Annotated in this window: 37 protein-coding genes (1 of these 37 cut by a window edge); 19 read left to right on the top strand and 18 right to left on the bottom strand. The window is 73.9% G+C overall.

Translation table 11 applies throughout. The features are described 5' to 3' along the window. The 4 genes from ACIRVF_RS20260 to ACIRVF_RS20245 form a co-directional block, all read right to left on the bottom strand. Positions 1 to 1,674, bottom strand: the 5' portion of a protein-coding gene (locus ACIRVF_RS20260; protein WP_402819311.1) for an amino acid adenylation domain-containing protein. 3,474 nt of this gene lie to the left of the window's left edge; only the first 1,674 of its 5,148 coding nucleotides appear in the window; it begins with the start codon at positions 1,672 to 1,674; its stop codon lies beyond the left edge, outside the window. 47 nt (positions 1,675 to 1,721) lie between these two features. Next, entirely contained in the window at positions 1,722 to 2,990 is a 1,269-nt protein-coding gene (locus tag ACIRVF_RS20255) for an MFS transporter (RefSeq protein ID WP_402819308.1), read from the bottom strand. Further along, positions 2,987 to 3,739, bottom strand: a complete 753-nt coding sequence (locus ACIRVF_RS20250) for a thioesterase II family protein (RefSeq protein WP_402819306.1) — start codon at positions 3,737 to 3,739, stop codon at positions 2,987 to 2,989. The genes ACIRVF_RS20255 and ACIRVF_RS20250 overlap by 4 nt, the downstream gene beginning before the upstream one ends. A gap of 78 nt (positions 3,740 to 3,817) precedes the next feature. Next, positions 3,818 to 9,343 carry an amino acid adenylation domain-containing protein gene (locus tag ACIRVF_RS20245; RefSeq protein WP_402819303.1) on the bottom strand — a complete coding sequence of 1,842 codons (5,526 nt, stop codon included), beginning with the start codon at positions 9,341 to 9,343 and terminating at the stop codon, positions 3,818 to 3,820. Between the two features lie 196 nt (positions 9,344 to 9,539). On the opposite strand from ACIRVF_RS20245, the gene ACIRVF_RS20240 reads away from it, so the two are divergent. Genes ACIRVF_RS20240 through ACIRVF_RS20230 form a run of 3 tightly spaced genes read left to right on the top strand, consistent with a single transcriptional unit; the run spans position 9,540 to position 15,497 of the window. Beyond that, positions 9,540 to 12,722 (top strand): amino acid adenylation domain-containing protein, encoded by a 3,183-nt coding sequence (locus tag ACIRVF_RS20240; protein ID WP_402819300.1) that lies wholly within the window; start codon positions 9,540 to 9,542, stop codon positions 12,720 to 12,722. Next, a complete protein-coding gene (locus ACIRVF_RS20235) occupies positions 12,719 to 13,936 on the top strand; it encodes an NAD(P)/FAD-dependent oxidoreductase (protein ID WP_402819297.1) in 1,218 nt (405 codons plus the stop codon). The genes ACIRVF_RS20240 and ACIRVF_RS20235 overlap by 4 nt, the downstream gene beginning before the upstream one ends. A 22-nt stretch (positions 13,937 to 13,958) precedes the next feature. Then, positions 13,959 to 15,497 (top strand): AMP-binding protein, encoded by a 1,539-nt coding sequence (locus tag ACIRVF_RS20230; RefSeq protein ID WP_402819295.1) that lies wholly within the window; start codon positions 13,959 to 13,961, stop codon positions 15,495 to 15,497. A 69-nt stretch (positions 15,498 to 15,566) separates the two neighbouring features. Here the strand turns inward: ACIRVF_RS20230 and ACIRVF_RS20225 are convergent, their stop codons facing one another. After that, a complete protein-coding gene (locus tag ACIRVF_RS20225) occupies positions 15,567 to 17,942 on the bottom strand; it encodes an amino acid adenylation domain-containing protein (protein WP_402819292.1) in 2,376 nt (791 codons plus the stop codon). Then, positions 17,939 to 19,318, bottom strand: a complete 1,380-nt coding sequence (locus ACIRVF_RS20220; RefSeq protein WP_402819289.1) for a condensation domain-containing protein — start codon at positions 19,316 to 19,318, stop codon at positions 17,939 to 17,941. The genes ACIRVF_RS20225 and ACIRVF_RS20220 overlap by 4 nt, the downstream gene beginning before the upstream one ends. A gap of 274 nt (positions 19,319 to 19,592) precedes the next feature. Here ACIRVF_RS20220 and ACIRVF_RS20215 point away from each other — a divergent pair, with 274 nt between their 5' ends. The 3 genes from ACIRVF_RS20215 to ACIRVF_RS20205 are packed head-to-tail and all read left to right on the top strand — an operon-like array spanning position 19,593 to position 23,736. Continuing rightward, positions 19,593 to 22,076 carry an amino acid adenylation domain-containing protein gene (locus ACIRVF_RS20215; RefSeq protein WP_402819286.1) on the top strand — a complete coding sequence of 828 codons (2,484 nt, stop codon included), beginning with the start codon at positions 19,593 to 19,595 and terminating at the stop codon, positions 22,074 to 22,076. 18 nt (positions 22,077 to 22,094) lie between these two features. Then, positions 22,095 to 23,483: a serine hydroxymethyltransferase gene (glyA, locus tag ACIRVF_RS20210; protein WP_402819283.1), complete on the top strand. Its 1,389-nt coding sequence runs from the start codon at positions 22,095 to 22,097 to the stop codon at positions 23,481 to 23,483. Between the two features lie 40 nt (positions 23,484 to 23,523). Next, the gene (locus ACIRVF_RS20205; RefSeq protein ID WP_402819280.1) at positions 23,524 to 23,736 is read left to right on the top strand and encodes an MbtH family protein; all 213 of its coding nucleotides are present in this window, start codon (positions 23,524 to 23,526) and stop codon (positions 23,734 to 23,736) included. A gap of 74 nt (positions 23,737 to 23,810) precedes the next feature. Here the strand turns inward: ACIRVF_RS20205 and ACIRVF_RS20200 are convergent, their stop codons facing one another. After that, positions 23,811 to 24,464 (bottom strand): FMN-binding negative transcriptional regulator, encoded by a 654-nt coding sequence (locus ACIRVF_RS20200; RefSeq protein ID WP_402819277.1) that lies wholly within the window; start codon positions 24,462 to 24,464, stop codon positions 23,811 to 23,813. A 72-nt stretch (positions 24,465 to 24,536) separates the two neighbouring features. Continuing rightward, the gene (locus tag ACIRVF_RS20195; protein WP_402819275.1) at positions 24,537 to 25,814 is read right to left on the bottom strand and encodes a lysine N(6)-hydroxylase/L-ornithine N(5)-oxygenase family protein; all 1,278 of its coding nucleotides are present in this window, start codon (positions 25,812 to 25,814) and stop codon (positions 24,537 to 24,539) included. Positions 25,815 to 26,229: 415 nt separating this feature from the next. On the opposite strand from ACIRVF_RS20195, the gene ACIRVF_RS20190 reads away from it, so the two are divergent. The 3 genes from ACIRVF_RS20190 (at position 26,230) to ACIRVF_RS20180 (ending at position 30,501) form a co-directional block, all read left to right on the top strand. Further along, positions 26,230 to 28,101, top strand: a complete 1,872-nt coding sequence (locus ACIRVF_RS20190) for an amino acid adenylation domain-containing protein (protein ID WP_402819272.1) — start codon at positions 26,230 to 26,232, stop codon at positions 28,099 to 28,101. Next, positions 28,098 to 29,342, top strand: coding sequence for a cytochrome P450 (locus ACIRVF_RS20185; protein WP_402819271.1), 1,245 nt, complete (start codon positions 28,098 to 28,100; stop codon positions 29,340 to 29,342). The genes ACIRVF_RS20190 and ACIRVF_RS20185 overlap by 4 nt, the downstream gene beginning before the upstream one ends. Before the next feature lie 118 nt (positions 29,343 to 29,460). Next, positions 29,461 to 30,501, top strand: coding sequence for a GntG family PLP-dependent aldolase (locus ACIRVF_RS20180; protein ID WP_402819651.1), 1,041 nt, complete (start codon positions 29,461 to 29,463; stop codon positions 30,499 to 30,501). Between the two features lie 30 nt (positions 30,502 to 30,531). On the opposite strand, the gene ACIRVF_RS20175 is transcribed toward ACIRVF_RS20180, so the two are convergent. Then, positions 30,532 to 31,032 carry an FBP domain-containing protein gene (locus ACIRVF_RS20175; RefSeq protein ID WP_402819269.1) on the bottom strand — a complete coding sequence of 167 codons (501 nt, stop codon included), beginning with the start codon at positions 31,030 to 31,032 and terminating at the stop codon, positions 30,532 to 30,534. A gap of 80 nt (positions 31,033 to 31,112) precedes the next feature. Between ACIRVF_RS20175 and ddaH the strand changes: the two genes are divergently transcribed. From ddaH to ACIRVF_RS20155, 4 genes are all read left to right on the top strand, one after another. Further along, positions 31,113 to 31,955 (top strand): dimethylargininase, encoded by an 843-nt coding sequence (gene ddaH, locus ACIRVF_RS20170; protein WP_402819267.1) that lies wholly within the window; start codon positions 31,113 to 31,115, stop codon positions 31,953 to 31,955. 269 nt (positions 31,956 to 32,224) lie between these two features. After that, complete coding sequence (locus ACIRVF_RS20165; RefSeq protein ID WP_402819264.1) at positions 32,225 to 33,775, top strand: threonine/serine exporter ThrE family protein; 1,551 nt, start codon at positions 32,225 to 32,227, stop codon at positions 33,773 to 33,775. A 115-nt stretch (positions 33,776 to 33,890) separates the two neighbouring features. Next, complete coding sequence (locus tag ACIRVF_RS20160; protein ID WP_402819261.1) at positions 33,891 to 34,196, top strand: WhiB family transcriptional regulator; 306 nt, start codon at positions 33,891 to 33,893, stop codon at positions 34,194 to 34,196. 189 nt (positions 34,197 to 34,385) lie between these two features. After that, entirely contained in the window at positions 34,386 to 34,541 is a 156-nt protein-coding gene (locus ACIRVF_RS20155; protein ID WP_402819258.1) for a DUF6131 family protein, read from the top strand. A gap of 85 nt (positions 34,542 to 34,626) precedes the next feature. On the opposite strand, the gene ACIRVF_RS20150 is transcribed toward ACIRVF_RS20155, so the two are convergent. Together ACIRVF_RS20150 and ACIRVF_RS20145 are read right to left on the bottom strand one after the other, a co-directional pair. After that, positions 34,627 to 34,881: a hypothetical protein gene (locus tag ACIRVF_RS20150; RefSeq protein ID WP_402819255.1), complete on the bottom strand. Its 255-nt coding sequence runs from the start codon at positions 34,879 to 34,881 to the stop codon at positions 34,627 to 34,629. 144 nt (positions 34,882 to 35,025) lie between these two features. Beyond that, a complete protein-coding gene (locus ACIRVF_RS20145; RefSeq protein ID WP_402819252.1) occupies positions 35,026 to 35,547 on the bottom strand; it encodes a hypothetical protein in 522 nt (173 codons plus the stop codon). A gap of 201 nt (positions 35,548 to 35,748) precedes the next feature. Here ACIRVF_RS20145 and ACIRVF_RS20140 point away from each other — a divergent pair, with 201 nt between their 5' ends. Next, entirely contained in the window at positions 35,749 to 36,741 is a 993-nt protein-coding gene (locus ACIRVF_RS20140) for a helix-turn-helix transcriptional regulator (RefSeq protein ID WP_402819250.1), read from the top strand. A 45-nt stretch (positions 36,742 to 36,786) separates the two neighbouring features. Here ACIRVF_RS20140 and ACIRVF_RS20135 read toward each other — a convergent pair whose 3' ends face one another. The 6 genes from ACIRVF_RS20135 to ACIRVF_RS20110 all read right to left on the bottom strand — a co-directional run bounded on the left by ACIRVF_RS20135 (position 36,787) and on the right by ACIRVF_RS20110 (position 48,973). Then, a complete protein-coding gene (locus ACIRVF_RS20135) occupies positions 36,787 to 37,128 on the bottom strand; it encodes an STAS domain-containing protein (protein ID WP_402819247.1) in 342 nt (113 codons plus the stop codon). Between the two features lie 195 nt (positions 37,129 to 37,323). Continuing rightward, positions 37,324 to 38,019, bottom strand: coding sequence for a formyltransferase family protein (locus ACIRVF_RS20130; RefSeq protein ID WP_402819244.1), 696 nt, complete (start codon positions 38,017 to 38,019; stop codon positions 37,324 to 37,326). 2 nt (positions 38,020 to 38,021) lie between these two features. Continuing rightward, positions 38,022 to 39,254, bottom strand: a complete 1,233-nt coding sequence (locus tag ACIRVF_RS20125; RefSeq protein ID WP_402819241.1) for a cytochrome P450 — start codon at positions 39,252 to 39,254, stop codon at positions 38,022 to 38,024. A 2-nt stretch (positions 39,255 to 39,256) separates the two neighbouring features. After that, the gene (locus tag ACIRVF_RS20120; protein WP_402819238.1) at positions 39,257 to 41,041 is read right to left on the bottom strand and encodes a beta-ketoacyl synthase N-terminal-like domain-containing protein; all 1,785 of its coding nucleotides are present in this window, start codon (positions 41,039 to 41,041) and stop codon (positions 39,257 to 39,259) included. A gap of 37 nt (positions 41,042 to 41,078) precedes the next feature. Further along, entirely contained in the window at positions 41,079 to 42,896 is a 1,818-nt protein-coding gene (locus ACIRVF_RS20115; protein WP_402819236.1) for an amino acid adenylation domain-containing protein, read from the bottom strand. Continuing rightward, positions 42,893 to 48,973 carry an acyltransferase domain-containing protein gene (locus ACIRVF_RS20110; RefSeq protein WP_402819233.1) on the bottom strand — a complete coding sequence of 2,027 codons (6,081 nt, stop codon included), beginning with the start codon at positions 48,971 to 48,973 and terminating at the stop codon, positions 42,893 to 42,895. The genes ACIRVF_RS20115 and ACIRVF_RS20110 overlap by 4 nt, the downstream gene beginning before the upstream one ends. A 739-nt stretch (positions 48,974 to 49,712) precedes the next feature. Between ACIRVF_RS20110 and ACIRVF_RS20105 the strand changes: the two genes are divergently transcribed. Further along, the gene (locus tag ACIRVF_RS20105; RefSeq protein WP_402819230.1) at positions 49,713 to 51,059 is read left to right on the top strand and encodes an MFS transporter; all 1,347 of its coding nucleotides are present in this window, start codon (positions 49,713 to 49,715) and stop codon (positions 51,057 to 51,059) included. A 32-nt stretch (positions 51,060 to 51,091) separates the two neighbouring features. Then, positions 51,092 to 52,888 (top strand): acyl-CoA dehydrogenase, encoded by a 1,797-nt coding sequence (locus ACIRVF_RS20100; RefSeq protein WP_402819227.1) that lies wholly within the window; start codon positions 51,092 to 51,094, stop codon positions 52,886 to 52,888. 14 nt (positions 52,889 to 52,902) lie between these two features. On the opposite strand, the gene ACIRVF_RS20095 is transcribed toward ACIRVF_RS20100, so the two are convergent. Beyond that, positions 52,903 to 53,538, bottom strand: a complete 636-nt coding sequence (locus tag ACIRVF_RS20095; RefSeq protein ID WP_402819224.1) for a hypothetical protein — start codon at positions 53,536 to 53,538, stop codon at positions 52,903 to 52,905. A 264-nt stretch (positions 53,539 to 53,802) separates the two neighbouring features. Between ACIRVF_RS20095 and ACIRVF_RS20090 the strand changes: the two genes are divergently transcribed. From ACIRVF_RS20090 to ACIRVF_RS20080, 3 genes are all read left to right on the top strand, one after another. Continuing rightward, entirely contained in the window at positions 53,803 to 54,441 is a 639-nt protein-coding gene (locus ACIRVF_RS20090) for an LmbU family transcriptional regulator (RefSeq protein WP_402819221.1), read from the top strand. Positions 54,442 to 54,610: 169 nt separating this feature from the next. After that, positions 54,611 to 55,402, top strand: a complete 792-nt coding sequence (locus tag ACIRVF_RS20085) for a phytanoyl-CoA dioxygenase family protein (RefSeq protein WP_402819219.1) — start codon at positions 54,611 to 54,613, stop codon at positions 55,400 to 55,402. Positions 55,403 to 55,446: 44 nt separating this feature from the next. Next, positions 55,447 to 57,549, top strand: coding sequence for an NAD-dependent epimerase/dehydratase family protein (locus ACIRVF_RS20080; protein ID WP_402819216.1), 2,103 nt, complete (start codon positions 55,447 to 55,449; stop codon positions 57,547 to 57,549). Positions 57,550 to 57,671 lie beyond the last annotated feature (122 nt).

Below are 57,671 nucleotides of genomic sequence, written 5' to 3'. Positions count from 1 at the left end.
CGCGGGGGCGTCGGAGCCGTCGCCCGTCTCCGCGGCGGGGCGGGGGAGCGGGATCCGCGGGTCGGCGGCGTACTCGACGGTGCCGTCGGCCAGCACCCGGGCCCGGCGGCCGCTGGGCGCGCCGGCCAGCAGCAGGTCGCCGTACACTCCGGTGGGCGCCCGGTTGCCGTACCGGTCGCGGACCTCCGCCTCGGCGCCGTCGACCTCGGCCGGCCCGTGCACGCCCAGCGGGACGCCGCCGACGCTCGCCGCGCCCCCGCCGCCGACGCTCGGCGCGCCCTCGGCCAGGAAGGCCTCCAGCAGGGCCAGGTAGTCGGCGGCGAGGCGCTCGACGGTCGCCCGCTCGAACAGGTCGGTGGCGTAGTCGAAGGTGAAGCCGACCTCGTCCGCCGTGTAGCTGACCGCGAGCTCCAGGTCGAACTTGGCGGAGTCGTTGCGCATCTCCACGATCTCGACCGCCAGGCCGGGCAGCTCCGGCGGCGGAACGACCTGGTTGACGCTGCACATCACCTGGAACACCGGGTTGCGGGACGGGTCCCGGACCACGCCGAGCGCCTCGACCACCCGGTCGAACGGCACGTTCTGGTGCGACAGCGCCTCCGCGGCCACCGTCCGCACCTGGCCGAGCAGCTGGCGCAGCGTCGGGTCGCCGGCCAGGTCGACCGGCACGGCCAGGGTGTTGGCGAAGTAGCCGATGACCGGCTCCCACTCGGCGCGCGGCCGGTTGGCCACCGGCACGCCGATGACCACCCGCTCCTCGCCGTTGTACCGGTGCAGCAGGGCGGCCAGCACCGTCACCGCGGTGGCGAACAGCGAGGCCTCGTGCCCGGAGCCCCAGGCGGCCAGCCGCCGCTGGAGGTCGGCCGGGACGGGCACGGTGACGCCGGCGCCCTCCCCGCTGAGCAGGACCGGCCGCGGCAGGTCGGCCGGGATCCCGGCCTCCTGCGGCAGCCGGGCCAACTGCTCGCGCCAGAAGGCGAGCTGGCCCCGGTAGAGCTCCACCGTGGCGGGCTCGGCCTCCCAGGCCGAGTAGTCGGCGTAGCGCATCGTGAGCGGGGCCAGGTCGGCGGGCGCGCCGCCGACCCGGGCGGTGTAACAGGCGCCCAGCTCCCGGAAGAACAGGCCCTCCGACCAGCCGTCGGTGATCGCGTGGTGCATGGTGACGGCGAGGTGGTGCACCGCTGCCCCGGCCCGGATCAGCTTGGCCCGGAACAGCGGGCGGCCGGCCAGCTGGAACGGGATCCGGCTCTCCTCCTCGATCAGCCGGGTCACCGCGGCCTCGCCGAGGGCGGTCAGGTCCACCTCTTCCCAGGGCAGTCGGTCCGGGTCGAGCAGCAGTTGGAAGACCTCGTCCTCGTCCCCGGCGAAGGTGGTGCGCAGGCTCTCGTGCCGGGCCACCAGGTCACCGACCGCGAGCCGCAGGGCCCCGGCGTCGAGCTCGCCCGCCAGCCGGAGCCGGAACGGGACGTTGTAGGTGCTGTTGGGGCCGTTCAGCTGCTCCAGGAACCAGAGCCGCTTCTGCGCCAGCGACGCGGGCGCCCGTCCGTCGCCCGGGCGGGCGGCCGGCACGGCGGCGGACGCGGGGGCGGCGGTCGAGGCGGTGGCCTCCTCCGCGAGGGCGCGGGCGAAGACGGCGTCCAGTGTGGCGCGGCCGACCGCATCGGTGTCGTTCACGACGTTCCTGGCCTTCCTGGGTCGTGGGGGCGGTGTCCGACGGTGCGTCAGACAGTGGCGGGGGCGGGGAGTTCGGTGGGGATGCCGGCCACCTTGCGGACCGGGGAGAGGGCGAGCAGCAGCGCGGCCAGTCCGATGCCGCCGGCGCAGACCACGATCGCCAGCTGGGTGCCCAGCCAGGAACCGAGCGCGCCGCCGGCCATGGCACCGAACGGGGTGCCGGCCATCACGATCATGCGGGTGGAGGCGTTCATCCGGCCCTGCATGTCGTCCGGGGTGATCGCGGACCGGTAGCTGCGGATGTTGACGGCGCTGGCGATCACCAGGACGGCGTAGGCGACCTGGACGAACATCAGCATCGCGAAGGCGACGCCCTTGGGCATCACCGTCGCGGCGGGGATGACGAGTTCGACGGCGGTCATCGCCACGGTGGTCCAGACCACCATCCGGCCGAAGGGCAGCGCCCTGCCCAGCCGGGCCGCGATCAGGGCACCCATCAGCGAGCCGACGCCGGTACCGGCCAGCAGCGCGCCGACCAGGATGCCGGGCAGGTCCAGGGTGCGGGTGATGAAGACCAGGAAGACCGGGTCGATCGCGATGGCGGAGAAGTTCACCAGGAAGGTGACCAGGACCAGGGTGCGCAGCGTGGGGTCGCCGAAGATGAAGCCCAGACCCTCGCCGATCTCCTTCCACATCGAGGACGGGTCTCCGGTGGCGGGCTTCTCCGGCACCGGCTCGCGCCTGCGGATGCGCAGGGTGCAGGCGGCCGCCAGTCCGAAGGCGAAGACGTTGACCATGATGACGACGGGGCCGGTGAGCAGCTGCACCAGCAGGCCGCCGAAGGTCCGGCCGCCGATGTTGGAGACCGAACTGCTCATCTCCAGCTTGCTGTTGCCCTCGACGAGGTCCTCGCGCTCGACCAGGGCGGGCAGGATCGAGGCGTTGCCGATGTCGGAGACGGTGCTGCACGCGCCGGTGCCGAACACCACCGCGAGCAGGATGGGGACGTTCAGCAGGTGCGCCCAGGACAGCAGCGGGACGGAGAGCAGGATCAGCGAGCGCACGGCGTCCGCCGCCACGATGATCATCTTCTTCGGCCGCCGGTCCAGCCAGACCCCGACGAACAGGCTGATCAGGAGGTACGGCAGGAACTCGGTGGCGAGCAGCAGCCCCATCTGGAACACCGAGGCGCCCAGGCTGACCGAGGCGATCAGCGGGACGGCCACCGCGACCATGTTGGTGCCCAGCATGGACAGGGTCTGGCCGGCCCAGAGTCTGCGGAAGTCCGCGTGGTCCCACAGTCCGGCGAGCTTCACGACGCCGCTCCTTCCCGGGTCATGGCGCGGCCCATCAGGTCGAGCAGCGGCTGCGGCGCGGCGAGGAAGGCGTGGTGACCGCCGTCCAGCAGGTGCTCGTGGTGGCGGGCCGGCGGGACGTACCGCGTCCAGCCGCCCAGCTGCTCGGGACGGATCTCCACGTCGTCCTTCCAGCCGACCGCGTGCACGGCGCAGGCCAGCGGTTCGGGGGCGTCGAGCCGGTAGCGGCGCTGGGCGGCGAGGTCCTCCTCCAGCACGTCCAGGGCGACGTCGAGGAAGTCCGGGTCCATCCTGGTTCCGGCCGCCTCGGCGAGGACGTTCAGCTCGACCGCGAGGTCGTCCCGCTCCAGCCACAGCCAGCGGCCGAACGGGTCCTCGTCGGGGGCGAGTTGGGAGGACACGAAGAGCGCGGTCAGCTCCCTGCCGTGCACCCGCTCCAGTTCCAGCGCGGTGGCGAAGGCGGAGAGGGCGCCACCGCAGTGCCCGAAGAAGCCGGTCGGCCGGTCCACCAGCGGCGCCAGCGCCGCCGCGGCCGCCGCGGCCAGGTTCTGGTAGGTGACCGGGTGCGGCTCGCGCAGGCGGTTCTCCCGCGCGGGCAGCTGCACCAGGCACACCTCGACCTCACCGATCCGCTCGGGCCAGGCGCGGTACATCGACGCGCCCGTGCCCGAGTACGGGAAGAGGAAGATCCGTGCCGGGGCGTCCTCGGATGGTTGGCGGAACAGCCATTTGCCCGCGTCGGTCTGCATGGCGCCGTGAACTCCTTGTTCCCACCGTTGCGGTGTCGGGGTGGTCGGTGATGGGGCGGTCGGGCCGCGGCGGCCGGGTCAACCGCCGAGCGCGGCGGCGCCGAGGACGGCGCCGACGGCCCGGACGTGCGGCTGCCGGACCAGGCCGTAGTGGTCGGTGTCGAAGCGGTGGACCGCGAAGTCGCCGGCCACCACCGCCCGCCAGGCCCCGGCGCTGCCCAGTTCCCGGCCGTCCCGGCTCTCCAGGTAGACGGCGTTGCCGGGATGGCGGCGCGGCCGGTAGGCGTGGTGGGCGCGCAGGTGAGCGGCGAAGACGCGGTGGCGCGCGGCCCAGGCCTCGCTGCCGGCCTCGGCGGGCGGGGCGCCGGTCAGCGCCAGCGCGTCCCGCAGGAGCGCCTCGGTGGTGCGGGTGTCGTCCAGCCCGGCGAGCTGCCCGGGGTCGGGGAACGCGGCGTCGACCATGGCGAGGGTCACCTCCCGGCCGGCCGCCGTCAGCAGGCCCGCGGCCTCGAAGGCCAGCACCGCGCCGAAGGACCAGCCGGCCAGGTGGACCGGCCCGGCCGGGTGGTCCCGCCCGATCCGGGCCACGGCGGCCGCGGCCATCTCCTCGACGGTGGAGCCGACCGGCTCGGCGCAGTCCAGCCCGTGGACGGCCAGCCGTGGGTCGAGGGCGGCCGTCAGCGCCAGGTAGCCCAGGGCACTGCCGCCGACCGGCGGGAAGAGCCACAGCGGCGCGGCGCCCGAGGGGCGCAGGGCCAGGACGTCCCAGCCGTTCGGCGCCTCCGGCGAGGGGGCCTCCAGCAGGGCGGCGAGGCGCTCGACCGTGTCGTGGGCGAACAGCTCGGCGACGCTCAGCCGGCGCTCGAAGTCCCGGCGCAGCCGCCCGATCAGCCGGACGGCGGCCAGCGAGTGCCCGCCGACCCCGAAGAAGCCCTCGTCGAGGCCGAAGTCCGCGGTGCCCAGCACATCCGTCCAGGCGGCGGCGACCAGGCGCTCGGTCGCGGTCGGCGGCCGGGAGGGCGCGGTGGGGCGCACGGTGTCGGCGGGCGCCGGGAGCCGCCTGCGGTCCACCTTGCCGCTGCCGGTCAGCGGCAGCTCGGGGAGCGGCTGCCAGACGGCGGGCACCATGTGCCGGGGCAGCAGCCCCTCGGCGTGCCGGCGCAGCTCCTCGACCGCCAGCGCGCCGCCGGGCCGGACGGTGAAGTACCCGATCAGCCGCTCGCCGTCGAAGGTCACGGCGGCCGAGCCGCAGTCCGGGTGCGCGGACAGGACGGCCTCGACCTCGCCCGGCTCGACCCGCATGCCGCGGATCTTCAGCTGGGCGTCGGTCCGTCCCAGGTACTCGATCGCGCCGTCCGGGCGGCGCCGGGCGAGGTCCCCGGTGCGGTAGAGGCGCTCGGTGCCGCCGTCCGGGAGGGTGTGCTCGCGGAAGCGCTCGGCGGTCAGCTCGGGGCGGCCGTGGTAGCCGTCGGCCAGGCAGACGCCGCCGATGAACAGCTCGCCGGCGGTGCCGACCGGGACGGGCCGGCCGGACGGGTCCAGCAGGTGGATCCGGGTGTTGGCGATCGGCCGGCCGATCGGCACGGTGTCGGCACCCCGGGCACCCTCGGGGGTGCAGTGCCAGTACGTCACGTCCACGGCGGCCTCGGTGGGGCCGTACAGGTTGGCCAGCGCGGCCTTGGAGCGGTCCAGGAAGTCGCGCTGGAGGTCGGCCGGGAGCGCCTCGCCGCTGCACACCACCTGCCGCAGCGCGGTGGCGGCGGACACGTCGGCGGCGTCCAGGAAGGCCCGCAGCATCGAGGGGACGAAGTGCGCCACGGTGATGGACTGCCGTACCAGCACCTGCTCCAGGTAGCCCGGGTCCCAGTGCCCGCCGGGCTCGGCGACGACCAGCCGGGCGCCCTCGCGCAGCGGCCAGAAGAACTCCCACACCGAGACGTCGAAGGTGTACGGCGTCTTCTGCAGGACCCGGTCCTCGGCGGTCAGCCGGAACTCCTCCGTCATCCAGTCCAGCCGGTTGGCGATCGCCCGGTGGGACACCACCACCGCCTTCGGACGGCCGGTGGAGCCGGAGGTGTGGATGACGTACGCGGGGTCGCCCGGGCCGGTCCCGACCTCGGGGCCCCGCTCGCTGCGCGCCGGACCGTCCGGCACGAACTCGACCAGCACGCCCGCCGGTCGGCAGTCCTCCGTACCGGCGGCGGTCAGCACCACCCGGCAGCCGGACTCGGCGAGCAGACCGGCCGTGCGCTCCGCCGGGTCCTCCGGGTCCAGCGGGACGTACGCGCCGCCCGCCTTGAGCACGGCGAGCAGCGACACCACCAGCTCCGCCGAGCGGTGCTGGACGATGCCGACGTGGTCGCCGGGCCGCACGCCGAGCGCGACCAGGCGGTGCGCCAGGGCGTTGGCCCGGCCGTCCAGTTCGGCGTAGCTCAGGACGCGGTCGCGGAACAGCACGGCGGGCGCCTGCGGGGTGCGGGCGGCCTGCCGCTCGATCGCCCGGTGCAGCAGCCGCGGGCCCGGGTACTCCCGTTCCGTCCGGTTCCACTCCCGCAGCTCGGCCAGCTCCGCCCGGGACAGCAGCGGGACGGCGGTGGGCGCGGCCGCCGGATCGGCCAGCACGGCCCGGATCACGGCCACGTGGTAGCCGAAGTAGCGGTCGGCGTCGGCGGCGGCGATCCGGTCGGCGTCGTAGCGCAGTCCGAGCCCGATCAGGTCGGTCGCGGTGTCGCGGGAGAACTCCGAGCCCAGCAGGAAGTCGGTGGGGGTGTGGCTGCGCTCCTCCAGCACCTCCAGGTCACCGGTCGGGACGGCCGACTCGTTGCGGAAGTGGGTGTAGTTGAAGAAGGTCTCGAAGGCGGCCGCACCGGCCACCCGGCCGCGCAGCTCGGCCATCGGGAAGCGCCGGTGCGGCTGGACGGCGAGGTCCGTCGCGGCGACCTGCCGGATCAGCTCGGACCAGCTGTCGACCGCCGTCCGGCAGCGCACCGGCAGGGTGTTCAGGAAGAGGCCGACCACCCGGTCCCCGTCCGGCTCGGCGATCCGGCCGTTGTAGACCGCGCCCGAGACCACGTCCTCGGAACCGGTCAGCAGCGCGATCACCCGCAGGTGCACGGTGAGCAGCACGATCCGCACCGGGACCCGCAGCCGGGCCGCCAAGGCGACCAGCCCGGCGGACAGTTCGGCCGGCAGCTCGCGTGGCACCACGGCCATGTCCGGCACCCCGGTTCCCGGGGCGGCCGGTACGGACCCGAGCGCGACCCCGTCGAGCTGCGCCTGCCAGAAGGCGAGCTGCTCCCGGTCCCGTACGGCGGCGCGCTCCAGGGCGACGAAGGAGCGGTAGTGGGCGCGGGGCGCGGGCGGCAGGGCGGCCGGGCCGCCGCGCCCGAGGGCGGCGAGGTAGAGGGAGAGCAGCTCGCCGAACAGGATCCGCTCGCTCCAGCCGTCGATCACGGCGTGGTGGACCACCGTCCACAGCTGGACCTCGTCGTCGGCGAGCCGGGCGAGGTGGTAGCGGATCAGCGGCGGCCGCTCCCAGTCGAAGAGGTTGCGGCCCTCCCAGTCGGTGCGCTGGTCGATCAGCGCCCGCTGCTCCCGCTCGGGCAGGCCGCGCAGGTCCTCGAAGCTCACCGGCGCCTCGGCGACCCTCCGGTGGACGATCTGCAGCGGTTCGCGGTAGCCGCCCGGGGCGAAGGAGGTGCGCAGCAGCTCGTGGCGCTCCAGCAGCCGGGCCACGGCGGTGCGCCAGGCCTCGGCCGAGAACCCGACCCGCAGCCGGGTCAGCAGCACGTCGTGGTACATCGCGGTGCGGGCCCGCTGGCCGCTGCGGTAGAGCATGCCGGACTGGAGGGCGGTCAGCGGACAGGCGGCGACGGCGTCGGCGGGCAGCCGCGGCCGGTCCTCGGGGTGCACCAGCTCGAACGGGCCGATGGGCGCGGGGCCGGCGGCGGGCGCGTCGGTGCGCACCAGCGGGGCGAGTTCACGGACGGTCTGGTTGCGCAGCAGGTCGCGGACCCGGAAGGCGAGGCCGCGGGCGCCGGCCCGGGCGACGATCTGCACGCTGCTGATGGAGTCGCCGCCGAGCTCGAAGAAGTTGTCGTCGATGCCGACGGCGGGGTGCCCCAGCACCTCGGCCCACACCTCGGTGAGCACCCGCTCGGCCTCGTCGCGCGGCGCGGAGTCGTCGGCGGGGGCGGGCGGCCGGGACCGTTCGGGTTCCGGGGCCGCGGCCGTACGGGCGGCGGGCCGCGGTGGTGCGTCGGAGCCGAGGAAGTCCGTCAGCGGCCGGTCCGGCTGTTCGGCGGCCAGTTCCAGCACCCGGGCGTAGCGTGCGGCGAAGTCGGCGACCCACTCGGGGGAGAACCGGTCGGCGCGGTACTCGAACTCGGCCACCGGCCCGTCCGCCGTCCGGTTGACCTGGAGGGACAGCTGGTACTTGGCGGTGACGGACGGGATCTCGACCGGGCTGAACTCCAACTCCCCGGCCCGCACGGGCTGGAAGAAGTCCTCGCCGACGGTGAAGGCGACCTGGAACACCGGCGGGTGCCCCGGGTGCCGGGGCGGCCGGACCTCCTTCACCACCGTCTCGAACGGCACGGCCTGGAGGTCCTGGGCCCGCAGGACGGCGGTGCGCACCCGCTCGACCAGCTCCCGGAAGGTCCGCGGCCCGGTGAGGTCGGTGCGGACGGTGACCATGTTGACGAAGCAGCCGACCGTCGCCTGGAACTCGGCCCGGCTGCGGTTGACCGCCGGGGTGCCCACCAGGATGTCCCGCAGCCCGGTGCGGTCGGCCAGCAGCAGGTCGTACGCCGCCAGCAGCACGGTGAACGGCGTGGTGTGCAACTCGGTCGCCAGTGCGCCGAGTTGCTCGACGGCTTCGGCGGGCAGCGGGACGTCGGCGGTGCCGCCGGGGGTGGCGGTGGAGTCCGGGGCGGGCGGTGGGAGGTCCCCGGGCAACTCCAGCACGGGGAGGTCCCCGGCGAGCAGTTCGGCCCACTCGCGCCGCGCCCGTTCGCCGGCCGGGCCCGTCAGCCACTCCTCGTGCCAGAGCGAGTAGTCGCCGTACTGGTAGTCCACCTCGGGCAGGCCGGGTTCCGTCCCGGTGGTCAACGCCCGGTAGTGGGCGGCGAGTTCGTCGAGCACCAGTTTCGCCGACCAGCCGTCGAAGACCGCGTGGTGGGCGCAGAACATGACCACGTGGCGGTCGTCGGCACACTGCAGCAGCCCGGCCCGGACCAGTGGCCCGTGGTCGAGGTCGAAGGGGGCACTGGCGTGCTCCGCCATCCGCCGTTCGCGTTCCCCGTCGTCCCGGCAGGTGGCGAGGCGCCATTCCCACCGCGGTTGCGGATGGACGACCTGGAGGAGTCCCTGTTCGTGAATGCGGAAAGTGGTGCGCAGCGCCTCGTGCCGGGAGAGCACGGCGCGGAACGCATTGCGCAGCGCCGGGATGTCGACCGTTCCCCGGACTTCCCAGAAGCACGGGATGTGAAAGGTCGGTGCGTCACCGACGGTCTGCTGCGCGAGGAAGAGTTGCTCCTGAACCTTCGACGCCGGGAACGGATCCTCGTCCGCGGCGTCCGATCGGGCGGGGAACTCGCTGTCCACGGCTCGTAGACGCCCTTTCCTCCTGGGTGTGGAGACACGGATCGGCGTCCCCCAGGAACGTCAGCATACAGGCGGGAATTGGCTCGGCAAGGGGTGAGATCTTGCCGTGCCCGCAAGGGATTTGACCTCTGTCATGATCGCATCGAGTAGGGTAGTCTCGCCGCGTCTTGCAGTGATGAGAGCGGGGGACCAACCCATGCCCGACCGTGTCGTTCCCATCTCGCCGCAGCAGCGCAGGCTGTGGCTGCTGCACAGTCTGCATCCGCGACTCCCGCTCTACAACGGGCCCGTCGCGCACGAGATCCGGGGTGAACTCGATGTCCCGGCGCTGGAACAGTCAATCCGTGCACTGATATCCCGTCATGCCGCACTGCGGACAGGTTTTTCCGTGGTGGACGACCAGCCCGTACAAGTGGTGGTCGACCGCCTGGAGTTCCGCCTTCCCGTGCACGACCTGAGGGGGGATCCTGATTCCCTCCGGGCCCGGGTGCGCGAGGCCGCCGCCGAGCCGTTCGACCTGGAACGCCCCGGAGTGTTCGACTTCCGGCTGTTCCGTTCGGCGGACGAGGAGTGGACGCTGCTGCTGAACCTCCACCACATCGTCACCGACGGCTGGTCCAACGCGGTGATCGCCGAGGAGATCGGCCGGGGCTACGCGGACGCGCTGGCCGGGCGCCCGCCCGCCGCCGAGGAGGCCGGCCACGGGTATGCCGAGTACGGCGCCGCGCTGGCCGAGCGACTGGCCGACGGCCTGGCGGAACGTCAACTCGCCTACTGGTCCGAGCACCTCTCCGGCGCCCCCGACCTGCTGCGACTCCCGTTGGACCGGCCCCGGCCGGCCCGGCAGCGCTTCCACGGCGAACTGCTGGACTTCGCGCTGGACGCCGAACTGGCCGAGCGGGTACGGCGGACCGCGGTCCGCCACCGGACCACGGACTACGTGGTGCTGCTGGCCGCCTTCACCCTGCTGATGCACACCTACACCGGCGAGCAGGACGTGGTGGTGGGCGCACCGGTGTCCAACCGGGACGACGAGGCCCTGGACCGCACGGTCGGCTTCTTCGTCAACATCCTTCCGCTGCGCAGCCGGAGCCGGCGCGGCGAGAGCTTCTCCGAGTATCTCCAGCGCTGCCGGGCGGCGTTCATCGGCGGATTCCGCAACCAGACGGTGCCTTTCGACGAAATCGTCAAGGTGACTGGCAGTCAGGGCGCGCTCGGACACTCGCCACTGGTGCAGGCGGTATTCGGATACCACCAGGAGAGCGCTCCGACGCTTCCGCTGGACGGCCTGCGGACGAGCCGCTGGAACGTGCCGACCGGATTCGTCCAGACGGACCTGGAGTTCGACCTCGCACGAGCCGCGGACGGTTCCGTGGCCGGAATCATCGCCTATGACAGCGACCTGTTCGACGAGGCGACGATCACCCGGCTCGGCGAGAATTACCGCGCCCTGCTGGAGGGGGCGTTGGCCGATCCGCAGACCCCGCTGGCCCGGCTCGAACTGCGTTCCGCCGAGGAAATCCGCCTGGACCGCGAGGTGAACGGAACCGCGGCCGAGTTTCCGGCGGACGTCTGTCTGCACGAGCTGTTCGAGGCGCAGGTCGAGCGCACCCCGGACGACGTCGCCGTGGTCTCGGAATCCGCCCGGCTCAGCTATCGCGAACTCGACGACCGGGCCGAGGCGTTGGCGCGGCGGCTGCGGGCGCGGGGGGTGGGGCCCGAGCTGGCGGTGGGCATCTGCCTGGAGCGTTCGGTGGAGATGGTGGTGGGGCTGCTCGGCATCCTCAAGGCCGGTGGCGCCTACCTGCCGCTGGATCCGGCCAGCCCGCCGGCCCGGATCCGGCAGATCCTGGCCGACGCGGCCGCGCCGGTGCTGCTGGTGGACCGGGCGCTGGGGGAGGAGATCGATCCGGCCTCGGTCGGTGCCCAGGCCCTGGACCCGACGACCCCGGACCCGGCGACCCCGGACCCGGCGGCCCGGTCCGAAGGAACCGTGAACCGCCCTCACCCCGAGAACCTGGTCTCCGTCTACTACACCTCCGGCTCCACCGGCATGCCCAAGGGCGTGGCCAGCCGCCACCGCGGCTGGGTGAACCGGATGGTCTGGATGCAGCGCCGGCACCGACTGGCCCGCGGCGAGACCGTCCTGCACAAGACCACCCTGACCTTCGACGACTCCGCCCTGGAGATCTTCTGGCCGCTGTCGGTCGGCGGCCGGGTGGCCGTGCTCGAACCCGGCCGCCACCGGGACCCGGTGGCGGTGCTGGAGGCCGCCACCCGCTACGAGTCGGTCTACCTCCAGGTCGTCCCAAGCATGCTGGGCGCGGTGCTCGACCTGGTGGAGCAGGCGCCCGAGCGGGTGCCGCCGCGGCTGCGCAACACCACCTCCAGCGGCGAGGCGCTCACCGCGGCGACGGTCGAGCGCTTCCACCGGCTGATGCCGGGCGCGCTGCACAACACCTGGGGCGCCACCGAGGTGTCGATCGACTCGACCTGCCACACCTGCGGCCCGGCCGACGAGACCGCCGCCGGACCGGTGAGCCTGGGCCGGCCGTTCGACAACAACACCGTCCACGTGCTGGACCGCGAGCTGCGGCCGGTGCCGGTCGGGGTGGTCGGCGACCTGTACATCGGCGGCCTCGGGCTGGCCCGCGGCTACCTCAACGACCCGGCCCGTACGGCGGGGGCGTTCCTGCCCGACCCGTTCCGCCCCGGCGAGCGCCTCTACCGCACCGGTGACCAGGGCTTCCTGCACCCCGACGGCGGCTTCCGCTTCGTCGGGCGCAGCGACCACCAGGTGAAGATCCGCGGCATGCGGGTCGAACTCGGTGAGATCGAGACGGTGCTGCTGCGCCACCCGCAGGTGCGGGACGCCGTGGTGGTGATCGCCGCGGAGGGTCCGGTGCAGCGGCTGGTGGCCTTCGTCACCGCCGTCGACCCGGCCGACCCGCCGGGCTTCGACGCCGTGCGGGAGCACGCCAAGGAGTGGCTGCCGCACTACATGATCCCGGCCCAGCTGGTGGTCGAGGACTCCTTCCCGCTCAACGCCAACGGCAAGGTCGACCGGCGGGCGCTGAAGGTGCCCGAGCCGCCGGCCGGTTCGCAGGCCTCCGGGGGCGAGGCGCCGCGGACGCCGTCCGAGCAGTTCGTCGCCGGGGTGTGGCGGGAACTGCTCGGTGTCGAGCGGATCGGCGCCGAGGACGGCTTCTTCATGCTGGGCGGCCACTCGCTGGTCGCCACCCGGTTCACCGCGCGGGTGCGCCAGCGGCTCGGCGTCGAGTTCCCGCTGGTCACGCTGTACTCGGAGCCGACCGTACGGGCGACGGCGAGGACGCTGGAGGAACTCGTCGCGCGGAAGCTCGCCGAGGCCGAGCGGTGAGCGGCGGCTGGGACGCCGTGGTGGTGGGCGCCCGGGTCGCGGGCGCCGCCACCGCGCTGCTGCTCGCCCGGCGCGGTCACCGGGTGCTGCTGATCGACCGGGCCGCGTTCCCCTCGGACACCATGTCCACCCTCTACATCCACCAGCCCGGCGTGGCCAGGCTCTCGGAGTGGGGCCTGCTCCCGGCGCTGCTGGAGTCCGGCTGCCCGGTGCTGGACACCATCAGCTACGACGTCGGCGGGGTCCGGCTGGCCGGCCCGGCCCCGGTGATGCCGGGCGCCCCGGCCGCCTTCGCGCCGCGCCGCCTGGTGCTGGACCAGCTGCTGGTGGAGGCGGCCGTCAAGGCGGGCGTCGAGTTCGTGGACCGGGCCAACCTCCAGGAGCTGGTCCACTCCGAGGGCCGGGTCAGCGGCGTGCGCTTCCGCACCGCGAGCGGCGTGCGCACCGAGCACGCCCGGCTGGTGGTCGGGGCCGACGGGATGCGCTCCCGGGTGGCCCAACTGGTCGGCGCGCCGGCGGAACTGAGTGACCCGCGGGCCAGCTGCGTGTACTACACCGGCTGGGCCGGGATCAGCACCGGCTTCGGATTCCACGAGAGCCCCGGCAACTGGATCGTCCGGATCCCCACCCACGACGACGTGACCCTGATCTCCACCTACTTCCCGCAGGACCGGTTCGCCGAGATCAGGCAGGACCCGTTCCGCCACCACCTGGCGGCGGTGCGCACCACCGCGCCCGAGCTGTACGAGCAGCTCGCGGAGGCCGAGCAGGTCGAGCAGATCATCGGCACCGGCGACCAGCAGAACTACTTCCGCCGCGGGCACGGCCCCGGCTGGGTGCTGGTCGGGGACGCCGGCCACCACCTGGACACCATCAGCGCCCGCGGCATCACCAACGCGCTGCTCCAGGCCTCCTTCCTGGCCGAGGAGTTGACGGGCGGGCCGGACGACCCGGCCGCCCTGGCCCGGTTCACCCGGCGCCGCGACGAGGAGCTGACCGAGCCGTACCAGAGCACGCTGGAGCTCGCCAGGCTGACCGTCACGCCGTCGCGGCTGGAGCTGCTGCGCGGCATCGCCGGGTCGCCCGAGCTGACCGGCCGCTACTTCGCGGTCGTCGCCGGGATGCTCGGCATCGACGAGCTCTTCGACGACGGCTTCGACGACGTCTTGGACGACGCCTTCGATGACGCCTTCGCCGACGACGACCAGTTCTGATCCCACTTCTGGAGGAACCGCCATGAGTCCCGCTCCACTCTCGCTCTGGGGCGGCGAGTCCCGACCGCCGTGCCTGCTGGCCGCGTTCCGCGACCAGGCCGTCGCGCGGGGGCCGCAGACCGCCGTCGTCGACGGCGGCCGCGGCGTCACCTACAGCGAGCTGCTGTCGTGGGTCCAGGGCATCGCCGAGGGCCTGACCGCGGCCGGGATCGGCCCGGGCGACCGGGTCGCGGTCACCGGGCGGCGCAGCGCCTCGGTGGTGGCGGCGATGCTCGGCACCATGTGGGCGGGCGCCACCTACCTCCCGCTGGACAGCGAGTACCCGGCGGCCCGGCTCGCCCACATGCTCAAGGACAGCGGCGCCGGCCTCCTGCTGTACGCGGACGAGGAGCCGGAGTTCGAGGTGCCGGTGCCCGCTCTGCCGATCTCCGGCCTGCCGGCGAAGGGCACGGTCGACCCGGTGGCCTGCCGGCCCGAGCTGTGGACGTACATCATCTACACCTCGGGCTCCACCGGCCTGCCCAAGGGCGTGGCCGTCCCGCACAGCTGCCTGGACACCATGGTCGACTGGCAGCGCAACCACTCCGTCCGGCCGCACCTGCGCACCGCCCAGTTCGCCCCGCTCAACTTCGACGTCTCCTTCCAGGAGGTGCTGGGCACCCTGTGCGGCGGCGGCACGCTCGTCGTGGTGCCGGAGGAGCTGCGCCAGGACCCGTTCGAGCTGCTGGAGTGGCTGGGCGAGAACCGGATCGAGCGGCTCTTCCTCCCGTACGTGGCGCTGCAGATGCTCGCGGTGGCGGCCGCCGAGGAGGACTCGCTGGACCACCTGGCGCTGGCCGAGGTCAACGCGGCCGGGGAGCAGCTGGTCTGCACGCCGGACATCCGCGAACTGTTCGCCCGGATGCCGCAGTGCCGGCTGAACAACCACTACGGGCAGAGCGAGTCCGCGATGGTCACGGCGCACACCCTGACCGGCCCCAGCGGCTCCTGGCCCGCGCTGCCGCCGATCGGCGCGCCGCTGCCGGGCTGCGAGCTGCTGATCGACCCGCTCGACGCGGCCGAGCCGACCGTCGGCGAACTGCTGGTGACGGGTGCGCCGTTGTCACCCGGCTACCTCAACCAGCCGGAGCTGAACGCCAAGCGCTTCGTCACCGTCGACCCGACCCCGCAGGGCCACACCGCCGCCTTCCGCACCGGCGACCTGGTGCGGCTGGAGGACGGCGTGGTGACCTTCCTGGCCCGCCGGGACAAGGACGTGAAGATCCGCGGCTACCGGGTCAACCTGCTGGAGATCGAGGTGCGGCTGCTGGAGCTGCCGACCGTCTCCGCCGCGGTCTGCGTGGCCCTGGACGACGGGCAGGGCTCGCGCTCGCTGCACTGCGCGGTGACGGTCGAGGCCGGAGCCGAGCCGCTGGACGGTGCCCGGGCGGCGGCCGAGCTGCGCCGCAACCTGCCGGACCCGTACATTCCGCGCACCTTCACCACGGTGGCCGCGCTGCCGCGTACCCACAGCGGCAAGGTGGACCGGGACGCGGTGGCCCGTACGCTCGCCGAGCGCTGACCCCACGCCCGCACGCCGAACGGCCGGCCTCCCCGCGGAGGCCGGCCCCTTCGTTCGTCGTACGGGCGGTCAGCGCAGCGACGGCCGGGTGCTGGTGCCGCGCCGCTCGGTGACGACGGCGGCGACCTTGGCGACGGTGTCGGCGGCGATCAGGTCGGCCACCTTCAGCGCGGTGCCGAAGCGCCGGTTCAGCCGGCCGACGACCTGGATCGCGGCCAGCGAGTTGCCGCCGAGGTCGATGAAGGAGGCCGTGGCGCCCGGGACTTCGGCCAGGCCCAGCACCTCGTGCCAGGTCTCGCCCACGGCGGCGCGGACGGCCGGGTCGGAGGCGTCCTCCGTCGTGGCGGCGGGGACGGCGGCGGCGCCGGCGGCGAGGCGTTCGAGTTCCGGACGGGCGATCTTGCCGTTCTGGTTGACCGGAAGCTCGGCGAGCACGAACACCCGGGCCGGGACCATGCTCTCCGGCAGCCGCTCGCGCAGGTGCGCCCGGAGGACGTCCGCCGAGGCCTCGGACGCCCTGGCCGGCGACACGTAGGCGGCCAGCGACTGGGCGATGCCGGCCGGGTCGCGCACCGGCACCACGACGGCGTCCGCCACCGCCGGGTGCTCGCGCAGGCAGGACTGGATCTCGCCGAGCTCGATCCGCACGCCGCCGATCTTCACCTGGTGGTCGACCCGGCCGATCAGCTCCAGCTCGCCGTCCGCCCGCAGCCGGGCCAGGTCGCCGGTGCGGTACAGCCGGGCGCCGGGGACGGCCGAGAACGGGTCGGGCAGGAAGCGCTCGGCGGTGAAGGCCGGGCGGTCCTGGTAGCCCCAGCCGACGCCCAGGCCGCCGAGGAACAGCTCGCCGAGCTGGTCCACCCCGGCCGGCGTGCCGAAGGAGTCCAGCACGTAGGCGCTCTGGTTGGTCATCGGCTTCCCGTACGGGATCGAGCGCCAGCGGGGGTCGACGGCGGCCACGTCGTAGTAGGTGCTGTCCACCGAGACCTCGGTGGCACCGCCGAGGCTGATGAAGCGGGCCTGCGGGAACGCCCGGCGGGTCGCCTCCGGCTGGGCCAGCGGGATCCAGTCCCCGCCCAGCAGGAAGGCCCGCAGCGCCCCGGCGCGGCCGGTGCTCCAGGTGCGCAGGAACTGCGCCAGCGAGGACGGGACGGAGTGCCAGACGGTGATCCCGGCCCGCTCGACGAGCTCCACCCAGTGCTCGACGTCGTTCTCCCGCCCGCGCTCCGGCAGCACCAGGGTGGCGCCGGTCATCAGCGCGGCGAACACGTCGTAGACCGTCATGTCGAAGCTCGGCGAGGAGACGCCGAGGATCCGGTCGCCCGGGCCGAGGCCGTAGCGGGAGCTGAGGTCGAGGATCATGCTGGTCCGGCCGACGTGGTCGAGCAGCGCGCCCTTCGGCTCGCCGGAGGAGCCGGAGGTGAAGATCACGTACGCGAGGTCCCGGCCGGTCACGTCGACCTCGGGCAGGGCCGACCGGTCGGCGGTCGGCAGCTCCTCGACCGGGCCGAGCGGGATCACCGGCACACCGGTCGTCGAGTCCGCGCCGTCGGCGGCGCCCAGGGCGTCGGCGACCACCACGTCCACCCGGCCCAGCCGGTGCAGCACCTCGCGGCGGTGGGCGGGCAGCATCGGGTCGAGCGGGACGAAGGCCGCACCGGTCTTCAGCGCCGCGTACGCCGCCACCACCAGCTCGGCGCTGCGGGTCGCCGCCACCCCGACCCGCCCGCCGGGCCCCACCCCGTGCCCGGCGATCCGGACGGCCAGCGCGTTGGCCCGGGCGTCGAGTTCGCCGTAGCTGAGGCTCAGCGGGCCCTGGACCACCGCGATCCGCTCCGGGTCCGCGGCCACCTGCCGCTCCACCCGGTGGTGCAGGCAGACCGGCTCCGTCAGCGGCGGCCGCGGGCGGTTCACCTCCGCGACCAGCTCGCGCTCGGCGGCGGTGAGGTGCTCGACCTGGTCGATCCGCAGCTCGTCGGGGGCGGCGAGGTAGGCGGCGAGGTGCGCGGCGATCCGGGCGGGCGCGTGCTCGTCGTCGGGGCGGGCGGCGGCCCGCAGCCGCAGCGTCCAGGTGCCGTCGTCGGCGGGGGAGAGGGCGAACACGGCCGGCGAGGACTGCGGGTCCACCGACAGCTCCAGCCCCTTCGCGAAGGCCGCCCCGCGCCGGGCGAGGGCGGCCCGGCAGGCCCCCAGGGTGGGTGTGGAGGATCGGGTTCCGGCCAGTTCGGCGGGCTCGATCCGCCACTCGGTCCAGGCCGCACGCTCGTCGGCGCGCCCCCACAGGATGACCGGCCGCATCCCGCCGTAGCGCAGCACCAGCGCGCACAGCCCGGCGGCGAGGTCCGAGGGCGCTCCGGCCCGCAGGCCGCCGAGCGGCTCGGACTCGACGGTCCCCGTGCGGTCGCTCCACAGCACCGGGAGGACGGGATCGGCGTGCTCGGTCATGACGTGGCTCCCTGGTGGGGTGGGTGAGAAGTGGGCGCGACCGACGCCAGCAGCCGGGAGACGCGGGCGTCGGGGCGGTCCACGGCCGTCCGGAGCAGCTCCCGCAGCTGGTCGGCCAGGCCGTCGGCCCACGGCGCGTCGAACGCCTCGGTCGAGTACTCGATGCTGAGCAGGAAGTCCGGGCCGTCCTCGACGAAGGTCACCGTGGCGTCGAAGGCGTGCTGCCCGGGGTACAGGTCGATGTCCTCGCAGCGGACTCCCGGCAGCTCCGGGCGGCCCGGGGCGCTGCCGCCGGTGCGCAGCTGGAGGGTGACCTGGGCCAGTGGGTTGCGCCCGGGCCGGCGGGCGGGGGCGAGGTGGCGCACCACGCTGCCGAACGGCACCTCGTGGTCGATGGCCCGTACCGTGGCGGCGTTCAGCCGGGCGGCCAGCTCGCAGAAGGCCGGGTCGTCCGAGAGATCGGCGCGCAGCACCACCATGTTGACGAAGTAGCCGATCAGCGGTTCGAGTTCCGGCTCGCCGCGGCCGGCGAACAGGGTGGCGAAGGCGGTGTCGGGGCGGCCGGTGCGTTCGGTCAGGGCGAGCGAGAAGGCCGCGCCGAGCCACGAGAACAGCGACCCCCTGGCGGCCCGGGCCAGTTCGGTGAGCCCGCGGTGCAGAGCCGGGTCGAGCCGTACGACGAGGCGGTCGGCGGCGAACGACGGCCGCCGGGGGCGCGGCCGCCCGGCGGCCAGGTCGACGGCCGGGACACCGCGCAGCTCCTCCTCCCAGTGGGCGAGCAGCGCCTCCAGCTCCGGACCCCGGAAGCACTCCCGCTGCCACCGGGCGTAGCGCCGGTACGGCACCGGCAGCGGCGGCAGCACCGCCTCGGGGTCCCGGCCGGCCAGCAGCGCGGCGTAGCCGGCGGACAGTTCGCCGGTGAGCAGGCGCAACGACCAGCCGTCGGAGGCGATGTGATGCATCACCAGACAGAGCACGTGCTCCTGCGGTCCGAGCCGGAACAGCCGCAGCCGGAACGGCCGGCCGGCGGCCAGGTCGAAGGGCTCGCGGGCCTCCCGGTGCAGCGCGTCGGCGAGTTCGGGCCCGTCGGTGACCTCGCACAGCGGCAACTCGGCCCCGGCGGGCGGGAGCACCAGTTGGTACGGCTCGCCGTCCTCCTCGCGGAACGCGGTGCGCAGCACCTCCTGGCGGCGCACCACCAGGGTCAGCGCGGCTTCCAGCAGGTCCGTCCGCAGCGGGCCGCGCAGCCGGAAGGCGAGCGGGACGTGGTAGGCCGCGGTGCCGGGCACCAGCTGCTCGAACATCCACAGGGCCTCCTGACCGGAGGACAGTTCGTACCGCTCGGCCGGGTCGATCCCGTCGACGGAACCGGGCATCGTGCTCCCATCGGTGAAGAGTGCGGAGGGACGTCTGTCGGATACCGGGAGGACGCCGCTCCCCGGGGAATCCCCGCCCGGGCCGCGCCGGGACCGAGTGCGCCGGCGGGCGATCACCGCCCAGTCTGTCAGCCGTACGCACTCTGCGGAAGATCCTCCCGAGGGGTGGGCCGAAAACTCCAGGAGGAAAGGCAGTTGGTTGTCATACCCCGGCGTCTGCGGTATCCCTTGATCTCGAACCTGTCCGGTGCATGCTCACTTCCGGGAGTCGCGAATGACCGGCACACACTTCGCCGGCGGCCTCGTCACGACGGCGGCCGTGGGCATGGTGCGGTTGCCGTGCGATCGGTGGCTCGCCAATCGGCCGACCTGCCGCAGCAGTTCGCGTACGCACCCGGTCCCGGCGCCGGTTCTGGCGCGATTCCTGAACCTCGCGCAGGAGTCGACCGGCAGCCCGGACGCGGGGCTCGCGGCCGTACTCGCGGTACTGCTGCACCATTACGCGGGACAGCAGGACGTCCGGCTGGATCTCGACCGGGCGGAGGTGCGGATCGGCCTCGCGGAGGACGCCGGGCTGCGCCGGATCTGGCGGGAGGTGGACGGCCAACTGGCCGGTCGGCGTACCGAGGTGACCGGAACCGAAGCGGCCGTTACCGAAGCGGCCGTTACCGAAGTGGCCGTTACCGAAGTGGCCGGAACCGAAGCGGCCGGAGCCGAGGCCCCGCTCACCGTCCGGCTGCGGGCGGCCGAGAAGAGCCCGGACGCCGTCCTGGAAGCCGCCTACGATCCGGCCCTGCTCGACGAGCCGACCGTCGCCCGGGTCCTGGAGCACGCCGCCCGACTGCTGGAGGCGCTGGTCACCGACCCCGACGGACCGGCCCGGCGCGCCCGGTTCGGCTCGTCGGAGGAGCGTGAGCGGATCCTCGCCGACTGGAACGGGACGCGCACGCCCTACCCGGACTCGACCGTGGTGGGCGCCTTCGAGGAGCAGGTGCGGGCGACGCCGTCCGCGCCCGCCGTCGAGTTCGAGGGCGCCGTGCTCAGCTACGCCGAACTCGACCGGCGGGCCGGCCTGGTGAGCCGCCGGCTGCGGTCCGGCCAGGACTCCGGCTTCGTCGGCATCCACCTGGAGCGCTCGCTCGATCTGGTGGTGGCGATCCTCGGAGTGCTCAAGGCGGGGCTGCCCTATGTGCCGCTCGACCCCGAACTGCCCGCAGACCGGGTGCGCTACATGGTCGAGGACTCGGGTGCCCGCACCGTGCTGTGCCGCCCCGAGGACGTCGAGGCGCTCCGCGGCCACGGAGCCGACGCGATCACCGTCCGGCAGGCCGTCGAGGAGCCGGGGGAGGAGCCCGGGGCCCGCCCGGAGATCACCGGTGACACCCCGATCTACCTGATCTACACCTCCGGCTCCACCGGCCGCCCCAAGGGCGTGCTGAACCGCCACGCCGGGGTGTTCAACACCGTCCACTGGCGCCGGCAGCGCTTCGGACTCGGTCCGGACGACCGGGTGCTGCAGAAGACGCCGTTCGGATTCGACGTCTCCGCCTGGGAGTTCCTCTGGCCGCTGGTCTCCGGCGCCTGCCTGGTGGTCGCCCGCCCGGGCGGCCACCGGGACACCCGCTACCTCAAGCGGACCGTCCGGGACCGGCGCATCACCGTCCTCCACTTCGTGCCGTCCATGCTCGACGCCTTCCTGGAGGAGGACGAACTGGCCGCGCACTGCGCGAGCCTGCGCCTGGTGTTCGCCAGCGGCGAGGCGCTCGCCCCGTCGACGGTCCGGGCCTTCTTCGAGCGGCTGGACTGCGAGCTCCACAACCTCTACGGCCCCACCGAGGCGTCCATCGAGGTCTCGCACTGGCAGGCCGGGCCCGGGTTCGCCGGGCGCGACGTGCCGATCGGCCGCCCGATCGCCAACACCGCCCTGTACGTCGTCGACGAGCGGCTCGAACCGGTGCCGGTCGGCGTGGTGGGCGAGCTGTGCATCGGCGGCGTCCAGGTCGCGCTGGGCTACCACCGGCAGCCGGAACTGACCCGCGAACGGTTCGTCGCCGACCCCTTCGCCCCCGGGGCCCGGCTGTACCGCACCGGCGACCTCGCCCGGTACCGCACCGACGGACAGATCGAGTACCTCGGGCGGCTCGACGACCAGGTCAAGATCAGCGGCTTCCGGATCGAACCGGGCGAGATCGAGACCGTGCTGCGCGGGCTGCCGGGCGTCGGACAGGCCGCGGTGGTCCCGGTGGGGGAGGACGGCGCCCGACGGCTGGCGGCCTTCGTGGTGCCCGCGGACACGGCGTCCTTCGACCCCGAACCCCTGCGGTCCGCGCTCGCCCGGGCGCTGCCCGCCTACATGGTGCCGAAGCAGTTCCTCGCCGTCGCGGCGCTGCCCACCTCGACGAACGGCAAGCTCGACCGTCGTGCCCTGGCCGGGCTCGCCCGGCCGGCCGATCCGGGCCCGGCCCCCGCCGACGAAGCGGGGAACGCCGGGAACACCGGGAACGCCGAGGACGCGGGGAACGCCGAGGACGCCGGGTCCGAGGTGGAGACGACGCTGCGCGCGCTGTTCGCCCAGTCGCTGGGCGTCGCCGAGGTCGGCCTCCACGAGGACTACTTCGAACTGGGCGGCCACTCGCTGGCCGCCGTGAAGCTGGCGACCCGGATCCGGGCCGCGCTCGGAGTGGACCTCGACGTCTGGACCCTGTTCGACTTTCCCACCGTGGCCGAGCTGGCGCGCGAACTCGCCCGGCCGCTCTGACGAAGGACGGTCCCTCCCATGACAGCATTACCCGCCCCCGGCCACGCCGCGGAGGACACCGACGACGCCGAGGATCCGGTGCGCGACCTGCTGGCCTCGGGCGCCGAGCGGCTCGCCGTCGACGACCCGGTGCTCCACCGGGTACTGGCCCGCGAGCAGGCCCGGCAGAACGGCACCCTGTCGCTGGTCGCCTCCTCCAGCGTGGTCGACCCCTCGGTGCTGGCCGCCCAGGCCTCCACCGCGGTGAACGTGACCGCGGAGGGCTACCCCGGCCGCCGCTACCACGCCGGCTGCGGCGTCGTCGACGACATCGAGAGCCTTGCGATCGAGCGGGCCCTCAGCGTCTTCGGCGCCCGCTACGCCAACGTCCAGGCGCACTCGGCGACCACCGCCAACTACGCGGTGCTCTCCGCCCTGCTCGACCCCGGGGACACCCTGCTCGGGATGAACCTGGCCGAGGGCGGCCACCTGACCCACGGCAGCCCCGCCGCGTACGCCGGGCAGTACTTCGACGCCGTCGGCTACGGGCTGGACGCGAACGGGCTGATCGACTACGGCCAGGTCGCCGAGCTGGCCCGGGAGCACCGCCCCAAGGTGATCATCTGCGGGGCGACGGCCTACAGCCGGATCGTCGACTTCGCCCGCTTCCGGGCCGTCGCCGACGAGGTCGGTGCCTACCTGATGGCCGACATCTCGCACGTCGCCGGGCTGGTCGCGACCGGCCTGCACCCGAGCCCGGTCGACCACGCCCACATCACCACAGCCTGCACCCACAAGCAGCTGTTCGGCCCGCGCGGCGGCCTGATCCTGGTCGGCCGGGACCACGACGCCCCGGCGCCGAAGGGCAACGGCGACCTCACCGCCTTCCTCCAGCGCGCGATCTTCCCGTACTACCAGGGCGCCCCGGCGCTCAACAGCATCGCGGCGAAGGCCCGCGCCCTGGCGATCGTGGCCACCCCGGCGTTCGCGGCCACCACCGAGCGGATCGTCGCCTTCTCCCGCGGCATGGCCGCCGAACTCGCCGGGCGCGGCTACCCGATCGTCTCCGGCGGGACGGACAACCACACCGTCCTGGTGGACCTGCGCGCCCGCGGCCTCAGCGGCCTGGTGGCCGAGGAGGCGCTGGAGGAGTGCGGGATCGTGGTCAACAAGAACCGGGTGCCCGGCGACACCACCCCGCCGCTGGTCGGCGGCGGCGTCCGGCTCGGCTCCAACAGCGCGGCCCACCGCGGGATGTCCGGGGCCGAGGCCTCGCGCTGCGCCGAGCTGATCGACACCGTGCTGTCCGCCGTCACCCCGCTCGGCCCGCGTAGCTACCAACTGCCCGACGACGTCCGCTACTCGGTCTCCTCCCAGGTCGCCGAACTGGCGGCCAAGTTCCCCCTGCCCGGATACGCCACCACCTAGGCTCCCTGTAGGGCGCCCAGGTTCCTGGAAGGACACGCACATGAGCGAGCTCGACGACGACCGCCGGCACCTGGTGGTCCTCAACGACGAGGAGCAGTACTCCGTCTGGCCGGCCGAGCGGGACGTCCCGGCCGGCTGGCGGGCGGAGGGCTTCGAGGGGACCCGCCAGGAGTGCCTGGACCACGTGTCCCGGGTGTGGACCGACATGCGGCCGCTGAGCCTGCGGCGGGCCACGGAGTCCGCCCGGGGCTGACCGGCCCGGCGCAGACGCCGAAGGCCCGGGGCGGTGGGAACCGCCCCGGGCCTCCTGGTGCGCCGCACCTCAGCTCACTCGGCGCCGCTGCCCAGCTTCAGGGCGCGCATGGTGTCGGCCACCTCGCGGTGCAGCCCCGAGCCGCTGGCGGCGAACCGGTCCAGCACCCGCTGCTGGACCTCGGGGTCCTTCTCCTGGCTCAGCTTGAACATCACGTCGACCTTGGTCACCGTGAAGAAGAGGCCGCCGACCGCGCCGACGATCTGCCGGTGGTACTCCATCGACGGCGCGAGCGCCATCTTGTCGCCGAACCGGTTCTCCAGCGTCTGCGCGGTGGTGTGGACGATCGCCAGGGTCTCGTCGCCCCCGGCCAGTTCGACCGTGCCCTCCAGGTGGACCGCCACGTAGTTCCAGGTCGGCGCGACCATGTCGGCCGAGTACAGGGTCGGCGTGACGTAGCCGTTCGGGCCGTGGAAGACGAGCTTGGCCGGGCCGCCGCCGTCGGCGGCCAGCTGCTGCCAGTGCGGGTTGGCCCGGGTCAGGTGGGTCCACAGCCGCATGCCCGGCAGGGCGTCCCCGGGGGTGGCGTCCGGCGGCGCGATCACCGGGACGTGGGTGGCGTTCGGCACCGGCTCCCCGTTGCTGAGGAGCACCGCGAGCGGATGCCGCTCGATGATCCGCAGCGGCCAGTCGTCCCCGTCCACCTGGTAGAGCTTCGGCGTGAACACTCGTCCTCCTCAATGTCAGCGGGGCAGCGGGTCAGCGGTTCAGCGGGATCAGCGGACGGGCGGCGCCGGGGGTCAGCCGGACAGCGCCTTGACGAGCATGTCGCCGATCTCGCCGGCCCGGACCGCGGACAGGGACAGCAGGGTCTCGGAGAGCCCGTGGCTGTGCTCGCCGAAGCCCTGGACGTAGATCCCGCACCGCACGCTCTCGTCGGTCACCACCCGGTGCTCCCGGTCGAGCCGCAGCCGGCCCTCCCCGTCCAGCCCGCAGTGCGGCAGCAGACCGTCCAGGAAGACGGCCGGATCGGTGCGGGTGTATCCGGTCGCGCACACCAGCGCCTGCGCCTCGATGATGGTGCTGGTGCCCGAGGACAGCGATTCCACGTCGATCCGCAGGCCGTCCGGAGTTTCCGACACTTCGCGTACCCGGGAGACGTTGTGGAAATTCAGCCGGGGATTTCCGGCCACCTTTTCCAGATACGCCTGCTGGAACAGCGAGTGCAGGAGATCGGCGTCCACCACCGAGTAGTTGGTGGAGGCGTGATAATCGATGAGGCGCTGCCGGACGCCGTCGGGCGCGGTGTGGAAACGGTCCACCGCCTCGGGGTTGAACACCTGGTTCGCGAACGGGCTGTCGTCGGCGACGCTGAAGCCGTACCGGCCGTGCACCGAGTGGACCTGCGCCCGCGGGAAGCGCGCGTGCAGGTGCTCGATCGCCTCGGCGGCGCTCTGGCCCGAGCCCAGCACCACGAAGGAGCGCGGGTCCTGCGGGGCGATCCGCTCCACCTCCGGCAGGAACTTGGCGGTGTGCCAGATCCGCGGTGAGGCGGGCAGGTCGGCGGGCAGCCGCGGCTCGATGCCGGCGGCTATCACCAGGTTGCGGGCGCGCTGGACCTGCCGGGTGCCGTCGGGGGCGACGTAGAGCAGGTCGAGGAACTCGACGCCCTGCTCGCCGGTGACCGGCTCGACCGACACCACCCGCGACCCGTACGAGACGAGGTCCTCGAAGCTCTCCGCGACCCACTCCAGGTAGTCGTGGAACTCCACGCGCAGCGGGTAGAAGGACTTGGTGTTGATGAAGTCCGCGAGCCGGCCCCTGGCCTGCAGGTAGCACAGGAACGAGTACGGACTGGTCGGGTTGCGCATGGTCACCAGGTCCTTGAGGTACGAGACCTGCATGGTCGCGCCCTCGATCAGCATGCCCCGGTGCCAGCCGAAGCGGGGCTGGGCCTCGAAGAAGCGCGCGCTCACCGGTGCCTCGCCGGCGATCTCCGAGATGGCGGCCGCGAGGGCCAGATTCGAGGGGCCGAAGCCGATTCCGGCCACGTCGACGATGCCGGTTCCGGCGACCACGCCGGAACGTTGCCGCTCACCCACGGACTTCCCTGCTCTCTCCCTTTTGGGGATGGCCTGTCTGGGTCGACGATCAGTCCGGTCGACCGATGGCGGTGGTCAGGGCAGCACGTTGCCGCGGCTCCTGATCACTACATGACAGTAGGAGCTGCCCCACCGGCAGTGCAAGCAATTGGGGGAAATCCCGATCCCGGGTGGGGAGTTGGCCTTCCCGCCGGACATCGATCCGGTTCACCCTTGACGGCGCATCGTCACGCTGAATAGCATCCGAAGCGTTCGAAGGTGGGCATAGCCGTACCCCAAGTCGACGACTCGACAAAAGAGTTCGTTACCGACAATCCGAACTCCATTCACTGACTTCTCGTCAAGGGCTGACAAGGGCAAGGTTTCGCGCGAAGGGATCCGCGACCGCACCATGTTGGAATCACCGAGCACGACCGAGTCGGATCCCCCGCGGGGGTGGACCCTCGCGAGCCGCTTCTCCGCCGTCGCGGCCGCCTCCCCGGAGGCCACCGCCGTCCGCAGCGAGGACGGAGACCTCCGCTACGGCGAACTGGACGCGGCGGCCGCCGCCCTCGCCGCCCGGCTGCGCGGGCGCGGCGTGCGGCGCGGCGACCGGGTCGGCGTGCTGCTGGAGCGCTCGCCCCGGCTGGTCGTCGCCCTGCTCGGCATCCTCAAGGCGGGCGCCGCGTACGTCGCCGTCGACCCGGGCGACCCGGTCGCCCGGCTGCGCACCGTCCTGGGCGACGCCGAGGTCGCGCTGGTGGTCACCGATACCGCGCGACGCCCCGGGGTCGACGGGGTGTTCCCGTACCTGGACGTCCAGGAGGATCCGGGCGCCGAGGCTTCGGCGCCCCCGGTCGAGCAGACCCCCGAGGACCTCGCCTACGTCGCCTACACCTCGGGCTCCACCGGCCGTCCCAAGGGCGTCTGCGTACCGCACCGGGCCGTGCTGCGCCTGGTGCTGGACGCCGCGTTCCTGGGCGCCCGGGCCGACGACGTCTTCCTCCAGCTGGCCCCCGTCGCCTTCGACGCCTCCACCCTGGAGATCTGGGGCGCGCTGCTGAACGGCGGCTGCCTGGCCCTCGCCCCGGCCGGCCGGCTCGGCCCGGCGGAGGTCGTCAAGACCGTCCGCGACACCGGCACCACCGTGCTGTTCCTCACCACGGCGCTGTTCCACCAGGCGGTGGAGGTCGGCCTGACCGACCTGCCCGCCCTGCGCGCGCTGTACACCGGCGGCGAGGTGCTCTCCGCCGAACTGGTCGACCGCGCCGCCGCCGCCCTGCCCGGCACCCTGCTCTCGGCGGCCTACGGCCCCACCGAGAACACCACCTTCACCAGTACCCACCCCGTCCGCGAACCCCTCGGCGCCCGAGGCGTCCCGATCGGCCGGCCGATCGACGGCACCGGCATGGTCGTCCTCGACGAGCGGCTGGAGCCGGTGCCCGACGGCACCGTCGGCCGGCTCTTCGTCAACGGCGCCGGCCTCGCCCACGGCTACCTCGGACTGCCCGGCCTGACCGCCGACCGCTTCCTCCCCGACCCGTACGCGGGCACCCCCGGGGCCCGGATGTACGACACCGGGGACCTCGCCCTGCGGGCCGCCGACGGCGCCTTCGAGTTCGCCGGGCGCGCCGACGGCCAGCTCAAGGTCAACGGCGTCCGGATCGAGTCCGAGGACATCGAGGCCCGGCTGCGCCGCCACCCGGACGTCCAGGACGCCGCCGTCGTCCTCCAGGACCACGGCCCCGGCGACCGCCGGCTGGTCGCCTTCTACAGCGGCCCGTACGCCGTCTCCCCGGTCGAACTGCGCCGGGAGTTGGCCGAGGACCTCCCGGCCACGATGATCCCCTCCGCCCTGGTCTGGGTCGACCGGCTGCCGCTCAAGGCCAACGGCAAGGTCGACCGGGCCGCCCTCGCCGCCCGGCGCGGCCGGAGCCGCCCGGACATCGAGGTGCCCTACCGCGAGCCCGGCGACGAGGTCGAGCGCCGGCTCACCGTGCTCTGGCAGGAGATCCTGGACGTCGAACCGGTCGGCGTCGACGACGACTTCTTCGACCTCGGCGGGCACTCGCTGACCGCCAGCCGGATCACCCGGGAGATCGCCGCCGAGTTCGGGGCGGTGGTCCGGGCCCGGACCTTCTACCTCAACCCCACCGTGGCCGGCCTGGCGGAACACCTCAGGGCCCAGCGGCCGGAGCCGGCCACCGATGCCCGGTCGGCCCCGGCCGCTGCACCGGTGCCGAGCCCCGCAGAGGCACCGTCCGCCACCGAGGCCGCCCAGTGAGGATCACCGCCCCCGGCGACGCGCCGGAGCACGACGCCGACCGGGTCGACCCGGAGCACGTCGACCTGAGCGACCCCCACTTCTACGCCACCGGGGACCCGCACGCCGTCTGGCGGCACTACCGGCACAAGGCCCCGGTGACCAGGCTCGCGGTGCCCAGCGGCCGCACCTACGTCTCCGTCACCGCGCACGCCGAGACCAGCACCGTCCTGCGCGACCACGGGCGGTACACCTCCCGGCGCGGCAACATGCTGTCCGTCCTCGGCGAGCAGGACCCGGCGGCCGACCGGATGATGGTCGCCAGCGACCCGCCCGTCCACGGCTACCTGCGCCGGCCCGTCGCCCAGGCGCTCTCCGCGCGCGAACTCGCCGCCCGCCGCCCGGCCATCCGCCGGACGGCCCGGCTGCTGCTGGAACCCCTGACGGGCGGTGAACCCTGGGACCTCGCGGCGGCGGTGACCGCCTTCCCGATGATGTTCACCGGCGCCCTGATGGGCCTGCCCGAGGCCGACTGGCCCGAACTGGCCCGGCTCACCACGATCGCGATCGCCCCCGCCGACCCGTCCTCCCGGGACGACTCGGGCGGCCACCAGCTGGTCTCCGCCCACCACGAACTCTTCGACTACTTCGCCGAGGTGGCGGCCGCGCGCACCCCGCGCGAGGACCTGATCGGCCTGCTCCAGCAGCTCACCGTCGGGGACCGGACGATCCGGCCCGACGAGGTCATCTACAACTGCTACAACGTGCTGCTCGGCGCCAACGTCACCGCCCCGCACGTCATCGCGACCACGGTGAACGCCTTCCTGGAGCACCCGGAGCAGTACCGGAAGGTGCTCGACGGCGGGGCCACCGTCGCCTCCGCCGTCGAGGAGGGCCTGCGCTGGGCCTCCCCGGCCACCCACGCCATGCGCTACGCCACCGAGGACACCCGGCTCGGCGGCGAACCGGTGCGGGCCGGGGAAGCGGTGGTCGCCTGGCTGGGATCGGCGAACCGGGACGAGAGCGTCTTCGACGAGCCGTACCGCTTCGACGTCGCCCGGACCCCCAACCGGCACGTCGCCTTCGGGTTCGGGCCGCACTACTGCGTCGGCGCCCCGCTCGCCCGGATCGCCCTGGCCGAGTTCTTCACCGAGGTCACCGAACTGGTGGAGCGGTTCGAACCGGCCGGTCCGGTCGAGCACCTGGCCTCCAACTTCATCGCCGGGATCAAGCACCTGCCGGTGACCGCCCGGTTGCGCTGACCGCCCGCCCGAGACCCGGGCACCCGAGACCCGGGCACCCGAGACCCGGGCACCCGAGACCCGGGCACCCGAGAAACAACGCACCACGCAACGAGAGGACCCTCCCGCCGTGATCGAGATGCGCAGTGACACCTTCACACTGCCGACGCCCGAGATGCTCACCGCGATGACCGAGGCGGAGCTCGGCGACGACGTCTACGGCGAGGACCCGACGGTCAACGAGCTCGAACGCCGCTCCGCCGAACTGACCGGCAAGGAGGCGGCCTGCTTCTTCCCCAGCGGCACCATGGCCAACCTGGCCTCGATCATGGCCCACGCGCCGCGCGGCACCAAGGCCGTGGTCGGCAGCGAGAGCGACATCTGGCTGTACGAGGCGGGCGGCGCCTCGGTCTGCGGCGGGGTCGTCTACGAGCCGGTGCCGAACCAGCCGGACGGCACGATCGCGCCGGCCGACCTCGCCGCCGCGTTCCCCGACGACCCGGACGATCCGCAGTTCGCGCTGCCCTCGCTGATCTGCCTGGAGAACACCCACAACCGCTGCGGCGGCGTGGTGCTGCCGCTCGACTACCTGGCCGAGGTGCGCCGCTTCGCGGACGAGCGCGGGGTCGCGGTGCACCTGGACGGCGCCCGGGTGGTCAACGCGGCGATCGCCGCCGGGGTCGAGGTCGCGGAGATCACCGCGCACGTCGACTCGGTGCAGTTCTGCCTCTCCAAGGGCCTGGGCGCGCCGGTCGGCTCGATGGTGGCCGGCAGCGCGGAGTTCGTCGAGAAGGTCCGCCGGCTGCGCAAGATGCTCGGCGGCGGGATGCGCCAGGTCGGGCTGCTGGCGGCCGCCGCCCTGGTCGCCCTGGACACCCGGGACCGGCTCGCCGAGGACCACGCCAACGCCCGGCGGCTGGCCGAAGGGCTGGCGCTGATCCCCGGCGTGGAGATGGACCTCGACACGGTCAAGACCAACATCGTGATCTTCAAGGTCACCGACGAGCGCTTCACCTGGCGCACCTTCCTGGCCTCGGTGAAGCAACACGGCCTGGCCGTCACCGAGTTCGGCCACGGCCGGATCCGCGCGGTGGTCCACAACGGGGTGGGCGCCGAGGACGTGGACGCCGCCGTCGGCATCGTGGCCCGGGTGCTCAAGGAGGGCCCGACGGCCGGCTGAACCGGCCGCCGGGGTGCCGCGGGCGGCGGCTCACGCCGTCCGCAGCACCTGCTCCACGAACGCGTCCAGGTTGGCGACCGTACGGGAGACCTGCTCCTCCAGCGTCAGGGACTCCTCCGGCCGGCTCACCGAGGCCGACCGGCGCTTGCCGCGCACGTACAGCGAGCAGCCGAGGTCCGCGCAGATGTAGGTGCCGACGGTGTTCCCCTCGCGCCCGGCCGCCCCGGCCCGCCGGGCGGAGAGCAGCGCCACCCCGCTGCCGCCGTGGATGGTGATGCACAGCGAGCAGACGTTGGTCTTGGTCAGGCTGCGCCGGACGTTCGGCGCGCGCAGCGTGATCCCCACCAGGCCCTCGCCCCGGACGGCGACCAGGTAGCCGCGGTCGGGCGCGCCCGGATCCCGCCAGCCCAGGAAGTCCAGGTCGTCCCAGGGGAGTTCGGGCAGATTGCGGGGAATGCTGAGCCTGCGCGCCTCCCCCTTCGAGCAGTTGACGAAGGACCCACGAATCTCGTTCTCGGCAAGTGGACGCATCCGTCAGAGCCTAGTTGACCTCCGGGCGGGAGACCCCCGCCCTCCCCGAAATCACCATCGCAGAGGAGACCCCTGTGTCCGTGAGCGGCAGCCAGCCCGAGCCGGTACGCCCGAAGACCCGGACGGCCACCCCGCGCCGGCTTCTGATGTGCCGGCCGCAGCACTTCGACGTGACGTACTCCATCAACCCCTGGATGCACCCGGAGAAACCGGTCGACCGCGAACTGGCGCTGCTCCAGTGGGAGCGGCTGCGCGAGGTGTACCTCTCGCTCGGCCACACCGTCGAGGTGATCGACCCGGTCCCCGGCCTGCCGGACATGGTGTTCGCCGCCAACGGCGCCACCGTGGTGGACGGCAAGGTCCTCGGTGCCCGGTTCCGGCACGTCGAGCGGACGGCCGAGGGGCCGGCCTACCTGGCCTGGTTCGTCCGGCAGGGCTTCCGGGAGGTGCTCTGGCCCGAGTTCGTCAACGAGGGCGAGGGCGACTACCTGCCGGTCGGGCGCCGCATCCTGGCCGGCACCGGCTTCCGCACCGACCAGCGCTCGCACTACGAGGCGCAGGAGTTCTTCGGCCTTCCGGTCACCTCGCTCACCCTGGTCAACCCCGAGCACTACCACCTGGACACCGCGCTCGCGGTGCTCTCCGACACCGAGGTGATGTACTTCCCGGAGGCCTTCAGCCCGGGCAGCCGGTCGGTGCTGGAGCACCTCTTCCCGGACGCGATCCACGCGACCCCCCAGGACGCCGCCGTGTTCGGCCTCAACGCCTTCTCGGACGGCCGCAACGTCGTGCTGCCGCAGGCGGCCGCGGGCCTGATGGAGCGGCTGCGGGAGCGGGGCTTCCACCCGGTCGGGGTGGACACCACCGAGCTGCTCAAGGCCGGTGGCGCCGTCAAGTGCTGCACCCTCGAACTGCGTCCGTAGCGAGTCCGGCCCGGCCGCCCGCTCCCGTGCACTCCCTCGACCACGGCGACCCGATCGCCGGTGCCGCGGCACCGGGCCGGATCCCCGAACCGATCGCCGCGCCGACGGGCGGGCAGGACGGCTGAGCGCCCTGCGCCGGCCGCCGCCGGCGCCCGGTAGGGCGCGAACCGGGCGGGCGTGCGCCGGGCGTGACGTTCACGAATCAATGACAGCGGGTAGTCGACTGGGTGCGAGAGGTAGCCGAGTGGGGGGTGATGCAGGGAGCGACGATGGCGGAACACGAGGAGCGGGGCGCGCGGGCCGAGGCGGAGGGCCCGGCCGGTCGGCGGGTGCCGCCGCAGGGCGGACGCGGCGAGGCCGCCGACGCCGAGGAGGCCGGTTCCTGGAGACCGCCCGGGCCGCCGGAGCCAGGGCGGGACGGCGATCCGGCGGTGCGCTGGCCCGACCTCATGCTGCCCCTGTTGCGCACCCCGACCTCCGCCCGCCCCCTGGTCGGCGGCGGCAACCGCGACGCGGACGGTCTGCCGGGCCCGGCCGAGGTGGCCGCCGCGGTGGACCTGGCCCTGCTGGTGGGCGAGTTGATGCTGGCCTGCGGAGAGGCGGCGGAGGGGGTCGAGGCGGCGATGCTCGCCGTGGCGCGGACGTACCGGGCCGGGCCCTGTGATCCCCAGGTCACCTTCACCCGGGTGGCGATCTCCTACCAGCAGGGCCCCGGGGAGCCGCCGGTGACGGCCGAGCGGACGGTGCACCACCCCGCCGGCGACTACGCGGGGCTCGCGGCGCTGTTCCGGCTGGTCACCGAGATCACCGCGGGCGGGCTCGCGGTGGACGCCGCCCACCGGAGGCTGCGGGCCGTGCGCCGGCACTCCCGCCACTACCCGGCCTGGGCGATGGTGCTCTCCGCCGGCCTGCTGGCCGGGGTCGCGACGCTGTTGATCGGCGGCCGGTCCGACGCCCGGGCCTGGCTGGTGTTCGTCAGCGCGGTGGTGGCGGCGATGGCCGGGCACCGGCTGGCGGCGCTGGTGGGGCGGCACGACCTGCCGGAGTTCTACCGGATCGCGGCGGCCGCGACCCCGGCCGCGGTGGTCGGCATCCTGATGTCCTTCAACCAGCTGCACCTGCGCGGCTCGGTGGTGATCACCGGCGGGCTGTACGCCCTGCTGCCCGGCTGGCCGATGGTGGCGGCGGTGCAGGACGGCCTCGCGGGCTTCTATCTCACCGCCGCAGCGCGGCTGCTGGAAGTGCTGTACCTGCTGGCGGGCGTGGTCGTCGGGGTGATGACGGTGCTCTACGTCGGCGTCAACAACGGCGCCGACCTCGCCACCCAGAGCGTGCCGACCTCGCTGTCCAACCCGCCGCTCCAGCTGGCCGCGGCGATCCTGCTCGCCCTGGCCTTCGCGGTGCTGCTCAACACCGAGGCGGCGACGCTGCCGGCCGTCCTGGTCAACAGCACGGCCGGGTGGACGACGTACGCCGTGCTGGTCGGCGCCGGCGGGGAGCCGATCATGGCGACCGGTCTGGCCGCCGTGCTGGTGGGCCTCTCCGGTCAGCTGATGGCCCGCTACCGGGGCAGTTCCGCGCTGCCGTTCGTCACCGCCGCCCTGGGACCGCTGCTGCCCGGTTCGCTGCTGTACTTCGGGCTGCTGGCCTTCGTGCGGGGCGAACCGGAGACCGGGCTCAGCGGCCTGGGGCGGGCCACGGCCACGGCGATGGCCCTCGCGATCGGCGTGAACCTGGGCCGCGAGGCGGCCCGGCTCTTCCTCCCGGCCACCGGGGCGCCTCCGCCCGCCCGCCGGCGCGGGGGCCGACACCGCCGCTGAGCTCCGCCCGGCGCGGGGCCGGCCCGCCGGCGGGATCCGCACGCCCGGAGCGCGCATGAACCCGCGGGACGCGGTTAGAGGAGTGGGGCAACGACCCCGATCGGAAGGATCCGCCGTGGCCGACCTCTCCCGCCCGCTGCCCGCCGCCCCCGCGCGCCACCGGAGCCCCCGGCCAGGAGGTGCCTGCCAGACCTCCGAGGGCGCGGCCCTCTTCCTCCCGGCCCCCGTGCACCGCACCACGGTGAAGGACGCCAAGGAACGGGAGGAGGCGGCGAAGGCCGTCTGCGCGGGCTGCGCGGTCCGGGTGGAGTGCCGCCGGCACGCGCTCGCGGTGCGGGAGCCGTACGGCGTCCGGGGCGGGCTGACCGCGGCGGAGCGCCGCGCCCTGTTCACCGCCGACTCCACCCCGACCGCCGCCTGACGAGCGCGGTGAGCGCCGCCGACCGAGGTCGGAGGCCGGTCGCGGGTTTGATTGTCCCGTGCGGCGGTAGACGCGGCTCATGGGCAGGGCCGGAGAGGTGACGGCTCCGCCGCCCAGGGGCGGCTCCGACGCCGTGCGTCGCAGTCGGCCTTCTCGACCGCCGTCCCCACGACCCTCAGGGAGGACATCGTGATCATCGTCGGCGTCATCCTGCTCATCGTCGGCTTCCTGCTCGGGATTTCGATCCTGTGGACGATCGGCATCGTCCTGGTCGTCATCGGCTTGATCCTGTGGCTCCTGGGAGCGCTCGGACACGCTGTCGGTGGCCGTCGCCACTACTACTGACCAGCTGGAACGCGCTCGCGCCGGTACGGACTTCCCGTCCGTACCGGCGCGAGCGCGTTCACGTCCTCCCGAGGAGGACCCCGCCTCAGGGCGCCACGGCGTCCGCCGCGGGCGGTTCCGGTTCCTCGTCGTCACCGTCCGTGCCGCCCTTGCGGCGGACGTCGGCCGGGGTGGGGGCCGTGATCGAGCGTTCCTCGGCGGACCGCTCCCGGTCCCCGACCTTCCCCTGCGCCTTCTCCCGGACATCCGCCGGGGTCGGGGCAGTGATCGAACGTTCCTCGGCGGACCGTTCCTGGGCCGGTTCGTCCGGCTGGGTGCCGTTCTCGTCACGCGTGGTCATGGCTTCCTCCCTTTCCGAGGCTGCTCGGGCCTGTCCGGGCCTGCCCGGGTCCCTCCGGGTCATCGGCGAACGGACGACCAGACGGGTGCCCCGAAACCCGGTCCCGAACCGGGTGTCCGTGACCACGCGCCGGGATCCACCCGGTCAGGCGACGGCGTCCGGCTCCAGGCCGTCCGCCGCGGGCCCCGGCCTCGGCTGGAGATCGGCCGCGGTGCCGGTGCGGACGAGTGCCTCCTGAAGCCGTCGTACGGCGCCCTCGGCGTCGGCGAGCGCCTCGGGGCCCGGCACCACGGTGCCGAAGGCCTGCCGCCGCTCGGCGGGCAGGGAACGCCAGGACAGCACGGGGGCCAGCACGGTGCTGGCCCGGGCGAGGAACCAGGCCAGCTGCCCGTGGGTACGGGCGATGCCGAGGGCGAGGACGGCGAGCGCCTCGCGCAGGTGCTCCAGGCGGTCCATGACGGGCAGCGGCTCCGTCCCGGCCTCGGCCCCGAGCGCCTGCGCGAGGCCCTCGGCGGTCTTCCGGGCCAGCGCGGCGTCATGCGCGGCGAGGTCCCACAGGCCGTCCCGGAACTGTCGTTCGGCCTCCGCGGCGAGCGCCGCGACCTGCGCGCCCATGCCCGGACCGGGGCGGGGGTGGCGGGCGGACGGCGTGCTGCGCGGGGTCATGGCGGCCCTCTCGGTGGGGAACGGCGCCCGGGCGGGCTCCGTTCCCCACCGTGGTGCACCGTCCTGAGCGCCCGCAGCTCCGGGAACGAAGTGACCCGCCCGAACGGCCGCCCGAACGAAGCCGGTCCGGCCCGGAACCGGTGCTCGGCTTTCGGTCGCGTCGAGGGGGGCGTAGCCTCGGCACGGTTCATCCAGGCCGGGGTGGATGCAGACGGACGGGTGGCGGTGACGGTGGAGGAGCTGTCCTTCGACAGTACGAGCGCGGAGGCCACGGAGGAGTTCCTGTCCACCGCCTACACACCGATGCGGATCGGCAAGTCGGTGGCGGACGCCAGGACCCGGATCAGCCGCAGGTCGGCGGGCCCGCTCAGCGTGGACCGGCTGTCCTTCGGCTACGACATGGCCTACGACGCCGGGAGCCTCGGCCGGGTGTGCCTGATCAGCATCCACTCCGGCACGGTCGCCGACCTGAGCCGGGCGGACGGGACGGACCGGGAGGAGGCCTTCGGCCCCGGTGAGACCTTCCTGGTCGCCCCGCCGGACGCCCCGTACCGCGGTGAGGTCCGCTCGGCCCGCTACACCATCGCCATGTTCGACACCGCGCTGCTGGACGCCGTGGCGCCGGCCGGCGGCGACGGGAACGCCCCGGTGCGCCTGACCGGGCTCCGGCCCGTGAGCGAGGCGGCGAACCGGCAGCTGGGCGCCGCGGTCGCCTACGTGCGCGACCACGTGCTGGCCGACCCGGCCGCCTGCGAGAGCGAGCTGCTCGTCTCCACCGCCGCCCAGCACCTGGCGGCGGCGACCCTGGTGGCCCTGCCCCACACCGGGCGCACCGACCCCGTCCCCGCCGACCGGGCCGACGCGACACCCGGCGCCCTGCGCCGGGCGATCGCCTTCATCGAGGCGAACGCCGACCGGGAGGTGTCCCTCGCGGACATCGCCGCGGCCGCCTTCGTCACCCCGAGGGCGCTGCAGTACGCCTTCCGCCGGCACCTGGACACCACCCCGCTCGGCTACCTGCGCCGGGTGCGGCTGGACGCGGCCCACCGGGACCTGCTGGCCGCGGACCCGGCGACCGCCACGGTGACCGGCATCGCGATGCACTGGGGCTTCGCCCACCCCGGCCACTTCGCCGGCCTCTACCGCGCCGCGTACCGGCGGACGCCGGGGGAGACCCTGCGCCGGCGGGACTGAGCGCCGAACGCGCGGGGCCGGGCGCCGCACGCGGGCCGTGCGCGGTCAGGCCGCGTCATCGGCCGGGAGGATCTCGAAGACGGTGTCGCTCCCGGCGGCGCGCAGCAGCCGGGACGTCTGGGCCCGGGGCGCGGCGAGGCGGAAGGTGATACCGCGCGCGGTCGCGGCCCGGCGGGCCTCCAGGAACTCGTTGAGACCGGAGGACGTGCAGAAGACCAGGCCCGCGCAGTCGACGGTCAGCACCTCGGGTGCGGGCCGGGCGGTCACGGCGTCGTGGAGGGCCCCGGCGAGCACGGCCGCGGTGCCCAGGTCGACGTAGCCGTCCAGGGAGAGCACGACGAGGCCCGGAGCCGTCGTACGGCGGACGACACGCAGCCCGGCGTCCATCGCGCTCCTTCCGCCGACGGGGGCCCCGCGCCCCCGGGCCGCTTCCACGGTGTCGCGCTGCGGCCCCGCCGCGCAGCGACGGGAACGAAGCGGCGGGTCACCACGACGAAACCGGGCGTGCACCGCCCGACCGGCCCGACCGCCCGGACACCGGGTCGGGCGGTCGGGCCGGTCGGCACGCCCCCGGCCGGGGTTTCACCCCTCGTGCAGCGCCCACCGGCTGCCGTCGACCCGCGCCGTTCCCGGCAGGGCGATCAGCTCGGGCTTGAACAGCGGCGGCGCGCCCATCGCGGGCTCCCAGGTGGCCAGCGACTCGTCCTGGGGCACCTCGATCCGCCGGTCCGCGGCGAGGTCGTTGACCACCTTCAGCAGCAGCCGCACGCCGAGCGGCGCCAGATGGTCGCGCCACAGGCTCCGGGCCGTCGAGCCCGGGGGCACGAACAGGTGCTCCTGGGCGGCGATCGGGCCGCCGTCGGTGCGCTCGGTGAGGTGGTAGACGCTCCCGCCGGTCACCTTGTCGCCGTCGCGGATCGTCCAGCGGACCGCGTCCCGGCCGCGGTGCAGCGGCAGCAGGCTGGGGTGGTAGCCGATGGCCGCCACGGCGGCCCGGGCGCGGGTCTGGCGGCCGAGGAAGGCGTGCGAGTGCGCGGCGAGGATGATGTCCACCCCGTCCGGGACGTGCCGGGCGCGCAGTTCCTCCGAATCCGTCCAGGGGATGTCCCGGGGGTACGCCCAGGAGCGCAGGCGGTCCCAGCACATCGCGTTGCCCTCGTCGGACTGCCCCTTGCGCAGCCGGGGGGCGGCCGCACCGACGATCTTGTGCCCTTCGTCCAGCAGCGCCTCCGCGACCTGCACCGCGAACGCGCCCTGCCCTGACAGGTAGATGTGCATCCTCACTCCTTCAACCCGGCGGGATCGGGTTCGAACCGCACCGGCAGCGTGGAGAAGCCGGTCAGGAAGTTGGACCGGATCGGCAGCGCCTCGCCGGTCTGCTCGAACCCGGTGGTGAAGTCCCGCAGGGCGGTGAGCAGTTCGGCGATCTCCACCTTGGCCAGGTAGGAGCCGACGCAGAAGTGCGGGCCGTAGCCGAAGGCCAGGTGCCGGTTGGGGGTACGGCCGAGGTCGAACACCCCGGGCCGGTCGAAGACCCGCTCGTCCCGGTTGCCAGAGGCGTGCCACAGGGTGACGATCTCACCGGGCCGCAGCCGTACGCCGTGCAGTTCGGTCTCCCGGACGACGCTGCGCCCGAAGTGCATGGTGGGCGAGGCCCAGCGCAGCACCTCGTCCACGGCGGTGTCGACGGCGACGTCGTGCCGCTTGAGGCGCCGCCACTCCCCGGGCCGGGCGGCCAGGGTGCGGACGCAGTCGATCATCGTCAGCCGGCTGGTCTCGTCGCCCCCGATGATCAGGCTGTAGCAGTTGAGCACCACGTCCTCGTCGGTCAGCGGCACGCCGTCGATCGCACTGGCGATCAGCATGCTGATCACGTCGTCGCCGGGGGCCTCGCGCCGCTCCTCGACGAGGTCCATGAAGTACATCAGGATCTCGTTGCGGGCCATCTCGGAGTCGACCTCGTCGACGTCCTCGTCGTCCGCGGACAGCGCCGCCTTCGTCAGTCCGAGCAGGTAGTCCTGGTCCTGCTCGGGTACGCCGAGCAGGTTGGAGACGGTGGTCATCGGGATCCGGGCGGCGATCTGCTGCGCGAAGTCGCAGCCGCCGGACTCGACGGCCTCGCGGATCCACTGCCGGGTGTTGGCCCGGACGGTCCGGGCGACCTCGTCCAGCACCCGTGGGGAGAGCACCCGTTGGAGGATCTTGCGCAGCTCGTGGTGGCGGTGCCCGTCGGTGACGGCGAGCATCCGGCCGGCCCCGGCGTCGCCGCCGCCCAGCAGGGTTACCAGGACGTTGCCGCGCTCGGAGGTGAAGTTCCGGTTGTCCCGGTAGGTGGTCAGGATGTCGTCGTGGCGGGAGAGCACCCAGAAGCCGCGACGGCCGTCGACCGGCGGGTTCCAGTGCACGGGGGCGGTGTCCCGCAGGGTGCGCCAGAACCCGTCGAGGTCGTGGTCGGCGAAGGTGGCCGGGTCGCCCAGGTCCACGGTGGCCGGTGCAGGAGCCGGTGCGCTCATGCTCACCAGTCCGTGCGCCAGAACCGGCGGGGCCGGAACGGATAGGTGGGCAGTGGCACCCGGTGGCTGTCCTCGCCCCGGTGCAGGGCGGCGAAGTCCACCTGGCTGCCGGTGACCCAGGCGGCCGCCAGGTCGGCGAGCGCCCGCTCGTCCCGGCCGGCGGGCACGATGCCGTGGTCGGTGCGGGAGAAGCCGTCGGGGTCGGTCGGCGGGGCGGCGGCGGTCGTGGTGGCCGGGCCGCGGGGGACGTCCTCGGACAGCGCGGCGATCAGCTCGGCGCGGCTGCGGACCACGGCCGCCCAGCGGCGGGGCATCACCTTGCGGCCGAGGTTGAGGCTGAAGCAGACGTCGTCCAGCCGGAGTCCGGGATCCGCCTCCAGCCGGTCGCGGAGCCGCGCGCGCTGCCGGGCCAGGGCGTCGTCGTCCAGGGCGGAGAGGGTGGCCAGCCGCGGCCGGCCCTCGGCCTCGGGGGCGCGCCCGGCCGGCGTCGGCGCCTCCTCCAGCAGCAGGTGGGCGTTGTAGCCGCCACCGCCGATCGAGGTGATGCCGGCCCGGCGGATGCCCGCCTCCGGCTCCCAGTCGGCCCCTTCGAGCTGCGGCACGAAGGGGGTGCCGGGGAAGTCGAGGTCCGGGTTGACCTCGGTCAGGTTGATCGTCGCCGGGAGCTTCCGGTGGTACAGGGCCAGCGCGGCCTTGATCGCGCCGAAGCCGCCCGAGACCACGCCGCCGTGGCCGACGTTGCCCTTGACCCCGCCGATCGAGGTGGTCGCGGTCTGCTTCCCGAACGCCATGCTCGCCGCGTGCACTTCGAGCTCGTCGGTCATCGGCAGGCCGAGCCCGTTGGCCTCGTACATGGAGACGGTCTCGGGGGCGACGCCGCCGACCTCCATGGCGCTCGCGATGCAGGCGCTCAGCCGCTCGGGCTGGGCCAGGCCGTACGCCATCGCGCTGACCCCGTTGTTGTTGACGGCCGAGCCCTTGACCACGGCGTAGATGTGGTCGCGGTCCGCGACGGCGTGATTCAGCGGCTTCAGCAGCACGGTGACGACTCCGCTGGACAGCGCGGTGCCGGTGCCGTTGGCGTCGAACGGGCGGCAGTGGCCGTCCTTCGACAGGATGCGGTTCTCCTCCCACAGGTGGCCGCGCGGGTGCGGCAGCCGGACCATCGCGCCGCCGGCGATCGCCATGTCGGTCTGGCCGAGCAGCAGCGACTGGCAGGCCAGGTGGACCGCGTAGTGGAAGCCCGCGCAGACGGCCGCGACGGTGACGGCCTCGCCGGTGAGGCCCATGTAGTACAGGGCGTTGGAGGTCATGGTGTCCGGCGACCAGGCCAGGCTGGCCTCGATCGCCTCGGGACCGACCGACACCCGGTCCGGCGGGGAGCTGTAGAGCGCGGCCGTCTGCGGGTTGTTGGCGCCGTACATGCCGATCTCGGCGCCGAGCCGGTCCGGGTCGTAGCCACCGTCCTCCAGCGACTCCCAGGCGCTCTCCAGGAACAGCCGGTTCTCCGGGGTCATCGCGGCCGCCATCCGGTCGCTGATGCCGAACACCGACGGGTCGAACTTGTCGTAGGTGTCGAGCACGCCGCAGGCCCGGACGTAGAACGGGCTGTGGATCAGCGTCTCGTCGACGTGGATGTCGTCCTTGGCCAGGAAGGAGATGGACTCCCGGCCGTGGACGAGGTTGTCCCAGAACTGTTCCTTGGTACGCGCTCCGGGCGCCCGTAGCGACATGCCGATGACGGCCACGTCGCCCGGGTCGTACTCCTGCTGGGGGCTGTCGGTCATGGGAGGGGCTCCTGCTCCGTTGTCGAGTGAGGGTGGCTCAGCGGCTCAGCGGCCCGCGTCCGCGCAGTGCCGCGCGGCGGGCGCCGGCGCGCTCGCGGGCCGACCGGACCACCTCGGGGGTGGCACCGCTCTCGTCGTCGAGCCATCGGGCGAGGGAGGAGATGTCGCGGAAGCTGAAGAGGTCGGGCACCCGGACGCGGCGCTCGAAGCGGCGGGTCATCAGCCGGGCCAGCCGGACCAGCAGCAGCGAGTCGCCGCCGAGGTCGTAGAAGGCGGACTGCACGTCGATCGCCGAGGGTTCGAGGCCCAGCAGCTGGCCCCAGATCTCCGACAGCGCCACCTCGGTCGGCGTGCTCGCGGCCGTCAGCGGCCCGCCCGTCCCGGCGGCCGGCGGCTCGGGCAGCGCGTTGCGGTCGAGCTTCCCGCCGGGGCCGAGCGGCAGGGCGGGCAGCAGCACCAGCGTCGCGGGCACCATGTAGTCGGGCAGTTCGGCGGCGAGCCGGCCGGTGACGGCGCTCTGCAGCGCGGCGTCCAGCCGGGGGCCGTCCGGCGCGGCGCCCTCGCCCGCGGGCACGACGTAGCCGACCAGCCGGTTGCCCCGGACGACGGCGGCGGCCTCCCGGACCTCGGGGCAGGCGGTCAGCCGGGCCTCGACCTCCTCCAGCTCGATCCGGTAGCCGCGCAGCTTGACCTGGTGGTCGGTGCGGCCGAGGAAGCGCAGTTCGCCGCCGTCGGTGAACTCGACGACGTCCCCCGTGCGGTACATCCGCTCGCCGTCGCGGAAGGGGTCGGGAAGGAAGCGTTCGGCCGTGGTGTCCGGGCGGTTGACGTAGCCGTGGGCCAGGCCGGGGCCGCCGAGGTAGAGCTCGCCGGACGCACCGGCCGGCACCTGCCGCAGCTGCTCGTCGAGCACGTAGACCCTGGTCGTCGGCGGGCCGATGGTCGGCTCCCCGGCGCCGTCCGCCGGGACGGGCCCGAAGGAGCAGAACACGGTTCCCTCGGTGGGGCCGTAGGCGTTGAACACCCGCTCGGCGCCGGTCTCCCGGTACGTCCGGTCCACCAGCTTGCGGCGCAGCGCCTCGCCGCCGAACACCACCGAGCGCACGTTGGGCGGCAGGGCCCCGGCGTCCAGCAGGCCGTTCATGACGGACGGGACGACGTTCAGGTGGGTGATCCGGTCGGCGTACCGGCTCTCCGCCAGGTGCACCGCGCTCTCGACCAGGACGACGGCGCCGCCTCGGCACAGCGCGTTGAAGATCTCCATCACGGACATGTCGAAGCAGACCGAGCTGGCCGCCGAGATCCCGCTCAGGTCGCAGCCCTCCAGGACCCGGTCCAGCTCGGCGAGCATCGCCGTGCAGCCGCCGTGCCGGACGGCCACGCCCTTGGGCCGGCCGGTGGATCCGGAGGTGTAGATGACGTACGCGGTGTCCTCGGGCACCACCGGTACGGGCCGGGCGCCGGGCTCGGTGGTCACCGTGTCGCCCAGCACCACCACGGTCGGGCCGGTCGGGCAGGCGGCCCGGGAGGCGGGCGTGGTGAGCAGCAGCCGGGCGCCGCTGTCCTGGACCATGAAGGTCAGCCGGTCGGCGGGGTAGTTGGGGTCCAGCGGCAGGTAGCAGGCGCCGGTGCGCAGGGCCGCCAGGATGCCGACCAGCAGGTCGGGGGTGCGTTCGACGCAGATGCCGACCGGGACTCCCGGAGCTGCGCCGGCGGCGGCCAGCCGCTCGGCCAACTCCCGGGACCGCTCGTCGAGTTCGCCGTAGGCCAGGACTCCGGCGTCGGAGTAGACCGCGGTCGCGTCGGGGCTCTTGGCCGCCTGCTCCAGGAACTCCGAGTGCAGGGTCGCGGTCACCGGTCGGTCCCCTCGGGCAGGCCGGTCGGCGCGAGCTCGCCGAGGGGCAGGTCGGGTCGGGCGATCGAGTCGAAGAGCACGCTGCGGTACAGCGCGAGCAGTGCGGTCACGGTGTGCCTTTCCAGGTAGCTCGGTTTGAACTGGACGTGGCCGGCCACCTCGCCGTCGATGTCGGCCATCGAGATCTCCAGGTCGAACTTGGCGAGGTGCCTGCGCACCTGGAGCGGCTCCAGGGGCAGGGCGCCGTCGGGTGTGAGGGTGCTGCCGACGCCGTGGAAGAGCTTGACGGAGCGGGGGAAGGCGTCCGAGGACAGCCAGTTGACCACCACGTCGAACCACGGGGAGCGGCCCTCGGCGCGCGGCGGCTTCAGCTGGGAGGCCAGCAGGTCGAGCGGGTAGTTCATGTGCTCCAGCAGGCCGAGCGAGAACGCGTGGACCTCGCGCAGCAGTTCGCGGAAGCTGCGGTCGGCGGCGGGGTTCGCCCGGACCAGCACGGTGTTGAGGTAGTAGCCGATCGCGGACTCCCAGCCGGGCTCGGCCCGTTGGGCGATGGCGGTGGCCAGCACCGAGTCCTCCGTGCCGACCGCCCGGTTGAGCGTGGCGAAGAACCCGGCGAGGACGACGGTGCTGATAGACACGCCCTCGCGCACCGCGAACTCCCGCAGCAGGCGGGTCTCCTCGGTACTCCAGCGGAACGCCAGGTCGCGGCCCTCGTAGGTGACGCCCGGCGGCCGCTCCTTGGCGGACAGGTCGAGGTGGGCGGGCGGGTCGGCCAGCTTCCCCGACCACCAGTCCAGCGCGGCCTCGGCCGCCGGCCCGGCCAGCCACTGCCGTTCCCGGGCGACGAACTCGGTGTACGGAACGACGGGCGCGGCGGCGGCCGGGCCGGCCCCCTCGTAGTACTCCTGGAGTTCGCGGATCATGACGTCGGCCGAGGCCGCGTCCGAGGCGATGTGGTGGACGAGCACCAGCAGGTAGTGGTCGGCCGGCCCGCGCGTCATCAGGACGACCCGCACCAGCGGCCCGTTGTCCAGGTCCAGCGGCCGGTGCCCTTGCCGGGCCAGCTCCTCGCGGGCCTGCTCGTCGTCCAGGTCGGAGCTGTCCACCACCAGGAACTCGTACACCGGCTCGTCCAGGATCACCTGGTACGGGCTGCCGCCGGCCTCCACGAAGAGGGTGCGCAGCGCCGGGTGGCGCAGCACGACGGCCCGTACGGCGCGCTCCAGGGCCTTCTCGTCGACCGCGGCCCGGATCCTGGCCGTCACCATGAAGTTGTAGGGCACGGCGTCCGGCGAGACCATCTGCATGAACCAGAGCGAGGCCTGGCCGTGCGAGGCGGGCGCCAGTTGGAGGCCGAGGCCCTCGGCGCGCAGCTGCTCCAGGGCGGGGGCGTCGGTGGCCTCCAGCAGGCCGCGGGCGTCCAGTTCGTCGAGCAGTTCCTCGGCGTCCAGTTCGGACAGCTCGGACAGGCCGTCCGGGAGCACCGGGGCGGGCGACGCCCCGACGGTCGCCACCGGCGCCGGAACCGGGACCGGAACCGGGGCCGTCACGGGAGCCGGAGCCGCGGCGGGCCGCACCGGCTCCGGCGCGGCGGGCGGTCCGGCGGTGAGCTCGACGAAGTGGCCGACGACCTGGGAGATGGCCCGGCCGTCCAGGAACACCACCGGCGACACCCGGTGCCCGAACAGCGACTGCAGCCTGTTGACCAGCCGGATCGCCAGCATCGAGTCCAGGCCGAAGTCGAGCAGGCTGGCGTTCGGGTCGAACCGGCCCACCGGCACGCCCAGCGCGTCGGCCAGCTCGGCGAGGACGACCTCCGCCACCGGACGGCTCTCCGCCGGCTGCTGCTCCTGCGGCCGGGCCTCGGGCGCGGCCGCGACGACGGGCACCGGTGCGGCCACGGGCGCGGGCCCGGCGGCCGGGGCGCGGAGCTCGGTGTCGATCCAGTACCGCTCCCGCTGCCACTGGACGAGCGGCGTCTCCACCGCCTCGACGTCGTCGGAGAACAGCCCGTCGAAGGTCAGCGGCAGGCCCCGGACGAACAGTGAGGCGGCGGCGCCCAGCAGGCAGCGCAGGTCGCTCTCCTCGCGCCGCAGCGAGTTGACCGCGTGCACCCGGGCGCCGCGGGTCAGGGCGATCTCCTCGACCGCGCCGCGCAGCGTCTCGTGCGGGCCGATCTCGACGAAGGTGCCGACGCCCTGGTCGACCAGCGCGCCGATGGTCTCGGCGAAGCGGACCTGGTTGCGCAGATTGTGCACCCAGTACTCGACGTCGGTCGTCGGGTTGACCGCCCCGGCCACCGCCGTGGAGTGGAAGTCGAGAGCGGGCGGCAGCGGGGTGATGCCGTCGAGGGCCGCGCGCAGCGGCGGGATCAGCGGGTCCATGCCCGGGCTGTGCACCGGCCGTTCGACCCGGATCCGCCGGACCGAGACGCCGTCCCGCCTGAGCTCCGCCTCCAGGGCGTCGATCGCCGCGGGGGAGCCGGAGACCGCCGCGCTGGTGGGGCTGTTGACCACGGCGACGGCGGCGTGCTCGGCGTACGGGGCCAGCCGCGGCAGCAGCTCCGCCTCCGGCAGGTCGACCGAGATCATCGCGCCCACGGCGGCCTCGCGCTCCAGCAGGTGCGAGCGGGCGACCACGACCCGGGCGGCGTCCTCCAGGGACAGCGCTCCGGCCACACAGGCGGCCGCGACCTCGCCCAGGCTGTGCCCGACCACGGCGGTCGGCTCGATGCCGAGGCCGAGCCAGACCTTGGCCAGCGAGACCTGGAGGGCGAACAGCACCGGCTGCTGGAAGTCCATCTCCTCGTACCGGGCCTCGTCGGCAGGGGCGGCCAGCTGCTCCAGCACCGAGCAGCCGCCGGCCGCCCGCACGGCCTCGTCGCAGGCCTCCATCGAGCTGCGGAAACCGGCGTGGGAACGCAGCAGTTCGCGGCCCATGCCGACCCACTGGGTGCCGCCGCCGGAGAACACCAGGGCCACCCGCCGGTCGACGTTGCCGGAGACCGTACCGGTGAGGACGTCGGGGTGCGGCGTTCCGGCGGCGACCCGGGCCAGGCCGTCCAGGACGTCCTGCCGGTTGCGGGCGAACAGCGCGATCCGGTGGCCGTGGTGGCTGCGCCGGGCCGCGAGGGTGTACGCGAGGTCGGAGACCCGCAGGCCCGGGTGGCGTTCGACGTGGTTGGACAGCTCCCGGCAGGTGTCGGCCAGCGCCTCGGCCGTACGGGCCGTGACGGGCACCAGGTGCGGCCGCTCGTCGGCCGCCCCGGCCGCCTCGGCCCCGCGGCTCGGTGCGGTGTGCCGGCCCCGGTCCCCGGCCAGGAACGGGTGGGCGGCGACGGGCAGTCCGGCGGTGTAGAGCGCGCCGAGCGAGCCGAGCAGGGTCGCGGCCTCGTCGGCGCCGCGGCGCATCGAGGGCAGGGTGGTCGCGGTCAGGATCTCCGACACGGACTTCAACAGCAGGGGGTGCGGGCTGAGTTCGACCACCGCATCGATGTCGTGGTCGCGCAGCGCGGTCAGCGCGTCGACCATCCGGATCTCCCGGCGCAGGTTGTCCGCCCAGTAGTCGGGCCCGAGTTCGGCGCCGTCGACGAGCTCGCCGGTGACGGTCGAGATCATCGGGACGCGGGCGGTCCGGGGCCGGATGCCGTCGAGCTCGACCCTGAGCGGGGCGAGGACGTGGTCGACCAGCGGGGAGTGCGGGGCGTGGCCCATCCGCACCCGGTGGTTGGTGACGCCCGCCCCGGTCAGCCGCCCGACCAGGTCGTCGATCTCCTGCGGGGTGCCGGTGACCAGCGTGGAGTGCAGGCCGTTGCGGCCGGAGAGGGTGAGCCCGCCGGTCAGGTACGGAGTGACCTCCTCGGCGGCGGTCATCACCACGATGCCCTCGCCGCGCCCCACGGCCAGTTGCTGGAGCAGCCGGCCGTGGTGGGCGGCCAGCCGGGAGGCGTCGTCGAAGTCGAGTGCACCGGCGACGTGGGCGGCGGCGAACTCGCCGACGCTCTGGCCCACCACGACGTCCGGCTCCACCCCCAGGGAGCGCCAGGCCTCGGCCAGGGCGACCTGGAGGGAGAACAGCAGTGGCTGGAAGACGTCCATGTCGTCCAGCCGGCCGTCGGGGGAGAGCAGTTGGTCGACCAGCGAGAAGCCCAGCAGCTCCCGCATCCGCCGGTCCGAGCGCATCATCGACCGGCGGAACACCGGCAGGCCGGCGAGCAGCTGCCGGCCCATGCCCACCCACTGGGAGCCGTTGCCGGAGAACAGGAAGGCCACCCGCGGCCGCGCGCCCGTCGCCTCCCCGACGCTCAGCCCGTCGGCCGCCGTACCGCCGGCGAAGGCGTCCAGGGAGGTCCGGAGTTCCGCCATGTCGCGGGCGGTGGCGGCGAGCCGGAAGGCGCCCTCGCCGGGCGTGCGGGCGCACAGCGCGCGCAGGTCGCCCTCGTCGCGCAGCGCCCGGGCCCGTTCCGCCAGCTCCTCCCGGGAGTCCGCGGCCAGCAGCAGCAACGAGGCCTCCGGGCGCGGCAGTTCCTCGACCGCGACGTGACAGATCGCCCCGCCGAAGCCGAAGGAGCTGACGCCTCCCCGGCGGGCGTCGGAGCGCCGGGGCCAGGGCGTCAGCCGGTCCTGGACGGTGAGGTTGTACTCCTCGAACATGATCTGCGGGTTCGGCGCGCTGTAGTGCAGGCTGGGCGGCAGGACGCCGTTGCGCATCGACATCGCCAGCTTGACCAGGCCGACGATCCCGGCAGCCGCCTCCAGGTGGCCGACGTTGGACTTGACCGAGCCGAGCCGCAGCGGTTCCGTCCGGTCGCCGCCCAGCACCGCGCCGATGGCGTTGGCCTCGATCGGGTCGCCGAGGGGCGTCGCGGAGCCGTGGCACTCGATGTAGTCCACCAGGTGCGGGGCGATGCCGGCCCGTCGGTAGGCGGTGCGCAGCATCTTCTCCTGCGCCTGGGGGTTGGGCGCCGTCATGCCGTTGCTCAGGCCGTCGTTGTTGGAGGAGCTGCCCTTGATCAGACAGTAGACCGGCAGGTCGCGCTCCAGGGCGGTGCTCAGCGGGGCGAGCACGACGACACCGGCGCCCTCGCCGCGGACGTAGCCGTTGGCGCGGGCGTCGAAGGACTTGCAGCGGCCGTCCGGGGCGAGGGCGCCCATCTGGTCCATGGCGGTGTAGTAGTCGGAGACGAAGCTCAGGTTCACGCCGCCGGCGAGCACCAGGTCGCTCTCGCCCAACTGGATGGACTGGCACCCCACGTGCACCGAGACCAGCGATCCGGCGCAGGCCGCGTCGATGGCCATGCTGGGGCCCTGGAGGCCGAGCAGGTAGGAGACCCGGTTGGCGATGATGCCGTCGTGCATGCCGGTCGCGGTGTGCGGGGTGATCTGGCTGTCAGGCCCGCGGTAGTGGGCCAGGGCGGCGTAGTCGCCCCAGCAGGAGGCCATGAACACCCCGGTGTCGCTGCCGACCAGGCTGTGCGGGGCGATGCCCGCGTCCTCCAGCGCCTCCCAGGACAGCTCCAGGATCAGCCGCTGCTGGGGGTCCATCTGGACGGCCTCGCGGGGCGAGATGCCGAAGAACAGCGGGTCGAAGCGGTCGATGCCGTCGATGAACCCGCCCCAGCGGACCCGGTCGTTGAGCAGTTCCCGCCGCGCGGCCGGTACCGGCCCGACGGCGTCGCCGCCCTCGACCAGCAGCCGCCAGAACGAGGCCGGGTCCGGGCCGCCGGGGAAGCGGCAGCCGATGCCCACGACCGCGACGGGCTCGTGCTCGGTGGTACGGCGTCCGGTACGGCGGTCGGCGTCCGGTGCGGGCTCGGCGGCAGGAGGGCCGTCGACCACCGCGCGGGCCAGTTCCTCCACGCTCGGGTACTGCCAGGGCCAGGTGGCCGGGACGGACCTGCCGACGAACTCGGACAGGGCCGCGGCCAGGGCCACCGACTTGGCGGAATCCAGTCCGTAGCGGTGCATCGGCGCCCGGCGGTCCACCGCGTTCGCGGGTACGGCCAACAGCTCGGAAACCCGGGAGAGCAGGAATTCCGTGACGGCGGACAGGTCTCGCGCTGCACGTTCTCGGGGCATGGCGACTCCAGGGGCAGGGCGGGTGGAATGGAGGGTGAGGTGCACTTCCGACCGGCCGCCGGCGCATGGACAGCCGGGCCGCGGAGGCGAATTCAGCCGCTTCCGGAATCCCCGGTCACGAGCGTCACGTCAGCTCGGGGGAGCGCGGATCAGCGGCCCACTGTGAAGTTCTCGCCGACGCGTGCGGCTCCTGCCGATCGGTCCTTCGGCACGTTCGCTGCCGAGGATTCGCGCGGCGTTGCTGTCCCGGTCCGCCCTGAGCGCGGAGAACGGGGGAAAACACGGGAAACCCCAGCCGGGGCGGGTGTCGAGGTCGATCCTGTCGAACGCGGATGAAATGTGTCGAGCGCAAGGAAATATGCGAATTGATGTGCTTCGGATCACCGGGTATTTACCGACCAGCCGGTATGAGCGTGCCACTTGGTGAATGGCGAGACAAGCGTCGCCGGAGACTGGTCGGACCAGTGGCGAGATTCGATCGCCAAAGTGTCCGATTCGATCTCCTCGGCGTCGAGGGCCGTCGAACGGCCTTGCCGTGGGGTCGAGTTGGCGAGGGGCGGGCTGGACATCGGTAGATCCACCCGGGCAAGCTGATCCTCATGCCAGTTGTGAGCCCTGAGACGGCGTCAGTCGGAGTCGACCGTTCCTTAGCCGGTCGGCACCACCCGCGGCCCCGGGTGGCCGCACCCCCCGGTGCACCACGCGGCGCACACCCCGGTACGCGCGACGGGGGGCCGGCATGACCGACACCGCGGTCACGCCGCTGACCCGCCCGGGACTGGCCCTCGGAGTGCTGGCCGGGGCACTCGCCCTGGACGTGAGCGGCCTCGGCGTGCTCAACGCCGCCCTGCCGTCCGTCGGCACGCGCTTCGACCTGAGCGACACCACCCTCCAGTGGGTGATGACCGCCTACGCCGTCACCTTCGCCGGCTTCCTGCTGGTGGGCGGCCGACTGGCCGACGTGCTCGGCCGGCGCCGGGTCTTCGAGACGGGCGTCGCGGTCTTCACCGTCTCCGCGCTGGTCGGGGCGGTGGCCCCGAACATCGCCGTCCTGCTGGGCGCGCGCGCCGTCCAGGGCATCGGCGCCGCCCTGTCCGGACCGGCCGCGCTGGCCCTGCTCTCCGAGGCGTTCCCGGCCGGACCGGCGCGCAACCGGGCGTTCAGCGTCTACGCGGCCGTCGGCGCCGCGAGCTTCAGCGGTGGGGTGCTGCTCGGCGGCGTCCTGACCCAGTTCTTCGGCTGGCGCTCGGTGCTGTGGTTCTCGGTGCTGCTGGGGCTCGCCGTCCTGGCCGTGACCCGCATCGGACTGCCCGACGGCGCCGGGCACAGCGGCCGGCTGGACCTGCCCGGCGCGATCTCCGGCACCCTCGGGCTCACCCTGCTCGTGGTCGGGGTGAGCAGCGGCGGCGCGACGGCCTGGGCGGTGCTCTGCGCCGCGGCGCTCTGCCTGGTGCTGTTCGTCGTCCGCGAGCACCGCACCGCCGACCCGGTGCTGCCGCTCGGGCTCTTCCGCCTCGCCCCGGTGCAGTCCGCGAGCCTGGCCGCGTTCCTCCAGTACATGGGCTCGGTCGGGATGCTGTTCTTCGCTCCGCTGTACCTCCAGGGGATGCTGGACTACTCGCCCTTCGAGTCCGGCCTCGCGCTGGTGCCGATGTCCCTGGCCGTGTTCCTCACCGCCAACTTCGCCACCGGCCGCCTGCTGGCCCGGTACACCCCGCGCACCCTGATGGCCGTCGGCCTGGTGCTGATCGGCGTGGGCACCGGCCTGTGGCTGGCCACCCCGCACTCCGGCGGCTACGTCACGTACGTGCTGCCCGGGCTGGTGCTCAGCGGCATCGGCCAGGGCCTGAACTTCCCCTCGATGACCACTGCCGCGCTCAGCGGGGTCCCGGCCGAGCAGCAGGGCGTGGCCGGCGCCGTGAACGTGGTGACCCAGCAGATCGGCGCCAGCGTCGGCGTGGCGCTGATGGTCCTGGTCGCCGGGACCCGCGAGGACCAGCTCGGCGGCTACCATCTCGCCTACGTCACCGCCGCCGTCGCGTGCGTCCTCGGCGCCGCGGCCATCGCCGTCAGGCGCCGGGACTGAGCCGACAGGACCGAGTTGAAAGGCCGGCCCCCATGACCTCCCTGCTGCTCTCCCGCCGTGACCTGGACTTCCTGCTGTACGAATGGCTGGACGTCGTGTCCCTCACCGGGCGGTCGCGGTACGCCGACCACTCGCGGGAGACCTTCGACGCGGCCCTGGACCTCAGCGAGCAGGTCGCCACCCGGCACTTCGCGCCGCACAACAAGCGGAACGACGCGGAGGAGCCGCGCTTCGACGGCGAGCGGGTCCACATCATCCCGGAGGTCGGGGAGGCGCTGAGCGTCTTCGCCGGGACGGGCCTGCTCGGCAGCGCCATGGACGAGGAGGTCGGCGGCGCCCAGCTGCCCACCGTCGTGGCCAACGCCTGCTTCGCCTGGTTCCAGGCCGCCAACCCGGGCACCGCGGCGTACCCGTTCCTGACCGCGGGCAACGCCAACCTGCTGCTGGCGCACGGCAGTCCGGAGCAGATCGACACCTACGTCCGGCCGATGGTGGAGGGCCGGTTCTTCGGCACCATGTGCCTGTCCGAGCCGCAGGCCGGCTCCTCGCTCGCCGACGTCCGCACCCGGGCCGAACCGCGGGAGGACGGCAGCTACCGGCTGTTCGGCAACAAGATGTGGATCTCCGGCGGCGAGCACGAGCTGTCCGAGAACATCGTCCACCTGGTGCTGGCCCGGATCCCCGGCGGGCCGCCCGGGGTGAAGGGACTGTCGCTGTTCATCGTGCCCAAGGTGCTGGTCGGCGCCGACGGCTCACCCGGCGAGCGCAACGACGTCGTACTGGCCGGGCTCAACCACAAGATGGGCTTCCGGGGCACCACCAACACCCTGCTCAACTTCGGCGAGGGCGTGCACCGGCCGGGCGGCGAGCCCGGCGCGGTCGGGCACCTGGTCGGCGAACCGCACCACGGCCTGGCGTACATGTTCCACATGATGAACGAGGCCCGGATCGGCGTCGGCCTCGGCGCCACCGCGCTCGGCTACACCGGCTACCTGCACGCCCTGGACTACGCCCGCAGCCGCCCCCAGGGCCGCCCGGTCGCCGCGAAGCCGGCGGGCGGACCGCAGGTGCCGATCATCGCCCACGCCGACGTCCGCCGCATGCTGCTGGCCCAGAAGTCCTACGCCGAAGGGGCGTTGGCCCTGGTGCTGTACTGCGGCCGGCTCCTGGACGAGGAGCGCACCGGCGCCTCGCCCGAGGACCGCTCCCGCGCCAAGCTGCTGCTGGACGTCCTCACCCCGATCGCCAAGAGCTGGCCGTCCCAGTGGTGCCTGGAGGCCAACAGCCTCGCCATCCAGGTGCACGGCGGCTACGGCTACACCCGCGAGTACAACGTCGAGCAGTTCTACCGCGACAACCGGCTCAACCCGATCCACGAGGGCACCCACGGCATCCACGGCCTGGACCTGCTCGGCCGCAAGGTGGTCATGGACGGCGGCGCGGGCCTGCGACTGCTCGTCGGGACCGTCTCGGCGACCGTCGCCCGCGCCGGGGCCGCCGGCGGTGAGGCCGCCGCGTACGCGGCGCGGCTCGACGAGGCCGTCCGGCGCGCGGTCTCGGTCACCGGGCGCCTCTGGGCGACGGGCGACCCCGGGACGGCGCTGGCCAACGCCAGCATCTACCTCGAAGCGGTCGGCCACACCGTGGTCGCCTGGCTGTGGCTGGAACAGCTCCTCGCCGCCGAGGGCGGCAGCGGATCCTTCTACGAGGGCAAGCGGCACGCCTGCCGCTTCTTCTTCCGCCACGAACTCCCCAGGACCGGAGCCCAGTTCGACCTGCTGGAGAGCCTGGACCGCACCGCCGTGGAGATCCCCGACGACGCCTTCTGAACGCGGTCGGACCCTCACGGTTCCCGGTCCAGGGCGAAGGCGACCATCTCCCGGTAGACGGGGTGGGGCGCGTCCTCGGCGGAGTACCAGTCGCCGGGGCCGGTGCGCTCCTCCCAGGCCAGCTGGGCAGCGGCGATCGCGTCGACCAGCTCGGCGGCCAGCCGTCCCGCCTCGAAGAGGTCCTGGTCGGTGGACTGGGAGCTGGCGCCGACGATCTGGCCGCGGATCGCCGCCGAGTGCCCGTAGCGGAACCCGCCGCTGCCGCACAGGTGGGGGTCGGTCAGGACCGCCTCGCCGTAGTTGCGCCCCAGCCGGCGGTGGCCCGCGGCCTTGGCCGCCGCCCGGGGCAGGAAGCGCCGGGCGTCCTCGCCGACGGTGACCACCGCCATCACCGCCCGCTCCTCGGGCACCCAGGGCCCGGCCGTCGGGTCCAGCAGCACGAAGCCCATGCTCGCCCGGGGGTACGGGTCGCGCGGCGCGGTGGCGGCGGGCGCCGTGTGGTTGCGCCAGATGCTGGCGGCCCGGCGCAGCCCGAGGTCGAGCAGCAGCCCGGCGAAGTCCGCGTCGTCGAAGAGGTGCCCGTACGGGTTGTGCCGGTGCTGGGCGCGCACGGTCAGGCCGTGCTCCGAGACGCTCTCCCGGGTGGTCACATCGGTTCCTTCTGCAGCTTGCGACGCCCCTCCGGCGGGGCCCGGCGGTGCGATTGTGACCACGGCGGCCGACGGCCCGCCAGATCCGTCGGTACGGCGGGACGCCCGCAACCCGTCCGAGCTGCCGTCCCTGACGCGGTCATGTCCCGCCGGCGGGACGGCGGGCACGGACCGGCCGGCACGCGATGGCTGGTCTAGACCTTGAAGCGGAACCGTTCCGTTCCCCACAATGATCGACTGTTGCTGAACAACGGGGAGGCAAGGATGCGAGGGGCGGATCGGCCGGACCGTGTGAGGATTGTGGGCGGGCGCGCCGGGCGGAATTTCGAACTCTCCCGGAACCAGACCTCACTGGCGCTCCCGGCGAGACTCCCGATCGACATGTGGACGCGCATCGGGCAGGATCTCGGGGCGGCCGCGGATTCCGTCACCTGGTGGCTCGGCGACTGGCTCGTCTACGGCCAGGACCGGTATCCGGAGCGTTACCGCCGGGCCATCGACGAAACAGCACTCGATTACCAGACACTGCGGAACTACGCCTGGATCGCCAGGAAGTTCCCGCCCGGCCGCCGGCGGCCGGCCCTGAGCATGCAGCACCACGCCGAGGTCGCCTCGCTCGATCCCGAGGTGCAGGACAACTGGCTGGACCGCGCCCAGCAGGGCGGCTGGTCCCGCAACGAACTGCGCCGCCGGATCCGCGCCGCCACGACGCCGGACACGGGCGCGCGACCCCTCTCCGTCGAACTCAGGCTCGCCGTCACCCAGGCCCGCCGCGGCCTCTGGGAGGACGCCGCGGACCGCGCCAACTGCGACCTCTCCGCCTGGATGCTGGCCGTCCTGGACGCCGCCGCCCGCCGCGGCACGGAGGGCCGCGACCGGCTGCGGATCGCCGACGCGGGCTGACCCGAGCCCCCCTCGGCAGACTGGCGCGAACACCGTCGGAAAAGCCGGACCGGAACCGAATCACGAAATACGGCGGCGGAACCGACCCGCCGTGCTCCGCCATGCTCGGGCGGCCCCGGCCCCGGCGAATTCCACCGGCCCCGGGCCGTCCACGGGAAAGGATTCAGCCATGACAGTGAGCGCACAACTCGACCTGGTCGGCGCATTCCGGGAGGACGGATTCGTCTTCGCCGGGACGCTGCTCTCCCCGGAGGAGGCGGAGGCCTACCGGGAGATCTACGACCGCTTCCTCGCCGGAGAGATCGAGAGCGGCGACAAGCGCTCCGACCTCGGCTCGCACGCACCGCGCGCCGACGGCGTCGAGCCGGGCGTCGAGAACATCACCCAGATCATGTGGCCCTCCGCGCTCCATCCGCCGATCCTCGAACTACCGCTCCACGAGCGGGGCTTGGCCCTCGCCCGCACGCTGATCGGCGAGGACGCGATGCTCGACTTCGACATGCTGATCCACAAGGCGCCGCACACCGCGGTGCCCACGCCCTGGCACCAGGACGCCGCCTACTGGATCGACCTGCCGGACACCCGGGCCGTCTCGATCTGGGTCGCCCTGGACGACGCCGGACCGGACAACGGCTGCATGTGGTACGTCAAGGGCTCCCACACCCAACCGCTGCGCCCGCACCGCCCCACCAGCGACGGCAAGAACATCGAGTGCGACTGCACGGAGGACGAGCCCGGGGCCACCGCCGTGCCGGTGCTCGCCGGGCAGGGCGTCGCCCACTCCGGCAGCACCCTGCACTACTCCCGCGGCAACACCAGCGACCGGGTGCGGCGGGCGTACATCCTCAACTACCGTCCCGCCGCGATGATCCGGCTGGAACGCGAGCAGGGCGCCGACCACGGTCTGAACGTCAACGAGCGCAAGGTCCGCAACACCGGCGCCGACCGGGCCGCCGGCTGACCCGTCCGCACCGGTCCTCCACCCCCCCACAGCGAGGAAGTCCGATGGATGCCAGTAACGAACCGGTCGTCCGCAGCGAACCGCCCGTCAGCACCGAACCGGCGCGGGTGCGGCTGAGCGGCGCGGTGATGAGCCACCCCAAGCGCGCGGCGGAGGCCCGGCGGCTCGCCGACGCCGACCCCCGCGGCCGGGTCCGCGTGATCATGGACCCCGAGCCGGACGGCCGCCCGACCGCCCTGCGCGTGGCACCGCTCTCCTGGTCCTGCGTGGCGCCCGACGCCACCCACCACCTGGTGCTGCAGGACGACGTGGTGCTCGCCGACGGCTTCTACGAGCACGCCGAACGCGCCGCCGCGGCGGCCCCCGGCGAGGCGATCGCCCTCTACGCGGGCTGGGAGGCGCGCAACGGCGCCGTCGCCCGGCTCGCCGCGCTCACCGGCGAGCCCTGGGCGTACACCCTCCAGGAGCACGTGCCCTGCCAGGCCCTGATGCTGCCCGCCGAGGCGGCCCGCGGGTACGCCGCCTTCCAGGAGGAGCACGGCGGCGGCTGGCCGTACGACGTGGTGGTGCAGCGCTACCTGAACGCGATCGGCATGCCGGTGCGCTTCTGCACCCCCAGCACGGTGCAGCACGACGACCTGCCCAGCCTGGCCGGCAACACCTACCACGGCTTCCGCCAGGCCACCCTGTTCACCGGGAAGGCGGGGGCCGCCGACGGGGCGTCCCGGGTGGACGCCGACCGGCCGTGCCCGCGCTTCCCCGTGGTGCCCTTCTACCAGTACGGCGACGCCCGCTGCGCGGTCCTGCGGGACACCGGGTGGGAGTACCTGGAGACCGAGCGGCAACTCGCCCGGACCGGCCTGCTGGACGCCTGCCTGGACGCCCTCCGGGCCGCCGGACCGGACGCCGCGGCCGGACTCCCGGACGGCGCCGGCCGGGCCGTGTGGCTGACCGCCTTCGCCCTCGGCGCCGTCACCGCCGACGCGCCGGAGCCGGACCCGGAGGTCGCCGCCGCCGTCATGGAGACCCTCGGCTCCGGCGGCCTGTGCGAGGAGTTCACCGCGGCCGAACTGCTCGCCATGGCCCCCGCCGTGCGCGACCTCGCGCTGACCGCGCTCGCCGCCGGCCGCCGCGCCGGTGCGGACCCGGCCGCCCGGGCGCCCCGCCCGGCGCCGTCCGCCCGGGTGGCCGTCACCGGCGGCGACCCGGCCTTCGCCCGGCAACTGGCTGGGCTGCTCGCCGACGCCGGGTACGACGCGGGGCACGACACCGGTCACGACACCGGGTACGCCGCGGGGCAGGACACCGGGTACGACGCGGGGCAGGACACCGGTCACGACACCGGGTACGCCGCGGGGCAGGACACCGGGTACGACGCGGGGCAGGACACCGGGCATCCGTCCGCTCGCCCGTCCGCTCGCCCGTCCGCTCGCCCGTCCGCCGAGGACCTCGACGGCGTCCGGTACGTGGTGCACCTGGGCCGCCCCGAGGAGGACGGCCTGCTGGCCGATGTCCTCGCCGCCGCCGCCAAGGCCGGGGTGGAGCGCCTGGTCTATGCCGGTTCCTCCGCCGTCTACCGGGGCAGCCGCGAACGGACCGTCACCGAGGAGTCCCCGGCCGAGGCCCCGGTCGACCCGGTGGCCCTGGCCTGGTGGCGCGAGGAGCGGGCCGCCCGCGCCTGGGGCGCCGAGCACGGAGTCCCCGTCCAGGTGCTGCGCCTCGCCGACCCGGTCGGCCCGCACGCGCCCGCGGACAGCCCGCTGGTGCGGTGGGTCGACCTGGCCTGGACCCGCCGCCCGCTCGCCCTCAACCCGCTGGGCCGCCACCAGGTGCTGGACCACCGCGACCTCGCCGACGCGCTGCGCGCCGTCCTGGCGGCCCCGCCCGCGCAGCCGGTGCTCAACGTCGCCTCCGCGGCCTTCGACGAGCAGGAGCTCGCCGGGCTGCTGGCCGACGTCTCGCGACGCACGCCCTGGGAGTGGGTCCAGGACCCGACGGTCGACCGCTGGACGATGGCGACCGGACTGATCGAGACCGAACTCCACTGGCACGCCTCGGCGGTGCTCCGCGAGAGCATGCGCGCCCTCGCCCAGTGGTGGGCCTGCGACATCCACGGCGACTACTCCGTCCCGGCCCGCCCCCGCTAGAGCCCTTCCCGGGCCCGGGCCGGGGGGGCCCCCCCGGCGCCCCCCGCCCCCCCCCCCCCCCCCCCGGGCCCCCCCCCCCCCCCCCCCCCCCACAACCCGGTTCCCCCCCTGCCCCCCACGCC

Origin of the sequence: Kitasatospora sp. NPDC101157, from assembly GCF_044768255.1 — a bacterium.
Lineage (GTDB): Bacteria > Actinomycetota > Actinomycetes > Streptomycetales > Streptomycetaceae > Kitasatospora.
This window is presented reverse-complemented; position numbering and strand designations above follow the sequence as displayed.

Coding starts and splice junctions, on each gene's coding strand:
- ACIRVF_RS20080 (WP_402819216.1), top strand. CDS start 55,447: ATGGATGCCAGTAACGAACCGGTCGTCCGCAGCGAACCGCCCGTCAGC.
- ACIRVF_RS20100 (WP_402819227.1), top strand. CDS start 51,092: ATGACCTCCCTGCTGCTCTCCCGCCGTGACCTGGACTTCCTGCTGTAC.
- ACIRVF_RS20205 (WP_402819280.1), top strand. CDS start 23,524: ATGAGCGAGCTCGACGACGACCGCCGGCACCTGGTGGTCCTCAACGAC.
- ACIRVF_RS20105 (WP_402819230.1), top strand. CDS start 49,713: ATGACCGACACCGCGGTCACGCCGCTGACCCGCCCGGGACTGGCCCTC.
- ACIRVF_RS20145 (WP_402819252.1), bottom strand. CDS start 35,547: ATGACCCCGCGCAGCACGCCGTCCGCCCGCCACCCCCGCCCCGGTCCG.
- ACIRVF_RS20120 (WP_402819238.1), bottom strand. CDS start 41,041: ATGACCGACAGCCCCCAGCAGGAGTACGACCCGGGCGACGTGGCCGTC.
- ACIRVF_RS20085 (WP_402819219.1), top strand. CDS start 54,611: ATGACAGTGAGCGCACAACTCGACCTGGTCGGCGCATTCCGGGAGGAC.
- ACIRVF_RS20150 (WP_402819255.1), bottom strand. CDS start 34,881: ATGACCACGCGTGACGAGAACGGCACCCAGCCGGACGAACCGGCCCAG.
- ACIRVF_RS20240 (WP_402819300.1), top strand. CDS start 9,540: ATGCCCGACCGTGTCGTTCCCATCTCGCCGCAGCAGCGCAGGCTGTGG.
- ACIRVF_RS20110 (WP_402819233.1), bottom strand. CDS start 48,973: ATGCCCCGAGAACGTGCAGCGCGAGACCTGTCCGCCGTCACGGAATTC.
- glyA (WP_402819283.1), top strand. CDS start 22,095: ATGACAGCATTACCCGCCCCCGGCCACGCCGCGGAGGACACCGACGAC.
- ACIRVF_RS20225 (WP_402819292.1), bottom strand. CDS start 17,942: ATGACCGAGCACGCCGATCCCGTCCTCCCGGTGCTGTGGAGCGACCGC.
- ACIRVF_RS20135 (WP_402819247.1), bottom strand. CDS start 37,128: ATGGACGCCGGGCTGCGTGTCGTCCGCCGTACGACGGCTCCGGGCCTC.
- ACIRVF_RS20090 (WP_402819221.1), top strand. CDS start 53,803: ATGCGAGGGGCGGATCGGCCGGACCGTGTGAGGATTGTGGGCGGGCGC.
- ACIRVF_RS20190 (WP_402819272.1), top strand. CDS start 26,230: ATGTTGGAATCACCGAGCACGACCGAGTCGGATCCCCCGCGGGGGTGG.
- ACIRVF_RS20215 (WP_402819286.1), top strand. CDS start 19,593: ATGACCGGCACACACTTCGCCGGCGGCCTCGTCACGACGGCGGCCGTG.
- ACIRVF_RS20250 (WP_402819306.1), bottom strand. CDS start 3,739: ATGCAGACCGACGCGGGCAAATGGCTGTTCCGCCAACCATCCGAGGAC.
- ACIRVF_RS20165 (WP_402819264.1), top strand. CDS start 32,225: ATGGCGGAACACGAGGAGCGGGGCGCGCGGGCCGAGGCGGAGGGCCCG.
- ACIRVF_RS20180 (WP_402819651.1), top strand. CDS start 29,461: ATGCGCAGTGACACCTTCACACTGCCGACGCCCGAGATGCTCACCGCG.
- ACIRVF_RS20230 (WP_402819295.1), top strand. CDS start 13,959: ATGAGTCCCGCTCCACTCTCGCTCTGGGGCGGCGAGTCCCGACCGCCG.
- ACIRVF_RS20220 (WP_402819289.1), bottom strand. CDS start 19,318: ATGCCCGGTTCCGTCGACGGGATCGACCCGGCCGAGCGGTACGAACTG.
- ACIRVF_RS20175 (WP_402819269.1), bottom strand. CDS start 31,032: ATGCGTCCACTTGCCGAGAACGAGATTCGTGGGTCCTTCGTCAACTGC.
- ACIRVF_RS20130 (WP_402819244.1), bottom strand. CDS start 38,019: ATGCACATCTACCTGTCAGGGCAGGGCGCGTTCGCGGTGCAGGTCGCG.
- ACIRVF_RS20125 (WP_402819241.1), bottom strand. CDS start 39,254: ATGAGCGCACCGGCTCCTGCACCGGCCACCGTGGACCTGGGCGACCCG.